At 41.6% G+C, this 57,671-nt stretch carries 46 protein-coding genes, 1 tRNA gene and 1 pseudogene; 26 read left to right on the plus strand and 22 right to left on the minus strand.

Features of this window, described 5'->3' with window-relative positions:
- Positions 1-71 precede the first annotated feature (71 nt).
- The 6 genes from ACEN9X_RS27345 (at position 72) to rseP (ending at position 6,927) form a co-directional block, all read left to right on the plus strand.
- Positions 72-1,022, plus strand: coding sequence for a glycosyltransferase family 2 protein (locus ACEN9X_RS27345; RefSeq protein ID WP_413668147.1), 951 nt, complete (start codon positions 72-74; stop codon positions 1,020-1,022).
- Between the two features lie 104 nt (positions 1,023-1,126).
- Positions 1,127-2,095 carry a glycosyltransferase gene (locus tag ACEN9X_RS27350; RefSeq protein ID WP_413668148.1) on the plus strand — a complete coding sequence of 323 codons (969 nt, stop codon included), beginning with the start codon at positions 1,127-1,129 and terminating at the stop codon, positions 2,093-2,095.
- 5 nt (positions 2,096-2,100) lie between these two features.
- Complete coding sequence (locus tag ACEN9X_RS27355) at positions 2,101-2,877, plus strand: glycerophosphoryl diester phosphodiesterase membrane domain-containing protein (RefSeq protein ID WP_413668149.1); 777 nt, start codon at positions 2,101-2,103, stop codon at positions 2,875-2,877.
- Between the two features lie 2 nt (positions 2,878-2,879).
- Entirely contained in the window at positions 2,880-4,379 is a 1,500-nt protein-coding gene (locus tag ACEN9X_RS27360; RefSeq protein WP_413668150.1) for a GH3 auxin-responsive promoter family protein, read from the plus strand.
- A 6-nt stretch (positions 4,380-4,385) separates the two neighbouring features.
- Positions 4,386-5,573 carry a 1-deoxy-D-xylulose-5-phosphate reductoisomerase gene (locus ACEN9X_RS27365; protein ID WP_413668151.1) on the plus strand — a complete coding sequence of 396 codons (1,188 nt, stop codon included), beginning with the start codon at positions 4,386-4,388 and terminating at the stop codon, positions 5,571-5,573.
- Positions 5,574-5,592: 19 nt separating this feature from the next.
- Positions 5,593-6,927, plus strand: a complete 1,335-nt coding sequence (rseP, locus tag ACEN9X_RS27370) for an RIP metalloprotease RseP (RefSeq protein ID WP_413668152.1) — start codon at positions 5,593-5,595, stop codon at positions 6,925-6,927.
- 158 nt (positions 6,928-7,085) lie between these two features.
- Here rseP and ACEN9X_RS27375 read toward each other — a convergent pair whose 3' ends face one another.
- The 5 genes from ACEN9X_RS27375 to ACEN9X_RS27395 form a co-directional block, all read right to left on the minus strand.
- A complete protein-coding gene (locus ACEN9X_RS27375; RefSeq protein WP_413668153.1) occupies positions 7,086-7,652 on the minus strand; it encodes a DUF4199 domain-containing protein in 567 nt (188 codons plus the stop codon).
- A 147-nt stretch (positions 7,653-7,799) separates the two neighbouring features.
- Complete coding sequence (locus ACEN9X_RS27380) at positions 7,800-8,381, minus strand: DUF4199 domain-containing protein (protein ID WP_413668154.1); 582 nt, start codon at positions 8,379-8,381, stop codon at positions 7,800-7,802.
- A gap of 36 nt (positions 8,382-8,417) precedes the next feature.
- On the minus strand, positions 8,418-9,083 hold the full coding sequence (locus ACEN9X_RS27385) for a hypothetical protein (protein WP_413668155.1): 666 nt from the start codon (positions 9,081-9,083) through the stop codon (positions 8,418-8,420).
- Between the two features lie 7 nt (positions 9,084-9,090).
- A complete protein-coding gene (locus tag ACEN9X_RS27390; protein ID WP_413668156.1) occupies positions 9,091-10,341 on the minus strand; it encodes a dihydroorotase in 1,251 nt (416 codons plus the stop codon).
- A 32-nt stretch (positions 10,342-10,373) separates the two neighbouring features.
- Entirely contained in the window at positions 10,374-12,422 is a 2,049-nt protein-coding gene (locus tag ACEN9X_RS27395; protein ID WP_413668157.1) for a BatA domain-containing protein, read from the minus strand.
- Positions 12,423-12,616: 194 nt separating this feature from the next.
- Here ACEN9X_RS27395 and ACEN9X_RS27400 point away from each other — a divergent pair, with 194 nt between their 5' ends.
- The 5 genes from ACEN9X_RS27400 (at position 12,617) to ACEN9X_RS27420 (ending at position 19,252) form a co-directional block, all read left to right on the plus strand.
- On the plus strand, positions 12,617-13,612 hold the full coding sequence (locus ACEN9X_RS27400) for an aldo/keto reductase (RefSeq protein ID WP_413668158.1): 996 nt from the start codon (positions 12,617-12,619) through the stop codon (positions 13,610-13,612).
- Between the two features lie 26 nt (positions 13,613-13,638).
- On the plus strand, positions 13,639-14,814 hold the full coding sequence (locus ACEN9X_RS27405; RefSeq protein ID WP_413668159.1) for a dipeptidase: 1,176 nt from the start codon (positions 13,639-13,641) through the stop codon (positions 14,812-14,814).
- 73 nt (positions 14,815-14,887) lie between these two features.
- The gene (trxB, locus tag ACEN9X_RS27410; protein ID WP_090526227.1) at positions 14,888-15,844 is read left to right on the plus strand and encodes a thioredoxin-disulfide reductase; all 957 of its coding nucleotides are present in this window, start codon (positions 14,888-14,890) and stop codon (positions 15,842-15,844) included.
- Positions 15,845-16,188: 344 nt separating this feature from the next.
- Positions 16,189-18,492 (plus strand): family 20 glycosylhydrolase, encoded by a 2,304-nt coding sequence (locus ACEN9X_RS27415; protein WP_413668160.1) that lies wholly within the window; start codon positions 16,189-16,191, stop codon positions 18,490-18,492.
- A gap of 16 nt (positions 18,493-18,508) precedes the next feature.
- Positions 18,509-19,252 (plus strand): hypothetical protein, encoded by a 744-nt coding sequence (locus ACEN9X_RS27420; protein ID WP_413668161.1) that lies wholly within the window; start codon positions 18,509-18,511, stop codon positions 19,250-19,252.
- 164 nt (positions 19,253-19,416) lie between these two features.
- On the opposite strand, the gene ACEN9X_RS27425 is transcribed toward ACEN9X_RS27420, so the two are convergent.
- Positions 19,417-21,045: an acyl-CoA carboxylase subunit beta gene (locus ACEN9X_RS27425; RefSeq protein WP_413668162.1), complete on the minus strand. Its 1,629-nt coding sequence runs from the start codon at positions 21,043-21,045 to the stop codon at positions 19,417-19,419.
- Positions 21,046-21,168: 123 nt separating this feature from the next.
- Positions 21,169-24,057, minus strand: a complete 2,889-nt coding sequence (locus ACEN9X_RS27430) for a gliding motility-associated C-terminal domain-containing protein (RefSeq protein WP_413668163.1) — start codon at positions 24,055-24,057, stop codon at positions 21,169-21,171.
- 379 nt (positions 24,058-24,436) lie between these two features.
- Between ACEN9X_RS27430 and ACEN9X_RS27435 the strand changes: the two genes are divergently transcribed.
- From ACEN9X_RS27435 to ACEN9X_RS27445, 3 genes are all read left to right on the plus strand, one after another.
- Positions 24,437-25,636: a hypothetical protein gene (locus tag ACEN9X_RS27435; RefSeq protein ID WP_413668164.1), complete on the plus strand. Its 1,200-nt coding sequence runs from the start codon at positions 24,437-24,439 to the stop codon at positions 25,634-25,636.
- Positions 25,637-25,835: 199 nt separating this feature from the next.
- Positions 25,836-27,896 carry a hypothetical protein gene (locus tag ACEN9X_RS27440; protein WP_413668165.1) on the plus strand — a complete coding sequence of 687 codons (2,061 nt, stop codon included), beginning with the start codon at positions 25,836-25,838 and terminating at the stop codon, positions 27,894-27,896.
- A gap of 7 nt (positions 27,897-27,903) precedes the next feature.
- Positions 27,904-29,415: a hypothetical protein gene (locus ACEN9X_RS27445; protein WP_413668166.1), complete on the plus strand. Its 1,512-nt coding sequence runs from the start codon at positions 27,904-27,906 to the stop codon at positions 29,413-29,415.
- A gap of 90 nt (positions 29,416-29,505) precedes the next feature.
- On the opposite strand, the gene bioB is transcribed toward ACEN9X_RS27445, so the two are convergent.
- The 5 genes from bioB to ribD all read right to left on the minus strand — a co-directional run bounded on the left by bioB (position 29,506) and on the right by ribD (position 34,670).
- The gene (gene bioB / locus ACEN9X_RS27450; protein WP_413668167.1) at positions 29,506-30,513 is read right to left on the minus strand and encodes a biotin synthase BioB; all 1,008 of its coding nucleotides are present in this window, start codon (positions 30,511-30,513) and stop codon (positions 29,506-29,508) included.
- Positions 30,514-30,663: 150 nt separating this feature from the next.
- Positions 30,664-32,019: a magnesium transporter gene (gene mgtE / locus ACEN9X_RS27455; protein WP_413668168.1), complete on the minus strand. Its 1,356-nt coding sequence runs from the start codon at positions 32,017-32,019 to the stop codon at positions 30,664-30,666.
- Between the two features lie 92 nt (positions 32,020-32,111).
- Entirely contained in the window at positions 32,112-32,726 is a 615-nt protein-coding gene (locus ACEN9X_RS27460) for an IMPACT family protein (RefSeq protein WP_413668169.1), read from the minus strand.
- A gap of 9 nt (positions 32,727-32,735) precedes the next feature.
- Positions 32,736-33,614, minus strand: a complete 879-nt coding sequence (locus tag ACEN9X_RS27465) for an EamA family transporter (RefSeq protein WP_413668170.1) — start codon at positions 33,612-33,614, stop codon at positions 32,736-32,738.
- Entirely contained in the window at positions 33,615-34,670 is a 1,056-nt protein-coding gene (ribD, locus tag ACEN9X_RS27470; RefSeq protein WP_413668171.1) for a bifunctional diaminohydroxyphosphoribosylaminopyrimidine deaminase/5-amino-6-(5-phosphoribosylamino)uracil reductase RibD, read from the minus strand.
- 33 nt (positions 34,671-34,703) lie between these two features.
- Between ribD and prmC the strand changes: the two genes are divergently transcribed.
- Positions 34,704-35,567 (plus strand): peptide chain release factor N(5)-glutamine methyltransferase, encoded by an 864-nt coding sequence (gene prmC / locus ACEN9X_RS27475; RefSeq protein WP_413668172.1) that lies wholly within the window; start codon positions 34,704-34,706, stop codon positions 35,565-35,567.
- A gap of 2 nt (positions 35,568-35,569) precedes the next feature.
- Here the strand turns inward: prmC and ACEN9X_RS27480 are convergent, their stop codons facing one another.
- The 3 genes from ACEN9X_RS27480 to ACEN9X_RS27490 all read right to left on the minus strand — a co-directional run bounded on the left by ACEN9X_RS27480 (position 35,570) and on the right by ACEN9X_RS27490 (position 38,413).
- The gene (locus tag ACEN9X_RS27480) at positions 35,570-36,679 is read right to left on the minus strand and encodes a hypothetical protein (protein ID WP_413668173.1); all 1,110 of its coding nucleotides are present in this window, start codon (positions 36,677-36,679) and stop codon (positions 35,570-35,572) included.
- Positions 36,679-37,314, minus strand: a complete 636-nt coding sequence (locus ACEN9X_RS27485) for an ATP-binding cassette domain-containing protein (protein ID WP_413668174.1) — start codon at positions 37,312-37,314, stop codon at positions 36,679-36,681. The genes ACEN9X_RS27480 and ACEN9X_RS27485 overlap by 1 nt, the downstream gene beginning before the upstream one ends.
- Positions 37,315-37,423: 109 nt before the next feature.
- Positions 37,424-38,413: a D-alanine--D-alanine ligase gene (locus ACEN9X_RS27490; protein WP_413668175.1), complete on the minus strand. Its 990-nt coding sequence runs from the start codon at positions 38,411-38,413 to the stop codon at positions 37,424-37,426.
- Positions 38,414-38,667: 254 nt separating this feature from the next.
- Here ACEN9X_RS27490 and ACEN9X_RS27495 point away from each other — a divergent pair, with 254 nt between their 5' ends.
- The 9 genes and pseudogenes from ACEN9X_RS27495 (at position 38,668) to ACEN9X_RS27535 (ending at position 45,088) form a co-directional block, all read left to right on the plus strand.
- The gene (locus ACEN9X_RS27495; protein WP_413668176.1) at positions 38,668-39,462 is read left to right on the plus strand and encodes a PASTA domain-containing protein; all 795 of its coding nucleotides are present in this window, start codon (positions 38,668-38,670) and stop codon (positions 39,460-39,462) included.
- Positions 39,440-39,748 carry a rhodanese-like domain-containing protein gene (locus tag ACEN9X_RS27500; RefSeq protein ID WP_413668177.1) on the plus strand — a complete coding sequence of 103 codons (309 nt, stop codon included), beginning with the start codon at positions 39,440-39,442 and terminating at the stop codon, positions 39,746-39,748. The genes ACEN9X_RS27495 and ACEN9X_RS27500 overlap by 23 nt, the downstream gene beginning before the upstream one ends.
- A gap of 28 nt (positions 39,749-39,776) precedes the next feature.
- On the plus strand, positions 39,777-40,829 hold the full coding sequence (mltG, locus tag ACEN9X_RS27505) for an endolytic transglycosylase MltG (RefSeq protein WP_413668178.1): 1,053 nt from the start codon (positions 39,777-39,779) through the stop codon (positions 40,827-40,829).
- Complete coding sequence (locus ACEN9X_RS27510) at positions 40,829-41,236, plus strand: acyl-CoA thioesterase (RefSeq protein ID WP_413668179.1); 408 nt, start codon at positions 40,829-40,831, stop codon at positions 41,234-41,236. Before mltG ends, ACEN9X_RS27510 begins: the two co-directional genes overlap by 1 nt.
- An 11-nt stretch (positions 41,237-41,247) precedes the next feature.
- Positions 41,248-42,228, plus strand: coding sequence for a YihY/virulence factor BrkB family protein (locus ACEN9X_RS27515; protein WP_413668180.1), 981 nt, complete (start codon positions 41,248-41,250; stop codon positions 42,226-42,228).
- Positions 42,229-42,326: 98 nt separating this feature from the next.
- Positions 42,327-42,416 (plus strand) — tRNA-Ser (locus ACEN9X_RS27520).
- Positions 42,417-42,480: 64 nt separating this feature from the next.
- A pseudogene (locus ACEN9X_RS27525) lies at positions 42,481-42,615 on the plus strand (recombinase); the annotation flags it as partial.
- Positions 42,616-43,283: 668 nt separating this feature from the next.
- On the plus strand, positions 43,284-44,324 hold the full coding sequence (locus ACEN9X_RS27530; protein WP_413668181.1) for a glycosyltransferase family 61 protein: 1,041 nt from the start codon (positions 43,284-43,286) through the stop codon (positions 44,322-44,324).
- A gap of 29 nt (positions 44,325-44,353) precedes the next feature.
- Entirely contained in the window at positions 44,354-45,088 is a 735-nt protein-coding gene (locus ACEN9X_RS27535) for a sugar phosphate nucleotidyltransferase (protein ID WP_413668182.1), read from the plus strand.
- A 360-nt stretch (positions 45,089-45,448) separates the two neighbouring features.
- Here the strand turns inward: ACEN9X_RS27535 and ACEN9X_RS27540 are convergent, their stop codons facing one another.
- From ACEN9X_RS27540 to ACEN9X_RS27570, 7 genes are all read right to left on the minus strand, one after another.
- Positions 45,449-46,294, minus strand: a complete 846-nt coding sequence (locus ACEN9X_RS27540) for a hypothetical protein (RefSeq protein ID WP_413668183.1) — start codon at positions 46,292-46,294, stop codon at positions 45,449-45,451.
- Entirely contained in the window at positions 46,294-47,361 is a 1,068-nt protein-coding gene (locus ACEN9X_RS27545) for a glycosyltransferase family 2 protein (RefSeq protein WP_413668184.1), read from the minus strand. The genes ACEN9X_RS27540 and ACEN9X_RS27545 overlap by 1 nt, the downstream gene beginning before the upstream one ends.
- A 32-nt stretch (positions 47,362-47,393) precedes the next feature.
- Positions 47,394-47,900, minus strand: a complete 507-nt coding sequence (locus ACEN9X_RS27550; RefSeq protein ID WP_413668185.1) for a hypothetical protein — start codon at positions 47,898-47,900, stop codon at positions 47,394-47,396.
- 2 nt (positions 47,901-47,902) lie between these two features.
- The gene (locus ACEN9X_RS27555) at positions 47,903-50,077 is read right to left on the minus strand and encodes a peptidase domain-containing ABC transporter (protein ID WP_413668186.1); all 2,175 of its coding nucleotides are present in this window, start codon (positions 50,075-50,077) and stop codon (positions 47,903-47,905) included.
- Positions 50,067-50,933 carry a DUF6625 family protein gene (locus ACEN9X_RS27560; protein ID WP_413668187.1) on the minus strand — a complete coding sequence of 289 codons (867 nt, stop codon included), beginning with the start codon at positions 50,931-50,933 and terminating at the stop codon, positions 50,067-50,069. The genes ACEN9X_RS27555 and ACEN9X_RS27560 overlap by 11 nt, the downstream gene beginning before the upstream one ends.
- Positions 50,934-51,578: 645 nt before the next feature.
- A complete protein-coding gene (locus tag ACEN9X_RS27565; RefSeq protein ID WP_413668188.1) occupies positions 51,579-53,171 on the minus strand; it encodes a vitamin K epoxide reductase family protein in 1,593 nt (530 codons plus the stop codon).
- Between the two features lie 89 nt (positions 53,172-53,260).
- Positions 53,261-54,334: a glycosyltransferase family 4 protein gene (locus ACEN9X_RS27570; RefSeq protein ID WP_413668189.1), complete on the minus strand. Its 1,074-nt coding sequence runs from the start codon at positions 54,332-54,334 to the stop codon at positions 53,261-53,263.
- A gap of 368 nt (positions 54,335-54,702) precedes the next feature.
- On the opposite strand from ACEN9X_RS27570, the gene ACEN9X_RS27575 reads away from it, so the two are divergent.
- Both ACEN9X_RS27575 and ACEN9X_RS27580 read left to right on the plus strand, forming a co-directional pair.
- Positions 54,703-56,214: a glycosyltransferase gene (locus ACEN9X_RS27575; protein ID WP_413668190.1), complete on the plus strand. Its 1,512-nt coding sequence runs from the start codon at positions 54,703-54,705 to the stop codon at positions 56,212-56,214.
- A gap of 26 nt (positions 56,215-56,240) precedes the next feature.
- Entirely contained in the window at positions 56,241-57,290 is a 1,050-nt protein-coding gene (locus tag ACEN9X_RS27580; protein WP_413668191.1) for a glycosyltransferase family 61 protein, read from the plus strand.
- Positions 57,291-57,671 lie beyond the last annotated feature (381 nt).

Consider the following 57,671-nt stretch of genomic DNA (forward strand, 5'->3'; position numbering starts at 1 on the left):
AATCAATCCCTATTTTTTATATTTTTGCGGATGATTTACGGCACATATAGTCGTTGATCGCAGCCCTATAAATGGATATATCAGTTGTAGTACCTCTTTACGATGAAGTAGAATCATTACCCGAATTAACCTCATGGATTAGCCGGGTTATGGATGAAAACCGTTTTACTTACGAGATAGTTTTGGTTGACGATGGCAGCAAGGACGGATCATGGGAAATGATCAGGAAATTGCAAACCGGCAATCCGTTTATAAAAGGAATAAAATTCAGGCGTAATTACGGCAAATCGGCAGCCCTAAACACCGGCTTTATTGCAGCTAAAGGTAATGTTGTAATTACCATGGACGCCGACCTGCAAGATAGCCCTGATGAAATCCCGGAACTTTATCGTCGGATAACTGAAGAGAAATATGACCTTGTATCTGGCTGGAAAGCCAAAAGGCATGATCCGCTGAGTAAAACTATCCCGACCAAGCTATTCAACGCCGCCACCCGCAAAATGAGTGGGATAAATAACCTGCATGATTTTAATTGCGGTTTAAAGGCCTACCGTGGCGTAGTGGTTAAAAATATTGAAATTTACGGCGAAATGCACCGTTATATCCCGGTGCTGGCTAAGTGGGCTGGTTTTACCAAAATTGGCGAACAGGTTGTTGAACACCGCCCGCGTAAATACGGCAAAACCAAATTTGGTTTAAGTAGGTTCATCAATGGCTTTCTTGATCTGCTTTCTATATTTTTTGTAGGTAAATTTGGAAAGCGGCCTATGCACTTTTTTGGTTTGCTGGGCACATTGAGTTTTTTTACCGGTTTTTTTATAACAATTTGGATTATTGGTGAAAAACTGTACAACCTGGCTCACGGAATAACTGTGCGGCAACCTACCGATAACCCGTTGTTTTACATAGCATTGGTGGCAATCATATTAGGCTCCCAGTTGTTTTTGACTGGCTTTGTTGCCGAACTTGTATCGCGCAGCGCAAGTGAACGCAACCATTATCAAATTGAGGAAACAATTTAATTAGATTTGAGATGTTAGATATGGGATTTGAGACTTTTTGAAAACTCAACAAGAACACGAAGTCTCATATCTAACATCTCAAATCTCACATCTATCTACAAAACATGTTTTTTTCCATCATTATCCCTTTATATAACCGCCCGCAGGAGATCAAAGAGCTGCTGGAAACCTTAACCCTGCAAACGTACAGGGAATTTGAGGTGTTGGTTATTGAGGATGGTTCTGTAAATGATGCTGAAGCTATAGTAAATACATTTACTGATAAGCTTAACCTGCGGTATTTTAAAAAGCAAAACGAAGGACAGGGCTTTACCCGCAACTTTGGTTTTGAGCGCGCTAAAGGCGATTATTTTGTGATTTTTGATTCGGATTGTTTGATCCCTCCTGCCTATCTGCAAATTGTAAACGATTCCCTTGCAAAAAACTATCTTGATGCCTATGGCGGACCCGATGGCGCTCATGATTCTTTTACTCCTACACAAAAAGCCATAAGCTATTCTATGACCTCCCCTTTTACAACCGGCGGCATTCGTGGTAATAAAAAAGGTATAGGGCAGTTTCACCCGCGAAGCTTTAATATGGGTGTTTCGAGACAGGCCTGGGAAAAAGCCGGAGGTTTTATCATTACACGCCTTGGCGAAGATATTGAATACAGTATCAGGATCCATTCGCTCGGTTTTAAAATCGGGTTAATCCCCGATGCTATCGTTTACCATAAACGACGTACCAACTTTTACCAGTTTTATAAGCAATTACACTTTTTTGGAAGGGCGCGTATTAACATATCCAAATTTTTCCCTCAGGAGTTAAAGCTGGTCCATTTCTTCCCGGCGGCTTTTACAGCAGGAGTTATCCTTACCATTATATTAAACCTGTTTGGCTCGCCATTGGCAGTAGCAGGTAATTTTATACTGTTGATTTTCACTTTGTTAATTTTTTTCCATGCCTGGTGGAAAAATAAATCGGCAAAAATCGCATTTTTGAGCATTATAGCTGCCTTCACACAACTTATTGCCTACGGGTTAGGATTTATACAGGATTTTTGGAAGCGGAAAGTTTTAAGTAGATCATAAGCAATATGTACCACACCTTTTCTGTAGCGGAGACCATTAAAACCGCATGGAATATTTTAAAAAGAAATTTTGTACCGCTAGTGGTTTACTCTATCATATCGTTGTTTATAAACGAATTTGTTGAGTTTTTAAAGGCATTTATCATTGATAATGACGACCGCTTCATTGAGATAGGTTTTGTAATTGTACAGATGGTTGTGCAGTGTTTTATCGGTTTAAGTTTTTACAAACTGATACTCACGCTTATCGACAAAGAGTATTACGAATTTGAATTCAAAGACATTTTGCCATCGTTCAAAATGACCTTCAACTTCGTGATCATAGGTATAATAACGGCGTTCTTTGTAGCTACTTTGGTTTTTTTATACGTATTGGCCAAACGCAACATTGGGTACGACAGCATTTTTGAGGTTATTGAGCTGCTGTTTATTCTTTATATAAGCCTCAGGTGCATCTTTTGTATTTGTTTCATTGTTGATGACGATTCATCGCCTATTGAATCGTTGCGTCAAAGCTTTGAGATCACAAAAGACAATTTCTTCAAAACTTTAGGCGTTTTTGCTATAATTATACTGATACTGGTTGCCGTATTACTACCTGTAGTAGCTACGATGGGCTTATTTGGTTTTGACCAGGAAAAAGATGGTTTTGCATTCAGGCTTGCATTTTATTGCTGGTTCATTCTTTGCTTTCCTTTTACCCAGGTGATCATTATGGTTACTTACCGTAAACTGGTTTACAGCCATCAGGATGTGGACGATGACCTATCTGAAACCAATTAAAAATGGGATTTAAATCTGCATTAAGTAAAGTATTTGCGGCCTTTGTTAATCGGGAATTAAATAAGGTGCGTAAAAACGCGGTTTCCTTTCAACAAAAGGCGTTTACAGATCTGGTACATGCAGCCAAAAACACCAGTTTCGGCAAAGATCATCAGTTTGAAAAGATCAATAATTACGAAGATTTTAAGCGATTGGTGCCTGTACATGACTATGAAGACCTTCGCCCCTATATCGACCGACTGGTTAATGGTGAGGAGGATGTACTATGGCCCGGCAAACCTGCTTACCTTGCTAAAACATCAGGCACAACATCAGGTGTAAAATATATTCCCATCTCCAAAGAAAGCATGCCTGAGCATATCAAAGCGGCACGAAATGCTTTGCTAAGCTATATACATGAAACGGGTAATGCTGATTTTGTAGATGGCAAATTAATATTCCTCCAGGGCAGCCCAATCTTAGCCGAAAAGCATGGTATCTCAACGGGCAGGCTTTCTGGTATAGTTGCGCATCATGTTCCGGCCTATCTGCAAAAAAACAGGTTGCCGGCCTACGAAACCAATTGCATTGAAGATTGGGAGCAAAAAGTTGATGCCATTGTAGACGAAACCTTTAATGAAGATATGCGCCTCATCAGCGGGATCCCACCCTGGTGCCAGATGTATTTCGACAGGCTTTCGGCCAAAGCAGGTGGCAAAAAGATAAAAGACATATTCCCAAACTTTAAGCTTTATGTTTACGGCGGTGTCAATTACGAACCTTACCGTGCCCGTATAGAAGAGAGCATTGGCTTTAAGATCGATTCGATAGAAACCTACCCTGCATCCGAAGGCTTTATTGCGTTCCAGGACTCGCAGAAAGAAAAAGGGCTTTTATTGTTGGTTGATTCAGGAATCTTTTACGAATTTATCCCATCGGAAGAATATTTTAATGAAAATCCAACCCGCATCAATATTAAAGATGTAGAGCTGAACAAAAACTATGCGCTCATCATGAATACCAGCGCAGGTTTATGGGGATATAGCATAGGTGATACTGTTAAATTTATTTCGAAAGATCCGTATCGTATTATTGTAACCGGTCGTATCAAGCATTACATATCTGCTTTTGGCGAACATGTCATAGGCGAAGAAGTAGAGCACGCCTTGATGAGCGTGGCTAAGGAAGAAGGTATCGACGTGGTTGAATTTACGGTTGCACCTCAGGTTAACCCGCCGGCAGAACAATTGCCTTACCACGAGTGGTTTATCGAATTCGGCACAGCCCCGGTGGATCTTCAGGCTTTCGCCATAAAAGTGGATAAAGCGCTCCAGAATAAAAATATTTACTATTTTGACCTGATTGAAGGTAACATTTTGCAACCTTTGGTAATCCAAAGCCTGCAAAAAGATGCCTTTATCAATTACATGAGGGCTGAAGGTAAACTTGGCGGGCAAAACAAAGTACCACGGCTATCAAACGACAGGAAGATTGCCGAAGGATTAAAGAGTTTTATAAAATAAAGATACTTGAGTAACCAAATAAAAAACATTGCCATCCTTGGCTCAACAGGCAGCATCGGTACACAAACACTTGATGTTATAAGGTGGAACAGCAATTTATTCAGGGCGTTTTTGCTCACAGCACATTCCAATGCCGATTTGCTCATTAGCCAGGCTATTGAGTTTGTGCCCGAATATGCCATTATCTGCGATCAAAACAAATACCAGGAAGTTAAAGAGGCTTTGGCGCACTTACCAATACAGGTGCTTGCCGGTCATCAGGCTATCATCGACACAGTAACCCACCCCGAAATTGCGGTTGTGCTGACTGCTATGGTGGGCTTTGCCGGTCTTGAACCAACAATTGCCGCTATTAAAGCAGGGAAAGATATTGCCCTTGCCAACAAAGAAACATTAGTTGTTGCCGGCGATATAATAACAGCATTGGCGAAACAACATGGGGTTCAAATTTTACCGGTAGATTCGGAACATTCAGCAATATTTCAAAGCCTTGTTGGCGAGGACTATAAATCGATAGAAAAGCTGATCATCACGGCTTCTGGCGGCCCATTTCGTGGCCGTGGTCTGGATTTCTTAGCAAACGTTACCCGCGAGGATGCGCTTAAACATCCAAACTGGGTAATGGGCGCCAAAATCACTATCGATTCGGCATCCCTCATGAATAAGGGGCTTGAAGTTATCGAAGCCAAATGGTTATTTGATGTTGAAACCGATCAGATTGAAGTAGTAGTTCATCCGCAATCTATTATTCACTCACTGGTGCAATTCAGGGATGGATCAATTAAGGCTCAATTAGGCTTGCCCGATATGAAGCTGCCTATACAGTACGCCCTCACCTATCCTAACCGGATCGAAACTAATTTTAAACGTTTCAGTTTTACCGATTACCCTAATCTCAGTTTTGAAAAACCGGATATGGAAACTTTCCGTAATCTAAGTTTGGCGTACGCTGCTTTAAAACAGGGAGGTAACATGCCTTGCATTATCAATGCAGCAAATGAGGTAGCGGTTGCAGGCTTCCTTGATCGTAAAATTGGCTTTTTAACTATGAGCGGTATCATTGAAGAGTGTATGCAGAAAATAAATTTTATCGCAAACCCAACCCTAACCGACTATTTGAATACTGACAAAGAAACACGCATCTTTGCGCAAAATTACATACAACAACTACCTTCAAAAACATTACAATTTTAATATTACATAGATATAGATAATGAGTATAGTGATCATGGTGGGCCAGCTTATACTGGGCCTTTCAATTTTGATAATCCTGCATGAACTGGGGCATTTCCTGGCAGCACGGGCCTTTGGCATTAAGGTAGAAAAATTCTACCTGTTTTTTGATGCCTGGAACGTGAGCCTGTTTAAATTTACATATAAAGGCGTTGAGTACGGCATTGGCTGGTTACCATTAGGGGGCTATGTTAAAATTGCCGGAATGATTGATGAATCGATGGATACTGAGCAAATGGCTGGTCCGCCGCAACCCTGGGAGTTTCGTTCAAAACCGGCCTGGCAGCGCCTTATTGTAATGCTTGGCGGTGTTACGGTAAATGTTATACTGGGAATCTTGATATTCTGGGTGCTAACCATGCGTTTTGGCGATAGCTATATCCCTAATTCTGCGGCAAAATACGGTATTGTACCTGGCGAAGTAGGCAAAAAAATAGGCCTTCAAATTGGCGACAAGGTTGTTGCTATCAATGGCAAACCATTTGAACGTTTTGATGATCTTACAAGCCCGCAGGTACTATTGGATAATACTGTATTTACAGTGTTGCGCGGCACTCAAACTTTGCAGATCAGTATTCCGCGTACAATCCTTAACGATTTGAACGATCATGACATAGAAGGCTTCATCAGCCGCCTGCCCCGTGCTAAGTTCATTGTTGATTCATTGGAGCCAGGTAGTAACGCAGTAAAAGCAGGTTTAAAAAAAGGCGACAGCATTGTGATGGCAAACGACCATCCAATTGTATTTTGGGACGAGTTGCAAGCTCAGCTATCTGCCAATAAAGGCAAGCAGGTTGAACTGGGTATTAAACGCAATCATGAACTGGTTACCTTAAAAGCACAGGTTACACCGGAAGGTAAGCTTGGTTTCTATCGTGCAAAAAGTGATTTCCCGGATATTAAAACCATAAAATATGGCTTTTTCGAAGCTTTCCCTATAGGAGCGCAAAGAGCTTGGGGAACTTTCAGGGATAATGCCAAAGGTATCGGAAAGATTTTCAGGGGTGATGTTAACCCGGGCAAAGCAGTAAGCGGACCGGTAGCTATAGCCAACCTGTTTGGCGGTACTGTTGATTGGGTTCACTTTTGGACGCTTGTAGGCTTCCTGTCGATGGTATTGGCGCTGATGAACTTATTACCTATTCCTGCGCTTGACGGCGGTCATGCAGTTTTCCTGATTATAGAAATGATTAAAGGCAAACCGTTAAGCGATAAATTCCTTGAGCGTGCACAGATTGTAGGTTTTGTAATTTTAGTTACCCTGATGGTATTTGTTTTTGGAAACGATATTGTAAAGCTGGTAATGAAGAAGTGATTTAGAGATTAGAGATTAGTTGCCTCCCAAGCATATATAAAAGAAAGGCCTTTTAATTACTGAAAGGCCTTTCTTTTATTATATGAATTTATCAATTAATTGAATAGCTGTACCAATCTATTAACTTTAAGCTCTGTGCATTCTGCATTTAGCTTGTTTTATACTGCCGGATCAGTTGGCTTTGGGCTTTCATAATTATCAGATACCGTATCAAATGGAGATCGTTCGTTTTTAAATATCGCTGCCGAAATGAGGCTTACAATTGTTCCGAAAAGGATATAAATAAAAACAACGCCTACTACAGCAAAAATTGCAAAATATTTACGGGTCATATTCATGGCCGCATCTATTTGGTCCTGGCTTAATTTGCCGTCTTCGGTCATCTTTTTCTGTGATGCATCCATGATCTTTGTTACCATGTCCGGACTTAATATGGTGTAGTATACATATGTAAATATGGCTATAAATACACCGGTGAAGATAGCATACAGAAAACCTGATAAAAAGCCCTCTCCGTAAGTAAGGTAACCGCCAAGCTGATCTTTATATTCCTTTTGAGTAAGAAACAGGAACGCCAGGAAAGGCAAAAAGCTAAGGTATTTAAGAGATGAATTTGGGTCGAGATCCAAAAACTGGAATGCGTAAGTTATGACTACTGAAGCTATCAGATTGATCAATGCCCACTTCAGGGCTGGTTGCGATGGGCTCGCTTTTTTTACTTCCATGATATAGGTTGTTTAGTGTTTGGTTAAAATTAACCAATAATATTATATCATGTACATCTTTATTTTAAACCCAAAGAGTTTTAATAACAAAGCAGGCCTTTCAAAATCCGAAAAGCCTGCTTTGTTATTGGTTTAACTGTTTTGCTGTTATGAAGCCGAACCGGCTGGTTCCCGCTTAAAAAATGCTGCAAAAATTATTGACAGAACGAACAGAAATATAATGCTGATCCCCAACGACTGAATTTGTTGCCCGATAGTAACGGTTTTTTCGGCGTCAAAAGCTTTCTTCATTTCCACTATTTTTGCGTCAGCTTCCTTCTTTTCCTCCGGTTTGGTTGTTTCATCCTTTAATTTATTGAGGGCGCTAACCATAGCTGTCTCCGTTTTTTGAACCATATTGGGTTCAACTATCTTAGCAAAAAACTGGTCTTTAATAATAAAAACCATTAGGTATGAAACAAAAAACATGATAAAAATCCCGGTACCTGCCTGCCTCATTGTCCATAGCCCACCTATTTTTTTTCGCAGGCTTAATGAAAACAAAGCTGCAGCACTTAGAGGCAGCAGGTATGAAAACACCATTGATCCAAAAGTGATGATCACGGCCGATTTAGCAACTGTAACCATAAAATAAAAGTAAATAATGCTTATGGCCGATATTACCAGCCCTAAGAATACTCCTTTAATCAATCCTTGCTTCTTTATCTCTTTATCTGTTTCTTGACTCATTTGTTGGTTTATATTACTTAAACGCTGTGTGTATTATTAAAAATTAACCAGGATCTCTAAAACTGCCATATCGAATTCCTTGTTGATGGCATTGTCGGCAATTTCTTTTATCTCTTCATCAGAAGGATCTATGTTCTGGAAAAAGCACATCATTGGGTAAAACAATTCTTTAAGTTCTGAATCTTCAGGAAGTGTTTTTGCCACCTTGCTGATTTCAGATACCGGGCTTTCAATCAGGATTTGATTGGCAATTACAGGCTCATAAATACGGTACTCGTCCTGGAACTCATCTTCATCAACCAGTAAAAATTCCTTCAGGTAATCTTCAAGTTCAGGTTCAATATCTTCGTCTTCACACTCATTCAGGTACAGTAAAAGATTAAGGAGTTCGGTACCACGATCAAGGGTTTCTTCTTCAATACTCTCCCATTCCGGCGTATCAAGATAATCTTCTTCCAGCTTTTTAACGTCGGCACTAAAGAAGTTGATCATTAACAGGTCGAAGAAGATTTCGCGAAGTTCTTCAACCTCCGGGTTTTCATCAAAAACCGCGTCCAATTCATCCACTTTTGATAAAAAATCTTCGTCGGATGCAAAAACGTCAGCAAACTCGTCGGTTAACTGGGTTGCGTCAAAGCTGTTGTATTTTGAAAAGGCCTCAAGCGCTGCTATAAAGGCATTTTCTATTTTAGGATCGATCATAGGTATGTTATTTAAAGATTTGTTGATTGTTGTAAGTTAACAATACTTTACCTTTTAAACGCTGCCCAATGTAAGGCGAGTTTGCAGATTTAGATTTGTTATTGATCGCTGTATACTCCCATTCAGCATCAGTATCAAGAATTACCAGGTTTGCCTTTTCATTTTCGGCAATAACAGGCAGTTCAACACCAAGTATTTCGCGGGGATTGATGGCCAGTTTTTCAACTATAAGCTCAACAGGTAAGCCGGCTTTTAAAGCCAGGGAAAACGCCGTTTGCAGGCCCACCATACCGTATTCGGCAACCTCAAACTCCACATCTTTAAATTCAATTTCGTGTGGGGTATGTTGCGATACAATAGCGTCGATGGTGCCATCTTTTAAACCTTTTACAAGTGCCGCAACGTCATCGGCAGTGCGTAATGGGGGTTTAACTTTATACAAGCTGTCGAAACCTAAAAGGGCCTCATCAGTCAACACTAAATGATGTGCGGCAACATCGCAGGTAACTTCAATACCTTTGCGCTTAGCCTCACGGATCAATTCGACCGAACGGGCTGTTGATATGGTTGTAAAATGGATGCGCGATACCGTGTACTCTGCTAGATAGAGATCGCGGGCAACCATCAGTTCTTCTGCCAATGCAGGAATGCCTTTCATGCCAAGCAGTGTACTGATCTCGCCCTCATTAACTTTTGCTTTACCTGCTATTGCAGTATCTTCAGGATAAGAGAAAACCAATGCGTCAAAGCCCTGTGCATACAGTAAAGCTCTTTCCATTAAACCGGCATCCTGTACAGGGCGACTACCATCGGTAAAAGCTTTGGCACCGCTTTGGTACATATCGTACATTTCGGCAAGGTCTTTTCCTTCTCGTTTTTGAGATATAGTACCCAAAGGATAAACATCAACCAGGTTACCTTTTGACCGGTTCAACAGATATTCAACTTCCGACTTGGAATGCACCGGCGGCTGGGTATTAGGCATTAGTGCTATGCCGGTAAAACCTCCGGCTGCCGCAGCTACTGTACCGGAGCGAAGATCCTCCTTGGTTTCAAGGCCCAGCTCGCCTACATTACAGTTAAGATCAAAAAAACCGGGCGAAACATATTTACCTTCGGCATCAAATAGTTCGGCGTCGGCATCAATGTTGTCGGCTATGCGGGTGATAACACCTTTTTCAATTAAAATATCGGCAACTTGTTGATGAAAGGATGATCCGGGATCAAGAATAGTGGCTGATTTGATAAGCAAATTCATTAGCACTGCTTTATGTGTGGATTTGTATCGATCTATCCCGCCTGAATAACACCCTGTTGATCAGGCTTGTAAAATCTGATTAACAATATTTCTGCAAGCAGGAAGATCAGCGCCAAAATTATACAAAGTTTCCATAATTGTGTGCCAAAATTTGATTCGGCAACAACACTTTTTAACGAACCGTTTCCTGCTGTTAATAAGGGCTTTGCATTTGGCAGTATTTTTTCGAGATCGACCGCTGTAAAATAACTCATATCTGATTCGGCCCGGCTGTCATTAAAAGCAAGTGTTGCCAGTGTGCTATCCTGCTTCCTGAGTGAATAAATTCCAGGTTCATTTAATTGATCGGAAACATATAACAGTGTACTCCCCGCCTGCTGCCTTATATCAGGGATAATGCTTTGATTGCCTTTGGTGAGTTTTAGCAATTGTTTTTCGGTAGTTTGCACAGGCGGCACCTCAAAATTTTCATCGGTACCAAGGGTATAAAACAAGGGTTGGTCATGCCCGCTTAATAATGCCATTCTGAAAAGTGTTGGTACAAACAAAGCATGCCGGGGCAGGTTACTAAAATCTTCGTTAAGTGGCACAGCACACATGTAAACATTCCCTTTTCCGCTGCTGTAACCCTCCCAAAAAGCTTCGCCTGTAGCAAGATTCATCAGGCTTTCCTGTTTAACGCCGCTTTTACTTAGCTGATAGTATTTTTTAACAGACGGCAGATCGGGGTTTTGAGGAAAACTTTCAAACACGTTCTTAAATACCGGGCTTTGCCTGTTAATGGAAGCTACTTTTACATCCTGGGTTACCAGTTTTTCAGGATATCCTGTATTTAAGGCTAATAAAAATGATTTATAATTAGCCAGATCAGCATCGACCGATGGGAATACAACCAGTGTCCCCCCTTTTGTTACGTATGTTCTCAGTTGTTGTGCCAGCCCGGTGGCGATAGTTTTAACATCGCTAATAATTACTATAGGATAATTATTAAGCGCAGCATAGTCAACACCGCCGTCTGTTACACGGGTTGCGGCAAAGAAAGTATCTGAAGCAAAAACTGCTTTCAGATAAGGATTTACCATCCCACCGTCTATCAGCAAAACCGGCATTTGCTGTTTCACATTAAAACTGAAGTAAAACTGGTTATCAAAGGTAACCGGGTTATCCTGTAACTGAATTTCGCCGCGTTGCCATCCGGGCTTTAAACCCGAAAATGATAAGGTGTCGTTTTGAACTTGACGGGCATTGATGCTAAAACTGCCAAGCGCCTTTTGCTCACCATTGATCAATATTTTAAGGGGGATCTTTTCGGCTTTTTCCATAGCATAATTATGCAGGCGAACAACCAGTTTCTCACTTTCGGCCGGGCGATGTACCGCGCTAAGCAACCACGCCGAATCAACTGCAACATTGGGCAGATTTCCGGCTTTGAGCTGAACAAGGTTTACGGTAATATTACTATCAGCTTTAACAGGTTTATCGTTTTTGTTTTTTTGAAAATCAGAAATAATGAATACCGATTTAGCAGCACCTATCTGATTTTCCAATAAGTTTTCCTGCCTGCTGATAACCTGTTGCAGGTTTCGGCTTTGCGAGTTTACCTTAACTGCATCAACCGCATCATTAAATTCATCCCGGCTCAGCAATCGTTGATGTTTACCTTCAAAATCCTGTGTGAGTAATTGAAAGCGGTCGTTGATATTATAAGCCGAAGCAATTTCTTTTGCGCGGCGTTTAGCTTCATCAAGTAATGAACCTTCACGGTTTAGGGTTTCCATGGAGTAGGAATTGTCCACAAAAATGCTGATTACCTGCTGTTTGGCCGCATTTGGATTGTGAGCATTGGGTATATATGGACGGGCAAATGCCAATATCAGGAACAGTAAACCAAGTAAACGCGAAGCTAATATCAATCGCTCTTTTAAATTGCGGCTCGAGGCCTGCTGTTCCTGCACCTCTTTCAAAAACTGTACATTACTAAAGTATACCTTTTTGTATTTACGAAAATTGAACAGATGGATCACAACCGGGATAGCCAGGCTCAGCAATGCGAATAAAAAAGCGGGATATAAAAAATACATATTTTATATAGGCGGTTGTGCTGTTTACAAATGTGCTAATTTTTTAAATATGCAGGTGTGCAAATTTCAGATGTGCAGATGCTATTCTAGCTATTTCATGACAACATTTTAAAACCATACTTTCATAAGCTCCCCCTTTCAAATCATGTATAAATAAATATATTTGGTGCATACATCAATCTACTTTAAAAAAAATGGAATACAGAAGATTAGGCGAAAGTAAACTAAGCGTATCGGCAATAACTTTTGGAGCATGGGCAGCAGGCGGCTGGATGTGGGGTGGCAATGATGACCAGGAAGCTATAGATGCTATGCGTGCTGCCTACGACCTTGGCATAACCTCTATTGATACCGCTCCTGTTTACGGACAAGGCAAAAGCGAAGAACTTGTTGGCAAAGCGATAAAAGACCTCCCCCGCGATAAGGTACAGATATTAACTAAATATGGTTTACGCTGGGACCTCGCAAAAGGCGAGTTCTTTTTCAAGAGTAAAGACAACAGCGGGAAGGATATTGATGTATATCGATATGCAGGTAAAGATAGCATCATCTCAGAGTGTGAAAGCAGTCTTAAGCGCCTTGGCACCGATTATATCGACCTATACCAGATTCATTGGTCGGACAAAACTACGCCCATCGATGAAACCATGGAAGCTATTTTACGCTTGCAGGAACAGGGTAAAATTCGCGAAGCAGGCGTTTGTAATTACGATGTAAGTCAAATGCATATCGCTGCCAAAACCATTAAACTGGCTGCAAACCAGGTTCCGTTTAGTATGGTAAACCGGGGCATTGAAGATGAGTTAATTCCTTACTGTATCGAGAACAGGAAAGCAATACTGGCCTACAGCCCGCTTGAACGCGGTTTATTGACCGGCAAAATGAAACCTGGCCAAAATTTCGGTGAAGGGGATCACCGTGCAGGCGTTAAATACTTTAAAGATCAAAATATTGAACGTATCAATGCTTTCCTTGCCAAAATAAAACCGCTGGCCGATGAAAAAGGTGCAACTTTAGGGCAATTGGTTATCCGTTGGACGATCAATCATCCAGGTATAACTGTTGCGCTGGTTGGCGCCCGTAATGCTGAGCAGTCTATCCAGAATGCTAAGGCTATCAATATCCATATCAACGGAGAAGAAATGGAATTTATCAATAACCAGTTAAGTGACCTGGAAATTGTAGGTTAAACCCAAGTATTTTTTTATCTTCCCAAATGAGAAAGTCGTTATTAATTTTCCCGCTATTGCTTGCGTTTAGATTATCTGCTCAAAACGCGCAACAAATTCATCAAAAGGCCATTTTAATTGACACACATAACGATGTTATTTCAAACGAGCTGATAACTGGCTCCGATTTAGGCAAACGGCAAAACGAAGGAAATTTTGATTTAGTTCGTGCTAAAGAAGGCGGACTTGACGCGCAGATCTTTTCTATCTGGTGTGGTGAAAGCTATGGCAAAGGGACTGCCTTTGCTTTTGCAAACCGGGAAATAGATTCGTTGTATGCGCTTATCAAACGTAATCCTGATAAAATAACGTTAGTACGCAATACCAAAGAACTTAAAAAAGCAGTTGCGGATAAAAAGCTGGCTGCGCTGATAGGTGTTGAGGGCGGGCATATGGTCGAGGATCGGATGGATTATATCGATAGCCTTGCTAAACGTGGGATGTGTTACCTTACCTTAACCTGGAATAACAGTACCTCATGGGCAACTTCGGCGCGTGACGAAGTTACAAAAAAAGATAGTTTGAGACATTTAGGGCTTACCGATTACGGTAGGCATATTGTTAAACACCTGAATGAACTTGGCGTTATGGTTGATGTATCGCACGTTGGTGAACATACTTTTTATGATGTGCTCGCAACTACTTCAAAACCCGTCATCGCCTCACACAGCTGTGCCTACAGTATTGACCCCAATCGTCGCAATTTGAAAGACGAACAACTAAAGGCGCTTGCCAAAAATGGAGGCGTGGTATGCGTTAATTTTTATAGCGGTTTTGTAGATAGCACCTATACACCCAAAGTACTTAAGTTTTTGGCGCAGCACAAAGCAGAACTTGATTCATTGACAAAAGTTTACCATGATGTCGACCTGGCCAATATCCGGATAAATGCTATGTACAAAGCTGAATCAGACAAATTAAGGCCGCCCCTTGAACTGCTGATCAAGCACATCGATTACATAGTAAAGCTGATAGGAGTTGATTTTGTAGGTATAGGATCCGATTTTGACGGGGCCGAATCCTATCCGCTTGGCTTGGACAGTGTGGCTGACTATCCCAAAATAACTGAAGAGTTGCTTAAACTTGGGTATAAGCAAAAAGATATAGATAAAATATTGGGCGGAAATGTGATGCGGGTGCTAACGGCAAATACGGGCAAATGATGTCACTTTGTTGACGATATGCGCTTTGCCTTATGCGCTTAAAATCGTAAATTCGCAACTCATTTATAATAAAATGTCTCAAGAAACTGAACACGTAAAATGCCTCATCATAGGCTCTGGTCCTGCAGGTTACACTGCAGCTATATATGCTTCCCGCGCTGATCTTAAACCAGTTATGTATACCGGCTTACTGGCAGGCGGTCAGCTTACACAAACTACCGAAGTTGAAAATTTCCCGGGCTATCCGCAGGGTATTATGGGTCCTGAACTGATGGAAGATTTCCGTAAACAAGCTGAGCGCCTGGGTACTGAAATCCGCTTTGGATATGTTAGCTCTGTTGATTTTTCAAGTTTGCCACATAAGGTTGTGGTTGATGACGTAAAAACCATCACTGCCGATACCGTAATTATATCTACCGGCGCTTCGGCCAAATGGCTTGGCCTGGAATCTGAACAAAAATACAGTGGTTTCGGTGTTTCTGCCTGTGCTGTTTGCGATGGCTTCTTTTTTAAAGGCCAGGATGTAGCGATAGTTGGCGCCGGTGATACTGCCGCTGAAGAAGCTACCTATTTGGCCAAATTGGCCCGTAAGGTGTATATGATCGTTCGCAGGGATGAGTTCCGCGCTTCCAAAGCTATGGTTCACCGTGTGTTGAATACGCCAAACATCGAAATTTTATATAACACCGAAACCAAAGAAATTTTAGGCGACGGCCAAAGTGTTACCGGTGTTAAGGTGATCAATAATCAAACCAATGCTGAAACTGATCTTGATGTTACAGGATTTTTCGTAGCAATTGGCCATCATCCTAATACCGATATTTTTAAAGGCTGGTTGCATATGGATGAAACCGGTTATATCATCACCCGTCCCGGTTCAACTGAAACCAACGTTGAAGGAGTATTTTGTGCCGGCGACGCTCAGGACCACATTTACCGTCAGGCTGTAACAGCAGCCGGTACCGGTTGTATGGCTGCTATTGATGCTGAACGCTACCTCGCTGCCAAAGAGCATGTGGTGACAGCTTAAGTTGAACCCCGCCCAAACCCTCCCCTAAAGGGAGAGGGCTTTAAAAAAGCGACAGGTAGCTATACTTGTCGCTTTTTGCTTTCAACTCCCCCAGTTGCCGTGTCCTCACGGCAACTGATCCGCTTCAAAATAATACATGAATGTTGTCGTGAGGACACGACAACGGGGTGCTTTTTTGAGGTTAGATTAACGAATTACGGGAATCTACTAAATTCCAATAGTAAGTTCAGATAAGCACCTGATTAATCATCGAACAAACGAACTAATATTTTACACATCAAAACTTCTTATATTTTTTTAAAAAGTTTTATCTTACGGGCTCACACTAACCTGTTAGATAAATTATGTATAAAAAGGCTTCTTTAGTACTGCTTGCCGTGCTTGCAGTGTACACCACCACTGTAAACGCACAAGACGCGGACCCAAACCTGGGAATTATCCCAGTTCCCGTTTCATTGAAAAAAGCTCCCGGTCAATTTGTTTTGAGCCAGGAAACTACCGTCCAGGCAGATACCCCTTCAAACAAAGCTGTAGTATTTTTAAAAGATTACCTTGCCAAAAACCAGGCTTATAACAAACCGGTTGTTGTAAAAAGTGGTAAAAGCGCCAACGTTATAACCCTTACGGCTGCGGGTACTGATGGTTTACCCGCCGAAGGTTACCGTTTAACCATTACGCCACAACAGGTTATTGTTGCAGGTAAGGGTGCCGGATTGTTCTATGGTGTGCAAACGCTGCTGCAGCTGATGCCTGCTGAACATGCCGCTACCATCAAACTACCGGCTGTACAGATTGAAGATTATCCGCGTTTCGGTTATCGCGGCGCTATGCTTGATGTTGGCCGTCACTTTTTTGGGGTAGAAATGGTTAAGAAGTACATCGACCTGTTAGCAACCTATAAACTAAATACCTTTCACTGGCATCTTACCGAAGATCAGGGATGGCGCATAGAAATAAAGAAATATCCTAAGCTTACCCAAATCAGCAGTATGCGCGCTCAAACATTGATAGGAGGTTATCATGACCGTACGCCGCAACAATTTGATGGTACACCTTATGGCGGCTTTTATACACAAGACCAGATTCGTGAGGTTGTTAAATATGCATCAGAAAGGTTTATTACCATAGTACCTGAAATTGAAATGCCGGGGCACTCTAAAGCTGCGCTTGCCGCTTATCCCGAGTTAAGCTGTGACCCATCAAAAACGTATCAACCGGCTGAAACCTGGGGCGTATTCAACGACATTTATTGCCCTAACGAAAAAACATTTGCCTTTTTACAGGATGTGCTGACTGAAGTAATGGCACTTTTCCCGAGCAAGTATATCCACATTGGTGGTGATGAAGCTCCGAAAGATGCCTGGAAAAACTCGCCATTTTGTCAGCAGTTAATTAAAAAGTTAAAGCTGAAAGATGAGCACGCGTTGCAGAGCTATTTTATACAACGCATTGAAAAGTTTCTAAATTCAAAAGGCCACAGCATCATTGGCTGGGACGAAATTTTAGAAGGTGGCCTTGCCCCTAACGCTACCGTAATGAGCTGGCGAGGCGAAGAAGGAGGCATTGCAGCAGCGCAACAAAAACATGATGTGATCATGACGCCGGGAAGCAACGGTTTATACATTGACCATGGCCAGGGAAAACCAAGCCAGGAACCATTGAGCATTGGCGGTAACGAACCGCTTTCGAAAATTTACAGCTATAACCCTACTCCTGCTGTATTAACGCCTGATGAGCAAAAATACATTAAAGGTGTACAGGCCAATTTGTGGACAGAATATGTAGCCACAGATGCTAAAGTAGAATTTATGCTGTTGCCGAGATTGCTTGCGCTGTCAGAGATTGCATGGTCGCCATTGGCCAATAAAAATTACACTGATTTTGCTGATACACGCTTACCGGGACATTTGGCATGGCTGGATAAAAACGGGTTTGACTATCATGTGCCAACAGCTATAGGTGCAAAAGATACCGTAATGATAGGCAGTAAGTTAAGTGCTGTACTGAAACCATCTGTTGAAGGAGCAAAAGTTCATTATACTATTGACGGTTATACCCCACGCGAAACAGATTTGATTTATTCTACTCCTTTGAATTTGGATATACCTGTTGATCAGTACCGCGAATTACAGACTATTGTGATCACTCCTTCAGGTAAGCGCAGCAATGTGACCCGTACATTGGTTTATAATAAAGCGCCGATGGCCGCCGTTACTTATACAGGTGCAGCAACAGGCCTTAAGTATCAGGTTTTTCCCGGTCTTTATACCAGTACAAATCAATTAGGCATTATGCCTGCCGACAGCGGCCTAACCAAAACCTTTAATACAGCCGATCTGCGAAAAAATAAAGGTAAATATGGTGTGATTTATACAGGATTTATTAATATTGAAACCGATGGCGTTTATGGCTTTGCAACGTCATCTGCGGGTGGTTCGGTTTTATTAATTGATGACCAACCGGTAGTTGATAATGACGGAAGACATTCCATGAATGAACAAATGGGAGCTGCGCCGTTGTTAAAAGGCTACCATAAGGTAACGGTAAAATATTTTGACCAGGGAGTTGGCCCTGTATCGTTAAAAGTGTTTATTACTGCGCCTGGCAAATCAAAAGCCGAGCTAACACCAGATACGTTATACAACTAAGTTGAACGAAAAAAATATGACTAACAGGTTTTACCTTTTTGCGCTTGCGATAAGTGCATTAATGGCTGGATGCGGCGGGCAGGAAACAAAAAAGCCTGCCGCTCCTACGGCACCTAAAAAGCCGGAGCTGATGGCGCCTTTCAGGTTTCATAAACTGATAGAGGTTTCGCCGGGACAAAGCTATGATATTTTAAGCTGGGGCCGTGGTGCCGAAGAAGCCGGTTCGTTCATGATATTACATTCGGATTCGTCAGCCATAAAATATACTACAACAACCGGCGATCTGGATGGCGCTATTATCGACGTTTACAATTCGGATATGGATGTGGATGGCAATCCTGAAATCCTGATACAGGCGAAATCGAAAGATACGACTAATTATACATCTATCTACGCCTTTGAGTTCAACGGCAATAACAGTAAGGCCAATAAGCTTGACTTCCCGAAATTAACCAGCTCGCAGCGTAAAGGCTATCGCGGCAATGATAATTTTTATATTAAGGAAGGTAAGCTGATGCGGGAGTTTCCGATATTTAATGGTAGCGGCAAAGATGCAAAACCCTCAGGAGCAAAACGCCAGTTGGAATATGGCTTACGTGGTAATGAATTTACGGTAAAACAGCTGAGTAAAGATTCAACCGATGTAAAACAACCGGACAATCAGCCTGCTAAAACGGATGAGAAAAAATCTTCGGATAAACAAAGTTCATCATCTTCATCAAAATCATCCAAGAAAAAGCATAAAAGACATAGAGGATAATATGCAAACGTCATTGCGAGGCACGAAGCAATCCCCAACAGGCAGGTTCACCCTGTATAGTTTGCGATTGCTTCGTGCCTCGCAATGACGTTTTATTTATGCCTTGTTTCTAACCACTTTCGGAGAAGGATTTCAACTAACCTCTTATCTCCAACCTCTAATCACTAAGTTTGTATCACCCCTACATTAAAAGCTTTTTCAATTGGCGCATGATTGGCGGCCTCAATACCCATTGATATTACTTTACGGGTTTCGAGCGGATCGACGATCCCATCAACCCAAAGCCGGGCAGCAGCATAGTATGGGGTTGTTTGGGCGTTATATTTATCGGTTATCTGTTTCAATAACTCTGCTTCTTTTACCGCGTCAATCTCTTCGCCTTTTGCTTTGAGTCCCGCCTCCTGTATCTGCAGCAGGGTTTTGGCTGCTTGTCCGCCTCCCATTACTGCAATCTTAGCCGATGGCCAGGCATAGATCAGTCGTGGATCATATGCTTTACCGCACATGGCATAATTACCAGCGCCATAGCTATTGCCTACAACAATGGTAAATTTAGGTACAACGGAATTTGCCACAGCATTCACCATTTTTGCACCGTCTTTGATGATGCCCCCCTGCTCCGACCGGCTGCCTACCATAAAACCGGTAACATCCTGCAAAAACACCAGCGGGATTTTCTTTTGATTACAGTTCATGATAAAGCGGGTGGCCTTATCTGCCGAATCGGAATAAATAACACCGCCAAACTGCATCTCTCCTTTTTTTGATTTGATCACCTTGCGCTGATTAGCTACAATTCCTACAGCCCAGCCTTCTATCCGGCCCAGGCCGCAGATAATGGATTGCCCGTAACCGTCTTTGTAGGGTTCAAATTCGGAGTTGTCCAGCAAGCGGAGAATAATCTCCATCATATCGTATGCTTTTTCCCGGTTATCTGGCAATATGCCATAGATTTCCTTTTCATTGAGTTTTGGAGCTGATGACTGGATCCTGTCGAAACCGGCTTTGGTATAATCACCGGTCATGCTCAGGATATTGCGGATAGAATCGAGCGCAGCTTTGTCATTAGGCTGTTTATAATCGGTAACACCCGATATTTCACAGTGGGTTGTAGCACCGCCCAAAGTTTCATTGTCTACATCCTCACCAATGGCTGATTTTACGAGATATGATCCCGCCAGGAAAACAGAGCCTGTACCTTCTACTATCATAGCTTCATCGCTCATAATAGGCAAATAGGCACCACCCGCAACGCATGAGCCCATAATTGCGGCAATCTGGATAATGCCCATGCTGCTCATGATAGCATTGTTACGAAAGATTCGGCCAAAATGTTCCTTATCCGGAAAGATCTCGTCCTGTAAAGGCAGGTAAACGCCCGCCGAATCGACGAGGTAAATGATAGGTAATTTATTTTCGATAGCTATTTCCTGGGCGCGAAGGTTCTTTTTTGCTGTTATCGGAAACCAGGCCCCGGCTTTTACAGTGGCATCATTAGCAACAACAACACACTGCCTGCCGGAAATATACCCGATACCGCAAATAACACCGCCGGAGGGGCAGCCACCATGTTCGGCGTACATGCCATCGGCAACAAAAGCGCCAATTTCCAGCCATGGCTTGTCTTTATCAATCAGGTAGGCCACCCGTTCACGGGCAAGCATTTTGCCCTTTTCTTTTTGTTTGGCGGCGGCCTTTTCGCCGCCGCCCTGATAAACTTTGTTAAGCCGGGTGTTTAGCTCATAAACAAGCTGCTTATTAATATCTTCATTTTTATTGAATTCGATATTCATAATTGGTTTTAGATAGGACAGGTAATTTAGAAAATTTCCTATCTAAAAAAGGAAATTGCAAACGGTTTTGTTTTAAAGAGGAAAACCTGTTACGAGTTTGTGGAGTATAGCTGGCGGCAAACATTAGTAAATAATAGTCACCGCACCGCTATGCACTTGTTTAGATGAAGGGGTGTTGATCACATAATAATAAACGCCAGTAGGAAGTCTTTTTCCTTTATAGGTCCCGTTCCAGGGTACGGCGTAGCCCTGGCTTTGAAAAACCAATGTGCCGTTACGGTTGTAAACACTAACCTTGTCCAATTCTGAAAGGCCGGTGATAATCCAATTATCATTGGCTCCGTCGCTATTGGGTGTGAAAGTATTGGGGATGTGAATGTCATCGCAGTGGCTGGTAATGTTAATAGTTTGTGTGGCACTGCAACCATTATGGTCAGTGACCCTTAGACTAACTGTCCCCAAGCTGCCTGTGTTGAAATCAGGTCTGCCGGGTTGGCCATTCCACTCATAAGTTACAAAGCCCGGGGGAGCCGTCAATGTGATGGTTTCATTTGAATATTGGCATAAACTGGCATCTGGAATCGACAATGTGGGTTTAGGCAAAAAGCTAACCGGCATATTTTTAAATGCGGTGCAGCCTCCTGGAGTGCTAACCGTTGCTGTATATGTGCCCGAATGGTTAACGTTAATTTGATCAGTAGTTTCGCCCGTCTGCCATTTTACAGTTCCGTTTGAAAAGCTGGCCTTCAGTGTAATAGTTTCGCCGTCGCACAGATTGGTGTTAACGATCTGCTGAATGCTAATATCCGGCACCGCATCAAAATTTAAAGTATAAGGATCGGATAGGGTGCTGCAGGCAGTTATATTACTGCTGACGCTTAAACTGTATTTTCCGGGTTGGCTGGCAGTTATATTAGTTTTATTTAATTCAGCGGCCAGTAGATTCCCGTCACGGAACCAGTTTAACGTATAAGTACCGTCGTTGGTGAAGTTGGTAGTCAGGCTGGCGATATCACCTGTACAATAACCTGGCTTATCGGCTGTGATAACTGGCTTTTCCAGGTTAATAAAATCAATGGTAAGCTCATCTGAGGCAACCCACGAGTTTGAACATCCCCGAACCTCCACTTTATATTTACCGGCCTGAGTAACCTGTAAGTTAGGTGCGGTTGCGCCGTTTAAAACGCCATCCCGGTACCAGCGGTATTGATAAGGGCTCCAGTTGATGATCTGTGATCCGTCAATTGGTACCTGACTGCTTATCGTTGCCTGTTCTCCATCGCAATAAGCTGCCTTATCCTGTTGAAGTACCGGCTTGGGGACAGGAATAAATTTAACTTCAACTTCCTTTGATGAAATCCAATTACCTGCGCAGGCGCTTACTTCCACCTTATACTTGCCGTTTTCGCTGATATCAAGTGATGCACTGGTGTCACCATTTAGTACGCCATCCTTATACCAGCGATAAGTGTAACCTGCTTTATCATCAGTTTTAAGGTTAGCGACGGAGCCTTCGCAATAATTCAGTTGATCTGGGTAATTAAAAGAAAAAACCGGCGCTGCTATTTGCGTTACCTTAAGATGGTTGCTTTCCACATGCAAAGGCGAACATGGATCATATAACACAGCGTAATAATCGCCTGAGTTTTTTATTGTAAGCTTGTTATTGCTTTCGTTAGGTATCTCCTGCCCATCTTTATACCATTGTATCGTGTTTCCGGAAAATGCACTGTTTTGTACAATAGCATCAACGGTAGTGTTGGCGCATATGTCTAACTGGTTTACATTAAAAGCCTGGCCATCAAATTGTATGCTACTAAATTGCTGCGTTGGAGTTACGTAAGGGCCGTAATCAGGTTTGAGCAAATACAAACCGGTAGCCGCTGCTACCCACACACCATCTTCACAAACCGGGCTGGAATATGATGTGGCATTCACGCAGATATCATTGATTTTGGTATTGCCGAGCGCGTCATAATGAAACAGAGAATATTCAAAAAAGGCGGACTTGACATATCCTGAATTACTATAGTAAAAGCCCTGGTCTGTTCCTATAAGTAAGTTCTCTTTTATAAGTCCTTTATCTTGCGAGGTCCCGAAATAGCGCAATCCATAAATCGAAGCGATTTTATTTACGTTGATACCAGGCAGGTAGGTATAATGCTCCTTGTCAGAATTGTTAGAGTAAACCCTGGAATTTTGGAACAAGCCCTTTTCTGTTCCCCAAAACTGGTTCATTAACGATCGGGATAGCGATCCGTAATCAAAGGCGTCCGTCACATTACCGAAGGTGCTATAGGCAGTATTGATTTTTTCACCGTAAATACTATTGTTGCCATACCATAAAAAGCCTCCCCAGGCACTATAGGTGGTAAGCTCCATAACACCATACAGCTTCAGCGCATCGGGGTAGCTGCCAAATTCGAGGTCGCTGAAAAGCTCAGAGCGGTACGTTGCATCAAAAATCTGTGAGGGCACGTGTGAGGGTTTGGGCATCATTACCTCCTGTTCATAATCATAATTGCACCGGCCATTATCTGTACCAATAAGCAAAATATGATCTGCCAGCGGATGGCCGCCTAAACCGTTGGTGTTATCCCCAAAATAGCTACCGGTGTAATCTATACCAATGGATAGAACAATGCCCGGTATCCCTTTGGCAGCACCTATAACCTTGATTATGCCATTTTTCAACTCAAGTATATTACTCGAATTTGTCGCTACAAATACCGTATTGGCATCTGTGCCGGCAATATCAACAAACTGGAGATTATGGTAGGCACTAAAAAAGCCACTATAATCGTCAATACTTTTAGTGATGCTGTTGATCCGGTAAACCGTCTGATTTTGCGCAAGCACCCACAAGTAGGGGTCTTTAAAATCGCGCTTAACTTTCAGAATATTTTTGCCATTTAAGAAAGTGCCGTTCAAATGAAAATCTACATCCTGCCCACAGGCGCGATAAGCAGAAATAACGATCAGGGACAACAGCAAGTAACGAGAAAGACGCATGATAAGGTTTTGCAACGCGAAGTTAATCAAATACTATAAAAATCCGCAGCTCGTAAACCGACATATATTTAAGAAGTAGCACATCGATTAACGATAGGTTGCAACTCGTAATCAGCATATGTTTTAATCTGGATTATATCGGTGGTCATCACCGGTAACGAGATGTGCGAGGCTACTTAAAGTACGGCCTGACTTTGAGAAATAGATGGCTATTTCTGTATAAAAAAGTGTGTATTTTTTTTCAAAAAATATCTTTTATTTTTTTAATATAATTACTTAGCTTTCAGATAGTTTAAACGAGCTTAATAACTTTATATACACCTCCAGTTCGGAGATATATTATTATAACCGATTTTTAAACCTTTAGCCTCAACTTATCATGCCAAATTCAGAACAAAACCCCCAATCTTCAACAGAAGGCACTGTTACAAACGATGCCCTGAAAAATGATGCTGCCAACCAGCCCGACAATCCTCAGCTTTCACCAAAGGAGCAATTTACTGTGGTTGCGCTTGTCGTTTCTGCAATGATCATCTCGATGTTTATAATCATCGCATGGTGGCCTGCAGACCCAACTACAAACAAGAATACATTGTATTTAAATAAACCCTTTCATGTACGCCCTATTACACCGGGCGGCAACGAAACCAAGGCCTCAGATGGTAAACATAAAGCTACAGCAGCTGATACGATTGCCGCGCTGACAAAAAAATTGGCTGAACAGCAAAAACGTAGCGACGTCCTGGCTAAGGATACGAGACCAGATTCGATAAAAGCCCTTGAGGTTTTAAAAAAGGTTATTGAAGAAACTCAAAATGCATTGAAGAAATTAAAGGATAAGCAGGAAGCCTCGGAACATACTTGCGCTGCAAAATGTGTCAGGAAAGAGTGCCCCGGATCTGCGGAGAAAATCTGCACCATTCAAATGGATAATCTCCTGCTTATCCTTGTTGCCGCAGCAGGTTTCCTGGGCAACTTAATCCATGTAGGCAGGTCACTGACTTTTTATATCGGGATGAAGAGGTTTCAACGAAGCTGGTATCCGTGGTATATCATAAAGCCTTTTACGGCATCAGGCCTGGCACTGCTGATTTATTTTGCAACAAACGGTACTTCCAGCCCGGGAACTAATGATCAGGGTACTTCAATTAATTTGACGGCAATTATGCTAACAGCCGGATTGGTGGGATTATTTACTGATATAGCGACACAAAAGCTAAAGGTTATATTTGAAGCAATCCTAAAACCGGCAGATACACATCCCGGAGCAGCAAATACATCTTCGCCACAACCGGCCGCCAAGGCTGCTATAGTAGATATGACTAAGGTAAGCCCGGAGAAGATTAACACTAAGGGGGTAAACCATATTAAAATACCCGGTCAAAATCTGAACCTCAAGAATTTGATTATAACGATCAATAATCAGGTGATTGATAAATCGGCTATAACGATAACTCCAACCGAAATCAGTTTTGACTACCAACCAACAGGTACCGACGCAACCGCAACTGAATTCGTGCTTTCGGTAAAAGATGCTACGGCTAATCTCGATGCAAAGAAAACATGGGCTGCTGCTTAACAACCGGCAAAACAGGAAGACTTTTCTTTCTAATTTACCCCTGGGTGTTTCAACAAATTGCGGTGCAATGGCATTAGCTTAATCAGACAACCGGATGCCGGTAGCATATTAATATAAAGGCACCCGGTGGTAGTACTGCAACAAAAATATAATATACTCGGCTTTATCATTTTGTGCTAATACCTAATCAACCTGCATTATGAATAATTTGTATTCCAGTCAATCAGCCAAACTGCCGGCATTCCGGAAGCTGAGAGGGTACGCTTTCGACCCCAGTTTATCCCTTAAATTGGATACTTCTGCTGTTAATGATCTCGTTTATAAAGTTCCCTGGGAGAGTGTGGAACCCGGCCCCGTAGGCGAATACCTGGAAGTACTTGATTATGACCCCACAACTAAGGAATATTACACACCTGTTAATTTAGATAATGCCTATGTTCTTGCACAGGATGGTCTTGATCCGAGCGAAAGTAACCCCCAGTTTCACCAGCAAATGGTTTATGCGGTAGCTATGATAACAATCCGCCATTTTGAAAAATCGCTTGGCAGAAAAATCCTTTGGGCATCGCGCCTGTTAAACTATAGTGAAGGAAAAGGCTATGAAACGTATGTTAAACGACTCCGGATTTATCCCCACGCATTAAGAGATGCAAACGCTTATTATAGCCCGGTAAAAAAAGCTGTTTTGTTTGGATACTTTTCGGCAATGCCCGCCGATGAGACACTGCAGATGCCTAATTCTCTTGTATTTACCTGCCTTAGCCATGATATTGTTGCGCATGAGGTAACCCATGCTCTGCTTGACGGCATGCACCGCAACTACAATGAGCCCAGCAACGCCGATGTGCTGGCGTTTCATGAAGCTTTCGCAGATATTGTAGCGCTTTTTCAGCATTTTACATTCCCGGATGTATTGAAACACCAGATTGCTAAAACACGTGGCGATTTGGCAAGTCAAAACCTTTTGGGCCAATTGGCGCAACAATTTGGGTCATCTATCGGATCATATGGCAGCCTGCGCGATGCACTAGGACATATAGATGAAGCAACTGGCAAATGGGTACCAACAATTCCTCATGCGGATGATTACAGAAACATTATGGAACCACATGCCCGTGGCAGTATTTTGGTTGCAGCTGTTTTTGAGGCATTCATTAATATTTATAAAAACAGGGCCGCAGATCTGCTGAGGATTGCGTCGAACGGAACCGGGATTTTGCCTTTAGGTGAATTACATCCGGATTTAGTTAACAGGCTGGCAGGCGAAGCCGCTAAAACAGCCGGGCATGTACTCAATATGTGTATCCGTGCCTTGGATTATTGTCCTCCTGTAGATATTACCTTTGGCGATTACCTGCGGGCAATTATCACAGCAGATGTTGAGCTGGTTGCGGATGATAGCCGGGACTACAGGCTGGCCTTTATTGATGCTTTCAGGCGGCGCGGTATTTATCCCCAGGGAATTAAAACCCTGAGTATTGAAAGTTTGCAGCAACCAATGATTGATATCGCTTTCAAGGCAACTGGAAAAAAATTAAGTTTTAAGGATCAATCCGACCAGGAGAAAACGCAAAATGACACCGGGCAACTATTGTTGATTATTGGCACCTTTCTAAGGGAATATGGCGACGCGATCAAATACGTATCGGACAGAAAAGAGATATATGATCTCACCCGTTTATATATCGCCGGGAAAACAAAAAAAAATAAAAAAATACAAATCCTGGGCCTGCATGACCGGTTAAATATCAAATTCTCATCCTCCAAAGAATTTGCACGAATTACCGGACTGGCCTTTTTGGAAGAATATATTGACCTTGGTATCAAGCAATCAGGAAGGTATACAGGCCCATCATTTCAGATTCAAAACCTGAGACTTGTTAACCGGGTAGGTCCTGAAGGTAATCAAGTTAATCAGGTAATATTTTCTATCGTTCAAACCAGCAGGTTGATTTGCAGAGATGACGTCTTCCTGCCCGCAAGCCAGAAAACCGATGATGAAACATCGTTCGATTTCAAAGGCGGCTGTACGCTGATCTTTGACCTTGACAGCCTGCAACTTAAATACGCCATTAGCAAGCCCCTTATAGATGTAGACTGTTTTACCAACCTGGATAAATGCCAGTTAAACCTTCAGCGATTAAAGGCTCAGTATAATTTTCTGAATAACGACGGAGGATCAGTTAATGGGTTTCAACACGGATTTTCGGGCCCGGCGTTCAGGAGTACAGAACCTTTTGCATTTCTTCACCAACATTGAACCTGTCATGACAACAATATCAACAGAAAAAATAACCCGGGCAGATGTACGCATGTACCGCATGGGTACCGGCGATTGTTTCATTATTAAACTATTTGCCGGAGAAAAGGAAAAATATAAGATCATGATTGATTGTGGCACATGGCAGGGGGCAGAAGAAAAGCTGGTTCCCTATATCACCGATCTTAAAGAACATGTCGGCAATACTATCGATCTCCTGATCGTTACCCATGAGCATAAAGACCATGTTTATGTTTTTGAAGCCTGCGAAGAATTGTTAACAAAGGATTTTAATATCAAAAGCATCTGGATGGCCTGGACGGAAAGCGACGACGACGAAAAAGCGCAGCAATGGCTCAGGGATTTCGGCGATAAGAAAAAGGCGCTAAAGAAAGCGGCAAACCAAATGAACAAAGCCCTTCAAGACCCTGAATTTGTAAACCAGTTTAAAGATGAAAAAAGCGGCAATGAGCTAAAGGCAGCCCGGGAATATTTTGCCGGCGCGTTAAACTCTTTTGCCGATTTGCAATTCGCGTTAAAGGACGGAGACTACGTCGGCATGCTGAAAGGTATGGAAGTAGTTAAAAAGCAAATTGCTGAAGGTAATAAAATTGAAATCAGGTATTGCCATCCCGGAGAGATTATCAGTAATCTGCCGGGCGCAGAAGGAGTTCGGTTTTATGTACTTGGCCCGCCTTTGGCCTGGGAGCAGGTAAAAAAGGAAAGCGGCGGGGCCGGCGAGAGTTATGCGCATAATAATGAATTGGCCCACAGCGATGCATTTGCCATGGCAGTTTTGGCCGAGGATAAACAGGATTTTAAAAACTTGTTACCCTTTGACATGAAATATGTAAGCAAAGACAGCGAAGACCAGCGCCAATATTATGAAGACAAAGCAAACCAATGGCGTAACATTGACCATGATTGGTTGAACAGCGCCGGAGCACTTGCCTTAAGGGTTAACAGTATGACCAACAATCTTAGCCTGGCGCTGGCTATTGAGTTTGAAGATAGCGGACGGGTGATGCTATTCCCCGGAGATGCTGAATATGGCAGTTGGGAAAGCTGGCATAACATTTCCTGGCCTCAACAAGATTTTACAAAAGACCTGTTAAACCGTACCGTCTTTTACAAGGTTGCACACCACCTTAGTCATAACGGAACAGCCCAGCGGTTGGGATTGGAAATGATGGGCCACCCTGACCTTGCTGCCATGGCAACACTGGATTATGAAATCATCAGTAGTGGTTGGAAGTCAACAATGCCCAACAGGGCGCTAATAGACGAATTGCTGAAGCGGACCAAAGGCAGGTTAATGGTCATGCATGAGGACGGGATTCCGTATGATAAAACATCAAAAAAAACACTTACCAACGTTATTCTTAATGCAAGGGCCAATATGACGGAAAAAGAACGGGTAGATTTTGACAAGAATTTTATCTCCGAGCCATTGTATTTGGAGTATAAAGTTAATGGCCTAAGCAAAAAAGAAGTAAAAGCCAGAAAGAAGCAAAAATAGCATCAACTGAGATATTAAACATGATGCTCTTAAACAGAAGAAGCCGTAGCAAAAATGCCAGGCTTCTTCTGTTATTATTTAAAGCGTTTTTTAACCAGCTACTTCAACTTCCTGATTTTTAACTTCATTAGGGCGACCGTTTTTAAATGCTTTACGCGGCGATAAACCAAGCAATTCAAACATAGCCATATCAGTATCAAAAGATGGATTTGGAGTGGTAAGCAATTTTTCGCCTGCAAAAATTGAGTTAGCGCCCGCCATAAAGCAGAAAGCCTGTTCAACAGTGCTCATTTCAGTACGGCCCGCAGATAAACGAACGACTGTTTTAGGCATAATAATACGCGTAGTTGCAATCATACGTACCATATCCCAAACAGAAACACGTGGCTGATCGGCCAGCGGGGTTCCGGCCACAGGCACCAATGCATTAATAGGCACCGATTCCGGATGTTTAGGCAGGTTCGATAATGTTTTCAGCATCGATACCCTGTCTTCTACAGTTTCACCCAAACCTATGATGCCACCGCTACATACGGTGATCTTGGCTTTGCGCACGTGCTCAAGCGTTTTCAGGCGCTCATCGTAAGTACGGGTAGTAATAATACGTTTATAATCCTCTTCAGAAGTATCCAGATTGTGGTTATAAGCATATAAGCCGGCATCGGCTAAACGCTGGGCCTGGCTTTCGGTAAGCATACCCAGGGTACAGCAAACCTCCATATCAAGCTCATTAACAGCTTTTACCATATCAATTACCTTATCGAAATCGCGATTATCACGTACTTCGCGCCAGGCAGCGCCCATGCATAAACGTGAAGCACCACCGGCTTTTGCTTTTTCGGCAGCTGCAATCACCTCATCTTTCGGCATTATCGCATGCACATTCACACCCGTATTGTAACGAGCTGCCTGCGGGCAATACGCGCAATCTTCAGAACATCCACCGGTTTTTATCGAGATCAGGGAGCTGATCTGCACTTCTGCATAATCTTTATTTTCGCGGTGTATAGTAGCTGCCTTGTATATAAGATCAAGCAGCGGCGTATGGTATATTTCGGCTATTTCTTCTTTAGTCCAGTTATGTCTAACTTCAGTCATCAGTTTCAGATTAAATTCGTCCCAACAGTGTTATTAAGTTATTGTAAACACGCAAATATTCAAAGATTATTTATAAATATAATACTTTTGATATCCCAGCAAAAGAAACTTGCTATATAACAAGGCTTTAAATATTCTTCGGTTTTAGCTTTACTGCTTCAAAAGCAATTTGGTGGCAAGATATAATGGTAATAGAAAGCCAATACAATCAGTAAAAGTTGTGATGATGATCGATGATGCTACAGCGGGATCAATCCCTACCCTTTTTAAGATCAGCGGAATCGAGGCCCCTGTTAAGCCTGCTATAATAAGGTTACCTGTCATGGCCAAAAACAGTACAAGACCAAGCATCGGGTTTGCGTCGTAAAAGAAAGCCACTATAAAAACAATAAGCCCGTTTGCAGCGCCGTTGATCATGCCAACCAAAAACTCCTTCAATACGGTGTTATAAGCCTGCTTATCTGAAAGGTCACTCAGTGAAATACGTCTTACGGTTACTGCCAAAGCCTGCGTGGCCGCATTACCGCCCATCCCTGCTATAATGGTCATGTAAGCCGAAATAATGGAAAGCTTAGCAACGGTATCATCAAAAGTACGGATAATAGATGCGGCAAGGAATGCTGTACCAAGGTTGATCACCAGCCATGGTAAACGGCTTTTGACGGCTTCTACCCAGTTACCGCTTAGTTCTTCGTCTTCAGATACACCGGAGATCTTCAGGATGTCCTCTGTGTTTTCCTCCTCCATTACGTCGATGATATCATCTACCGTAACACGACCAAGCAGTTTCATGTCGTCATCAACAACCGGGATACTGGTCAGGTTATATTGCTTGATCAGGCGAGCTACTGCTTCCTGGTCAAGATCAGCTTTTACATAAACAAAATCGGTAGTTACCAGATCGCTGATCCGTGCATCGGCGCGGGCTTTGATAACGGATTTGATGGAGAGGATCCCTTTTAGGATATCATCGTTATCAACCACGCAGATGGTGTAAAACTCTTCCATCTCTTCAGATTGACGGATAATCTCCTCAAGCGCATCCTTCTTATCGTGATTGATGTTTACCTTGATGATCTCAGAGTTCATCAAACCGCCGGCGGTATCTTCGGCGTAGGTCATCAGGGCACGGATGCTGCTGGCATCTTCATGGTCAAGATCCTCTAAAATCTCCTGCTGATCTTCTTCATCAAGCTGGGATATGATGTCGGTAGCATCATCGTAGTCAAGCTCTTCAACTATCTCGGTACGTTTCTCGGGATCGAGATTTACAAGTAACTCGGCGGGGCCGTGTTCTTCATCCATCTCGGATAAGACTTCCGAAGCAACGTCGGCCGGAAGGATATTGATGATCCTTTCTTTTTCCTCCTGCTGAAGTTTTTCAAATAGTATGGCAATCTCCGAAGCGTGGTATTCCTTCAGAACAGTCTCTAACTCAGCATCATCGGCTTCGAGCGCTGTTTTAATGCGGAGCAGGTCGGTTTTATCTAAATCAAAAGATTGCATACCCGACTAAATTAAGACAATTACACCACAATTAAGGAATTAAATCGGCACAAAAACAGTGCCTGAAGTAGTAAAATAATGCAACGCAACCGTTAGATGCTGTGGTTGTATTTAATCTTAGTGCCATTAACTTTACTTAGCTTATAAAGCGCCTGTTCAACCTGTGTTTTACGGATGGAAAGCTGGATATTGCAGTCATTATCAAAAGCCTGGTTAAGTACAATAAGATTCTCATCTTTAATAATGCGCATTACATCATTCATCTGCAGGTAATCAAACGAAACAGTGTAAACGTCATTCACTGTTTTTGAAATGACAACAGCCTGGTTTATCGCCTCTTCAGTTGCTACTTTATAGGCGTTAATTAAACCGGGGACACCCAATAGCGTACCTCCGAAATACCGAACCACTACAACCAATATATTGGTTAGATCTTTAGATAAAAGTGTATTTAAGATTGGTCTGCCCGCGGTACCCGAAGGCTCCCCATCATCATTAACCCTGAACACCGAACGGTCGATAGTTAAGCGCATGGCCCAGCAGTGATGATTGGCCTTTGGATGTTCGGATTTTAATTGGGCAACAAGAGCCTTGATATCATTTTCAGAATTGATAGGGAAAGCATAGGCCAGGAATTTGCTGCCCCGGTCGCGGAAAATACCTTCAGCAGGATTTTCTATAGTTTTATAAGTATCGTCAAAAAGCATTCAAAAATATTACAAGTGCAGGAAGCCCAACGTTTGCGGAAAATAAATAATAACAATAGCCAACAACGCTACGGCTATACCTATTTTATTGAGCAAGCTTAGTTTTTCTTTAAATACAAAAATGCCCACCAGCGTGCCAACCACAATAACGCCAATGTTTACTGATGAAAATACCGTGGATGGATTATTAGCCAAAGCCTGGTGTGCCTTTAAATAAAACAGGATATTACCAAAATTAGCAATCCCAAGGATCCAGCCTATAACAATCTGCGGCAGGGAGAACTTAGTTTTTTTAATGGATACCTGGTAAATTAAACCTGCAAAGGTTAATACAAATGCAATAATAAAAATCACAAATATGGCCGTGGTAAAAGGCACATTGCTAACCTTGGTAAGTTGTTTTAATAGTACATCAATAACGCCAAAACCGAGGAAAACTATTAAAAGATAAATCCATGAACCTTTTTCAACTTTATTACCAGCCGATTTTTGCCACGGGACAGAACAGATAATAGCAATGAAAGCCAGTATAATGCCAATGGCTTTTACTGTACCTGTTGCTTCGCCAAATAAAACAAAGGCTGCTAATATTGGAATAAACAGGGATAACCGCTGGGCCACATCTGTTCGTACAATACCAGCCTTGCGTACCGATGTAGCCATAATTACAAACACCGCCGGAAACAGGATACCTAAAGCCAAATAGTTATAAACGGGCCCGTTCTGAATGATGCTCAATTGAGGTTTGAAAAAGAACCAGGTGAGCAAAATAGCCATGGAGTAATTCCAGGTGATGGCCTGGTAAACATCTACATGGTAACGTTTTGCCAGTTTTAGCAAAATAGATACGATAACACTACAGCAAATACTTAAAAAAACGAACAGCATTTATATAACTGGCTTATTGTATAACATTTGTAAGCGGTCGGCGCCTACAGGATATTCTTCGGCAAGTATACCTGTTATTTGCGGCGCTTTTATACCTTTCCCTAAAACTTTATTGCCGGTAAACACCCGGGCCTCATCCCAAAGGCCGGCTTCAATAAATGATTCGAGCGTTCGCGCACCACCTTCAATAATAACTGATTGAATATCCTGAAGATATAACTGGTACAAAATATACTGAGGTACAAAACGCTCAAAATCTTCAAGCGCTATATACCTGTTTTTACCGTCCACATCAAACTTAACCTCGTTAAATATCAACGTTTCGGAAGATTGATCAAATATATTCAACCCTTTATTTAATTCTAGTTTCCTGTCAATCACCACCCGCTTAGGCGAAGGGCCATCCCAATAACGGGTATTTAATTGCGGGTTATCACTTAATACCGTGTTTTTACCAACCAGTATGGCGTCTTCCTCGCTGCGCCATTTGTGAACCAGTTTTTTTGATTCGGGGCCGGTGATCCAAAATTGGCTACCATCGGCAGGAGCAAAAAAGCTATCCTGCGTTTGCGCCCATTTCAGGATAATATAAGGACGGTGTTTTTGTACTTTAGTGAAGAAACGACGGTTGAGCCATTGACATTCTTGCTCCAATACTCCGGTTATTACTTCAATACCGGCAGCTTGTAGTTTTTCAATGCCTTTACCGTCAACCTGGGCAAAAGGGTCGCGGCAGCCAACTACAACCTTTGGGATCTGGTGCTTGATGATCAGATCGGCACAGGGCGGTGTTTTGCCATAATGTGCACAAGGCTCTAACGAAACATATATAATTGAATTTTTGAGCAGTTCGGCATGGTTATCAAACTTTTGGGTAACCTGTGCAATGGCATTAACCTCGGCATGGGCCTGGCCATATTTCTGGTGATAGCCCTCTCCTATTATTTTGCCATCGTGAACCACAACCGCACCAACCATGGGATTCGGGCTAACATAACCTGCTCCTAGTTGGGCAAGCTCCAGACAGCGGCGCATATATTTTTCATATTCAAGCATGCTGCAAAAGTAGCTTTTATGTTACTTTGTTGCATGATTACGATTAAGGATGTTTTTGAAGATTACAGGCAGCAGATAAATGGCGTTTACGATACCAATGAAACAGAAGCTGTTACATTGCTTGTTGTTGCCGAAGTTACCGGCTTGTCGAGAGCTTCCATAAAAGCATTTCCCGAAAAGGAGTTAGTTGCAGAACAGGCTGCCCAGATCAAAAACATCCTCACAGAGCTAAAAACAGGTAAACCCATTCAATATATTTTCGGTGTTACTGAATTTTATGGCTTACCATTTAAGGTGAACCATTATGTGCTTATCCCGCGGCCGGAAACAGAGGAACTGGTTGAATGGATCATTGAAGGTGAAAGGTTAAAGGTGAAAGGCGAAAGGTTTTCTGTGTTGGATATAGGCACCGGGAGCGGTTGTATAGCTATCAGCCTGAAAAAGAATTTATCTAATGCTGACGTATCCGCAATAGATATATCTGAGGGAGCTTTGCAAACTGCTAAGGAAAATGCGCTACTAAATAAAGTTGAGGTTAATTTCATTCATGCCAATATTCTGAATATCGACCCTGGAAATGGAATTACGAAATATAACATCATTGTGAGCAACCCTCCTTATGTTACGCTTGAGGATAAAAAGCAAATGCATAGTAATGTTACGGATTTTGAGCCGCATACCGCATTGTTTGTCCCCGAGCATGACCCGCTGGTATTTTACCGGGCTATAGCCAATTTCGCGTTAAAGAGCCTAATGGATAATGGTCTGCTTTATTTTGAGATCAATGAAAACCTCGGCAACGAAACTGTTCAACTGTTGGCTGATAAAGGCTTTAAAAACATTGAGTTGAGAAAAGATATGAGCGGCAGGGATAGAATGATTAAAGCACAGCTATAAAACTAAAGCTTATCGCTTACTACGCCTTCAAACTTGTAATAGTTGCTGTAAAATAACCAGTAAGCTATACTTAAATTTAACGGGATAAGCATCCAAAGCAACTTGAACATAATGATCCAGAATAGTATTATAAATAAACCCAGGATCCATTGCAGGTACTTATCCATATTAAGTCCGAACCAATAAAGCAGGCAATGAAACAACATTGCGATGCTTATAGTTACAAGCAACAGCTCTGCAGCCATTAAAGGGTTAAACCTGCTGAAAAGCCAAACACCTTCGGGGAGGAGCAAAAAGAAATAGACAAGAACAAAGTTCAGGAAAAGCTGCGGCCTGCTGTATGGAAAATTGCGGGAGAAGCCAAGTTCATTCTCTTCAAATTTTCTTTCCTCAAATATCAAAACAATATGTGCTGTAACTACGGCGAGGATAGCAATGCCGGCTACGCGCAAATCTGTTTTAACATCTGCAAATACATAAAACACACCTGTAATAATAAGCCATGACAGCGCTTTTGTTATAAAATAAGGCACTTTCCGTTTATCAAACAGATGATATATGTAAAGGCTGAAATAAGGTTTTCGCCATTTGCTGCTTAGTTTTAATAGCAGCGATTGATCATTACCATTTATAAGCCGGGCAATTTGATTTGTGTAGATTACTGCGCTTAAATAAGCAAGCGCTATTAAATATAGCAGAATGCAAATTGGCAATACATAATAATGGTTGGCAAAACCTACAGCAATTGTAATTAAGGCGTATACCATTATTGGCGATAATATAGCAGCCTGCGCCCAAAACCAGCTTTTTAATTGTTGTTGTTTACTTAGGGCATTACTGCTGTAAAATAAAAAATGCTGACCCGAGGCGAAGATCTGCCCGGATATATAATGCCAGCTTTTAATGGCGTATATCAACCAAGTCGCAAACACAAGAATCATGACCGCCGAACTGCTATCCATAGCCAGCATTAAGGCTTTATGGTAGCTGATTAAATATTGAGGAGGCACAACGCCAACCATCGCTAAAAATACGAACAACAGGATTCCCGCATGCACTCGGAAAAAACCGCCCGCGAATATCTTTAACAATACATTGGTTAGCGGCTTCATTAGCTGATAAACTTTAGGGTTTGATCCTCAACGAGGAGTTCACCTGATACGGGCAGTGAGCCGTCTTCCAGTATTTGGTGCGATGATAATAAAAAACTGGTTCCCTCCTGCTCATATCTCTCCCTGATCCAGGTATTGAGTATTGCTAAGGATGCCGTGTCAATGGTGATTAATGGTTCATCTAACAGGATCAATTTGGGTTTACCTAAAAAGGCAAGTAATAAGGAAAGCTTTTTCATCATACCACTACTGTAAGTACCAACAGGGCGCTCGACAAAACTTTGCATCCCCATGCTTTTAATGTACTTATCTTCCTGCCCTACCGAGGCATCTTTGGCATCAGCAAACAGCCTGATCATTTCAGTCCCGGTTAAAAAGTCCGGAAAAACAGGCTCGGCTTCAGCAAAGTTCACCAGCTTGCGGTAAGCCACTGGCTGCTTTTTGATGCTGATGCCATCCCCAAGCAATATGTCACCATCAAAAGCCAATATGCCGGCAATGGATTTTAGCAAAGTACTTTTACCCGATCCGTTTACACCTTTTATCCAGTAGATTCCGGCCTGTAATTGCAGGTTTTCAATTTTTAAAGCCGGGTAAGTACCGTATAATTTTGTAAAGTTTTGAAATTGCAGCATCGTTGGTTTGATAACAAAATGAACCCGTTGTTACACAAAAAAAGACGCCTAATGCGTCTCTAAATTAATTATCCGAATAAATCCGAAATCGAAAACCTCAATTCCGAAATTATAGTGCAGCTCCTTCAATCAGTGCGCTGTAAAACTCGCCAACGTCCATACCTGCTGCCCTCACCTGTTGCGGAATCAAACTGGCAGCCGATTGCCCCGGTGTGGTATTGATCTCAATAAAATAAAAGTCATTACTGCCTTCTAATAAAATAAAGTCGATCCTGGCCATGCCGCGGCAATTAAGGCGGGTATATACTTCGGTAACTATACCGGCAATTTCCTGGACTTTTTCGGCAGACAGGTCCGCCGGCGTTATTTCCTGTGTTACCCCGGAGGTGTATTTAGCCTCATAATCAAAAAAGTCTTTTGAGGTAATGATCTCTGTAGCAGGCAGCACTTTTATTTTGCCGTGCAGGCGGGCTATGCCAATGCTAAACTCGCGGCCTTTAATAAATTCTTCAACGAGTACCTGTGCGTCTTCCTGAAAGGCCCTGTTCAATGCTTCGGGCAAACCAGCTATGTTTTGCACTTTGCTCATGCCAACACTGCTTCCGCCATTATTAGGCTTAACAAACAGCGGGAACTTCAAATTAGCGGCAATGGTAGCCACATCATGCACATCGCGCTCAAATAAACGCATAGAATGTGCAGTGTGCAGGCCGTGGATCCCATTTACAATGGCTTTGGTATAAGCCTTGTTCATGGTAATGGCCGAAGTTGTGGCGTCACATGTATTATAAGGGATACTCAACATATCAAAATAGCCCTGCAGCTTGCCATCCTCGCCAGGGGTACCGTGAATAGTGATGAAAGCAAAATCAAACTTTATTTTTTCCTGGTTTAAGATGATGGTAAAATCGTTTTTATCTACATCAACCGTGGTATCATCGGCTTCAAAAAACCACCTGTCGCGGGTGATCAGGATAGTATAAACTTTATAGTTGCTGTTTGATGCAAGGTTTGCAGCTATATTTTTTGCACTGTTCAGGGATACTTCATATTCGCCGGTAAAGCCTCCGGCCAAAAGGGCAATATTTTTAACACTCATTTTATTTCGGATTTCGGATGTTCGATTTCGAATTTATTTCCAGGAGCAATGAAAGCGACCTGATTTCGAAGTCGAAATTAGAATAAATATCATTGCAAGTAATACTAAAGTTTAAATTTTGAGTTTAAAACTCCCGAAATTCTGCAATAATTAATTCCGAAATCGAACATCCGAAATCCGACATCCTAACACCCATATCCAAAATAATTCCTATGTTTGATACTTAATTAAAAGGTTTATCCTTATATATACTGATGAGCAAATTTGGGGCTTACTTAAAATCAAAATCATTCCGGAATAACTTATTGATGGCTATTGTAACCGTGATAGCCGTTGTTTTAATAGCATTTTTCAGTCTTGGTTATTACACCCGCCATGGATCGGGCATACCGGTACCAAAGCTTAAAGGCCTCACTATTGATAAGGCTATGGATATTTTAAAAGAACAGGGCTTTGGCTATAAGATAGATTCCGTTTACGTGCAGGATGTGCCCCCCGGCACTATTGTTGAACAAGATCCAGATCCGGGAACCAACGTTAAAGAAAACCGGGTAATTTACCTCACCATGGTAACGCTTCAGGCACCGCCCGTGAGCCTGCCCGATCTTGAACAAAGTAATTACCGCGAAGCTATCGCTACCATATCAAATTACGGTTTAAAAGTGGGTGACACCACATATCGTTCGGATATCGCCCGCGACAGGATCCTCGAAGTGCGTTTTGGCGGCCAGATCATAAAACCGGGAACCAAGCTCCCTAAGGGATCGAAAATAGATTTGGTTTTGGGCGATGGCGAGGGTGCGAGCGAAGTGGAAATCCCTGAACTGGTAAACCTTGATCTTGATGCCGCCCGTTTTGCAATAAAAGGTGCCGGTTTAACTGTAGGTATTATAACTTACCAGGGGACTATTACTGATTCGACCAACGTAGTTGTAGTTTCGCAATATCCAATGAAAACCGACTCGTTAAGCAAAACAAGTATTGGTACGCGCATTAACCTTACTGTTTCACAAGGTACCAAAACAGATGCAGTCCCACCGGCAAATTAAAGCTACTGAATTGCTTGAGCGTTTAGGGAAAGGCGAAAACCTGAACCTGGTAGACGTGCGCGAGGTTATTGAGTACCACACCTATAATATAGGAGGTGATAATATCCCGCTGTCGAATCTGGAGAGTGCACTTAACAGTTTACGCTACAACAAAACCGATGAGATAATCGTTATCTGCAAGGTTGGTTTAAGAAGCGAAACCGCACGAGCTATATTAGAAGAACACGGCTATACCAACGTGAGGAATTTAAGCGGCGGACTAATAGCTGTTCAAAAATTAAAATAAATACAACAAATATCATCTATTCAATATCATGACCGCGGGAAAACAAGGATCAGGCATATTCAAGAAATTTATCATAGCGCTTGTAGTCGTTATCGTAGTACTTTTGGGTTTTACAGGGTTTAATTATTATCTTAAATACTTTGGCCCTAACGTTACCGACAAGCAGGAGTATTTATACATCCACACAGGTGCTACTTTCAGCGATGTTTTTAAAACCATTCAGGATGAGGGCATTGTTAAGGATACTGTTTCGTTTGCGTGGGCTGCCCGTAACATGAATTATACCACCCGTGTTAAACCGGGTAAATATCGCCTTCACCAAGGATTAGGTAACCGTAAGCTTATCAATATGCTGGCCTCAGGAACACAGGAACCTGTTAAGGTTGAATTTCACGGCTTAAGGCTAAAAGAACAATTTGCAGGGTTTATCTCAAAAAAAATCGAACCTGATTCAATGGCCATCATCAGGCTGCTTGATTCGGCAAGCTTTGTAGGCAAGTACGGTTTTACTACTGATAATGTTTATACTGTGATCATGCCCGACTCGTACCAGATGTATTGGAATACGAGCCCGGAAAAGTTCTTTAAAAGGATGTATGATCATTATGAAGCCTTTTGGACACCAGAACGTAAACAACTGGCGGCTGCTATTAATCTGACTCCGCAGGAAGTATCCATCCTGGCATCCATAGTGGATGCAGAAGCGCTGCATGACGATGAAATGCCGGCAGTTGCAGGCTTATACCTGAATCGCCTTAAAAAAGGCATGAAACTGGAAGCTGACCCTACTGTGATCTTCGCGCTGAATGATTTCACCATTAAACGCGTGCTTACCCGTTACCTTTCATATAATTCACCATACAATACTTACCTGCATACTGGTTTGCCTCCGGGCCCTATCATGATGCCATCTGTTAACGCTGTAAAAGCAGTATTGAACTATCAAAAAAGCGATTACATATACATGTGTGCCAAAGCCGATTTTTCGGGCTATCATGCATTTGCAACCAATGTGGCCGACCATTTGGTGAATGCACATAAATTTCAGCAAGCCCTTAACGAGCGTAACATCCGCAGGTAATGTTTGAGCACACTACCAAAATAAGGGTGCGCTACGGCGAAACCGACCAAATGGGTTATATGTACTACGGCAACTATGCCGAGTTTTATGAAGTTGGCCGTGTTGAGATGCTCCGTAGTCTTGGCCTTACGTATAAAGGCATGGAAGAATCAGGTATTATGATGCCTGTTCTTGAACTTAAATGTAAGTACCTTAAACCGGCTTTGTATGACGAGGAGATCAGCATTAGGGTAATCATGGATAAACTGCCCGGTATCCGCATCCATTTCAAATATGAGCTTACAAACCCCAAAGGTGAACTTATTAATACCGGCGAAACACTATTGGTTTTTATCAACATGAAGGCCAACCGCCCATGCCTGCCACCACAGGATTTTACTGATAGATTAATGCCCTTTTTTAAGTAGATTTGGTGTAAATGAAATGGCTGCACCGCTTTTTATTACGGTTTACGTTTTACAGGTACATCATTGAGTGGACAAAGTCTGTTATCATTCCGGGTTTCAGGCCGTTGCCGCTATATACCGTTATTGATTTTTTTGTTAAGGAGATCACCAACAACTCCCTTATTAACCGTGCTTATGCTTTAGCCTACAGCTTTATGCTGGCCATTTTTCCGGCTACCATCTTCTTGTTTACGCTTATCCCTTACGTACCCATTAAACATTTCAGGGGTAACCTGATGATGGTGCTGGCCTCTGTAATGCCTACAAACGCCTATATGGCCTTCAGGGAAACTCTTTTTGATATCGTAAGCAACCAAAATGGCAAATTGCTTTCATTTGGTTTCCTGTCAACTTTATATTTTGCAACCAACGGGGTTATCAACCTGATGAAAGCTTTTAATAAATCTTCATTAATTGAAGATAAACGGAGCTGGCTTAAACGCCGCCTGGTGGCCACGGGGATTACAGTAGCCATAAGCTTTGCGTTACTGCTGGCAATTGCCATACTTATCCTGGGGCAATCTATCATCCATTTTATCCAATCGCATGTAGCATCCACAAATCACTTTTGGGTTTACCCCGTAATGTTGTTCAGATGGGTGATTATTGTCGTGATTATTTTTGTAACTATCGGTTGCCTTTACCGTTACGCCCCCGCGCATAAAAAGAAATGGAATTTTGTAAATCCCGGATCCATACTGGCTACAGCGCTGGCAGTTTTAACCTCGCTGGGGTTCTCTTACTACATCAACAATTTTTCATCGTATAACAAAGTTTACGGGTCTATCGGTACGCTCATTGTTGTGATGATCTGGATGTATATAAACTCATTAATTTTGATCATCGGGTTTGAATTAAATGCATCCGTAGAACTTTCCAAGCGCACAATCCGAATCGTAAAACCCAGATTCAATACTTTTCGGGCAAAAAAAACCGATCAATCTAAAAATTAACTTTTTGTTAATCAGTGATTTATATAGATTATTTAACTAAATTAAAAAAAGTACAATTCAAATTTGGCAATTCGGTTCAGATTTGTACTTTTGTCGCCGGAGAGTTGGCAGAGTGGTCGATTGCGGCAGTCTTGAAAACTGTTGAACTGTGAAAGGTTCCTGGGGTTCGAATCCCTAACTCTCCGCCAGACATCAATTAGGATCAAAAAGCGCTGTAAAATTATTTACGGCGTTTTTTGTTTTTAACCCACTGGCGTTTCTATCGAAAGCGTATCTAAAATGCTCGGCCATACCAATATCAAAACAACTCAGCACTACGCGAAAATCCTTGATATGAAAGTCGCACAGGACATGTCTAAACTTAGGCAGCTTGATAGTTGCAATTAGCGCCCTCAACGCTGATCGTCAAACAATGTTTTCCCTGTTTTTTCAATAAGTGATTCTTCTTTCTCAAAACATGCCTGCCTATTTGATTTATCATTTCATTAGGATTTAACTCCTGTTTAAAGCACAATGTGGCGGTCATTATTTTGGTGAAAACGGATATCAAAATCTGTATACACATGTCACCGAAACGTTATAAAGTTCGCGGTAACCATATCACCGGGGGCAGGCAGAAGGCTCATCAACGCATTTTGCAACCTCCTAAAAAACTCCATTAGCCATATTAGAAAAGAAAGATATGCAAAAGCATCGCTGATCACGGAGTTTCCGCAGGCTATAAGAAATCTACCTCCGCAGCCATTCGATCCTGCAAATGACCTGTTATGAGGGGAGGCTAAAAGAAGCCTGCCTTCGGACAACGCATTGTAAATAAGCCTATAAGATTCAGAACCATCTTTACAGGACGATACAATTATTATTATCCGCATACTTGCATTTTGAATTTTTAATATTATTTTTATAACACCAGACATAAACCCATAATCTCTATTATCGCTTGCTTTTGCTGTCCTGTATTTTCCTTTGGGAAAACTATCTTTCAGTAGTTGCCTGCGGCAGAACAGATTACTTGAGTTTATAAACCTAAACAGTCCGCAGACCTAACACTACTTATGCCAGAATGTATTGTTTTATCGCTTCCCCGTAATGTGCAAGAAGGGGAGAAACATTTATTCGCCTCATTTCTGTCTTTCAAAACTCCGCAAATAAAGGTTAAAAATTTAAAAAACGTATTTGTAACAAACAGCGGTTTTTGCCTTAACGATAGCGGCCTCGTTAAAGAATCACATCACGCATATCCAGCACACCTCGATAAATATTTGAAAGAGGCTAGTTTCTATTATTACGATGCACTTGACAATCCAGATAAACTTGTATACCTCGAAAGTGAGGATCGCTTTTTAATGATTCACCATCCCTGGTTTATGTATTACCATTGGCTATGTGAATCGATATTCAGACTTTGGGCGGTCAAAGACAATCTGTCACAGCTCATACTTTTATTGCCTGAAGAATACGCAGGCATCGATTTTGTGAACAAAACCCTGCTACCTTTTGGCATCGGAAAAATCTTTTACATTCCCAAGGGGAAAAGCTTAATGGTAAGAAATTTATGCCTTCCGCAAATTAAGCCGTTCATAGAATCTTATGATTATAAACTCCTCCTGCAGGTCAGGGACTTCTATCTGAATTATGTGACCAGTAATTATACCTATAACTTTAATCTCGGCGACCGACTTTATATAAGCAGGGAGAAGGCAGCAAGAAAAAAGATCATTAACGAACCCGAATTAGTCCCGGTTCTGGAGAGATATGGTTTTAAAGTCATATATAACGAAGATTATGACTTTTTTGAACAGGTAGCGATTTATTCCAGGGCGAAATGTGTGATCTCTATCCATGGCTCCGGTTTGACCAATATGCTTTTTATGCCCCCAGGGGGCGTTGTTTTTGAGTTCCAGAAACGACTGACAAATAGCAGGGATTGGCATAGCGTTGCTTTTTGGAGCCTATCTGAGGTATTAAAACATCATTACTACCACCAGATATGCGAACCATCAGATATACAAGCGGACTATTTTACTGCCAATTATGTCGTTGACATAAACCTTTTCGAAAAAAACATGGAATTATTAGCTCTGGATTTGAAATAATTTTTTTCGTTTCTTAAAACAACCCACCAATGAAAAAACTTTACGGACTGTTACCGGCCGCCGGGCATGGTATGAGGATGCGCCCCTTTAGATATCCTAAAGAGCTGCTTCCTGTTTATTATGAATCTGTCAACCAGGATGAATATGTGCGCCCTAAACTACTTATTGAACATTCGCTCAAAGCATTTTCGTTGACCGGAATCCAGGATATATATGTCGTTGTACCTGAATGGAAACCGGAGATCATGCGATACCTCGAAGATGGAAAACAATTTAATCACCATATCGCCTATTTATACAACGGTAAGGCAGCAGGTTTAGCCGACGCGCTGTTATCCGGTTATTCCTGGCTGAAAGATAAATACACGTGCTTTGCCATGCCTGATACGCTATTTTCTCCGGCGAATGGATTTGAAAGTTTGCAGCAAATGATGGATGAAAAGAATGCCGATCTCGTATTAGGAGTTTTTCCCACGAACGAACCGCAACATTTCGCCCCGGTGGAGTTCACTAGCGATCAGCGTGTTATTGGCACCGAAGAAAAACCGGCGTCTACCGCATTTAATAACACCTGGGGAATTGCCTTATGGAGTCCTGCTTTTTGGGAATTTTTTAAAAATGAAAATGAAGACCTTGAACATGGCATATCCGTTACGCAGACGTTTGATAAAGCGGCCAAATCTGATCTAAGGGTATATTGTGTCTATTTTGAGCATGGTTGGTACAAAGACGTTGGGAGAATTGACAACATCACAATAGCTTAATGCGCAAAAGCCATTTCAGTTTTCTCCATGTATAAAACCATTAACAGACTTTAAAGGAACCTTTACGCACAACCTGAGATAAGGCAATTAACAGGCCGGGATTGCTGCGGAGGAGCAGGATGGCGGTGCATCTGCAGCGCCGACTTTAATTGCTGCAGCATGTGTGGATGTTAAAGCCTACATTCTTAAAATCCGGGATTCTCACGAGTTCCCGGATTTTAAGAATAAAAGATGAAACTTTAAGAAACGACGGGGTTGCGATCAGAACGGGACTTAATCGAACATAACGTATAAATTGAGAAATATCGCGAAAGATGAGACGTTTTAAGACATATATTCATATAATGCCACGGCAGATAATCAAGATTGGCCAGAGTGTCGCCAGAAATGACCGATCAGGTTTAAAACATACAACTTGGAAAGTTCGCTCAAACCGATCTGATAACAAAAGGTTTCTATGAATTTTTTTTTTCCTTCGCCGGAGATTAGTTTTTGTCCCTGTATCAGCCAAGTTGATAATATTATTTGATCTTCCAATGATGATTCTTCATCAACAGGATTATATGCGCAAAACGATTGTAAAATATGCTGATTATGAGTTGCGGCGTCTGCCGAGTCTTCTAATACCTGGCCAATAGTTTCCGAATCGCTGGACGCCCCCAAATCGTTTATAAGCTGCTTTACCATGGAATCAAAAAAGGCATTAGTTTGCGTATCAACATGGTTAGAGATCAATTTAAGTAACAGATGCGTGGCCAAATTAATGATGTCTTCCATCTCTTCAATTTGCCCGCTTAGAAATTGATTTAGAATCATACGCGACGTAGCCCTGGTAAAATCTAATAAAGGGCTTGCATCGGCTAAGAAATAAGTATCATAATTGTTGATTTCAAAGGAATTATTAGCGTAATTCATCCAGATACTTTTGCCCGGGGTGAACCTGATTGATGGTTCCGAGGATGGCATCTCTGCCAAAAAGTGTAAGACCTGGGTTCTGAAGCTATTGATAAGAACTGTCTTGTACCCCTTCTCCGGTTCCAGGATTAACTTAATATGATCCCCACGGTAGTTCGACAGGAATATATAGAAATGTGCGATAAAAACCTGGTTTTGTTTCAAAAAAGGAGCGATAACATTTCTGATCAGTTCCTGCCAGGCTTGATCTGCATAGTAGATGGAAAATCGAATGAGTGCCCGGTTAGTCATTATATTTTAGGAACAAGCTCCAATAATTCACCCTGTCCATACCCTTCCGTATTCACCGAACTTCTGTTGACATAGCTTTCATGAAAAAAACATTTTCTCCGGTTATCTATTTCTGATTTATTAATGATCAATTGATCAAATACATTACGATCTGACACTTCAAAAAATATTCTGTCCCGGTAATTTATGGCACCTTCAGCAACTTTAACCATCTTCATTAACTTTTGCGTATTGCCGGATAACAAATAGTTTTCCTCCTTTAAAAGCCAGGAACCTGACTGCCATCCACTAAGAAGTGAAATCTCGTTATCTTCGCTGCCTCTGAATAGTTTCCTGGCTTTAATTAATTCACTGTCTAATATCCGGCCTTTTTCATAGCGGCCGTCATTAAAAAAGAATATAACTTCTGATAAATAAGGCTTTAAATAAGCAATGTAAATTTTTTCAATATGCTTACCTAAAAATTCATTCTGATACCGTTCTATGTTGGGATGGCTGATGGCATTTAAGAACTCCGGATGCTTATCGATAAATCCATGTAGTAAACCTTTCGCTTCAAGGCGTTTATAAATATCCATATCATCATATCCGTATCCTTCCAGATGTTCATTGAACCCACGTACTTCAGCAAAGTCAGTTGCCTTTACGCACAGACGCCCCATGACGTCTCTGACACTATAATCAGGTGTCAAAAACGCATTAGGGTTTGACTTGAAATACTCACCGATGTACTGTGCAAAAAACGGTCCGGTGAAATTGTCCGCATCGATATTACATAGAACATCACCACTCGCTTTTTTGAAAGCCATATTTCTGGAATGCGAACGATTAAAATAATGTGGTTGATTGGTACGATAATACCTGACCAAACCCGTGCTGAGTTCCTTCCGGAAATTGGTGGATATCCATTCATACAATCCGTCACTTGAATTATAATCGACAATGACAAACTCGACATACGGATATGTTCGGTTATCGGAGATATTTTGAGGCAGGGTTTTACTTAAATGATGTAAACGGTTCATGCAAACCGTGCAGAAAGATATTTTCGGGTCGTTATGTTTCATAAGATAACCTTGTGCACTTCTATGTTGTACATTTAAAAGGAGAGCCTATTGAAGATTCGTCGTAAAAATGATTCCTTCTTGATGACAATTTCCATGTTGACCACGGCCCCCTCCTGATATTGCTTCGATATTTGAAAAAAATCATCCCCCCTTAGCGTAATTGTCAGAACAAGGATGGCATCGCCGGGATTACCGGATACGGACGATACCTGCGCCCGTAAACGTGCTGTGCCGTCAGATTGAAGATTCCTGCTGAGGATGACAAGCTCCTGACCGACATTGAAATTTTTAATTTCGCCGGATCGTATTTGAAATTCGAGACAATTGCCTTTGATACTCATTAGCTTCAATTTTGCCGTCACGACTTGAGGATATTGGATAGCAGACGCAGCGTAGAGGGCAATCGCTACAATAAAAAATAACAAAGTAGTTCCCCATTGAATTAGCCACTGTGGCTGCGATTCAATAATATCTGCTATATTTTTTGTATGTCTTTGGCTGGCAGACCGTATAGGTGTGTCATTTGTATCTGTTTGCATTCCTATGCTCCTAATTCTAATTGATTTTTGACCAGGCTGTAGTAACGACCTTTAGAATCGGTAAGTTCCCTGTGCGTTCCCTGTTCTGTAATAACTCCCCGTTCCAATACAATTATGTTGTCTGCATGGCTGACCGTACTTAGTCTGTGAGCAACAATAAGCACCGTCCGTCCCTTGAAAAAGGCTTTAAGGTTTTCATTGATGATATGTTCATTAGTGGCATCCAATGCATTCGTAGCTTCGTCAAAGAATATATAATGGGGATCTTTATAAACAGCACGGGCGATGAGAATACGCTGGCGTTGCCCCTGACTTATTCCGTTTGCTTCCGATCCTATCCTCGTATTCAAACCAAGGGGCAGCCCTTCTATAAAATCTTTAAGATTGGCCACATGAATGGCCCGAACAAGACGGGTCAGGTCCGGTTTGCCACTTCCGACCGCAATATTCCGTTCTATGGTATCAGAAAAAATAAAACCATCCTGCATCACCATTCCACATTGTTCCCGCCATGTTTTAAACTTTATCTGGTTAATAACTTCATCGCCAATGGTTATCGTGCCGCTTTCCGGTTCATAAAACCTCGTTAGCAACTTTAATATCGTAGTTTTACCACTTCCGCTCATTCCTACAATGGCAGTGGTCTTTCCTTCAGGTATATACAGATCTATATTCTTCAACACGGCTTCATTGCCAGCACCTGGATATCTGAATGTCACGTTGTTTATGCTGAGACTTTTATCAGTGGGTAAATGAGATATCCATTGTTTTTCTGCAGTTTCTTCATCCTGCATTTCATTAATTTCATTCAATCGTTCAAGACTAATCCTGGCATCCTGAAAATTTTGAACGAATGCCAGCAGGAGATCGACAGGATTGCTCAGTTGGCCAACAATATATTGTACGGCAAGCATTGCTCCAAGGGAGATTTGGCCATTGATAACGGCGGTGGCACTTAAAAAAGTAATCAGGAGGTTCTTCCCCTCATTGATAAAAGTTGTACCTGCCTGCTGATACTGGCTAAGTGCAATTTTCTTTACACTAAAATTAAAAAGCTTGGCCTGGATTTCTTCCCATTCCCACCTTTTTTCCTGTTCACAGTTATTCAGTTTGATTTCCTGCATACCGGTTATCATCTGAACCATGCAGCTTTGATTTTTTGCGGCAATTTCAAAGTTCTTGTAGTTAAGCACCCGTCTTTGCCTCAAAAATAAAGACACCCAAAATGTGTATAATAAACTGCCACCGGCAAAAACATAGAATATGCTTAAATTATAAAAGGCCAATACAACCGAAAATATAATTAAATTAAATACCGAAAAGACGGTCGTCAGCGCCGAACTGGTTAAAAATGTCTCGATTTGCTTTTGGTCATTCATTCTTTGCATGATATCCCCGGTCATTTTCGTATCGAAGAAACTCATCGGCAGTTTCATCAGTTTAATCAAAAAATCCGTCAGGATTGCAATATTGATTCTTGTACTTATGTGCAGGATTATCCAGGCGCGAATGAATTCGAGGCTAACTCTACCGACGATCAAAGCGGCCTGTGCCAGTAAAATCGTATTCAGATAGCTGATATTATGGGTATTGACACCGATATCAATTATTGACTGTGTAAGAAAAGGTGCGATCAATTGCAGCAGACTACCAATTAACAGACCTAAAATTAATTGAAACAATAGCTGTTTATATTTGATCAGGTATCTGAATATAAACAGCCATTGCACTCTTTCTTTTTTTTCGCCCTGCTGCTTATAAAATTCCGGGGTTGGAAAAAGAAGCAACGCTATTCCTTCTTCCTTTTCGTCATTTAACCAGTTATTTTTAAAATCGTTTTCGTTAAGCGTTATTAATCCAGATGCCGGATCTGCCAAATAATATTTGTCATTTTTTATTCTATAAAGCACGACGAAATGACTTTGCCGCCAATGAAGAATAACCGGCTTTTCAGCAAAATTCAATTGCTGTACCGTCATTTTAACACCAAGGGTCTTAAAACCGATTTTTTGTGCAGCATCGTTAAGGCCAAGCATCGAAACGCCGTCTTTATTGAAGCCACAGATATTGCTCAGTGTGCGCAATTGAAATTTACGTCCATGATAGCTCGCCACCATACGCAAACACGTAGGCCCGCAATCCATACTGTCAAGTTGCTTGTAGAATTTAAACTTCATTGCAGAAAAGAGGTGTTTTGTGATGACGGATTTTCGATGGCCCTATGCTAAAGCCCGCTGTGGTAAATTGAGGGGCTCGTGATGGCGGATTTTGCTTTTTAAAATAAATCAGGTGATACAAAAGTATTTCAAATCTATTTCGATAGTAGAGCTTTCCGTTTCTCCAGTGCAGCCTACCGGGAGTTCCTTCAATAATGAACAGGTCAAAAAAAGGTTTTATCTGGTGATTTACGGCTGCCTTTTGCACCACATGCATCATGCTTTCAACATCTGTGTTAACTTCGTAAAACATCTTTCCCGCGGAAAAGGCGTCATGGGCGAAGTTGGTTTCATCGAAACAAAAATGCTCCTTACTAGTAAATACCCGGATATAATCTTTGCTTTGCATAAACAGTCTGTTTATATGGGGTACGTTTTTATAAAGTAAAAAGCAGCCGGTCAACCAATCGGGTCTCACACTGATCAAGTCGTGCATAGTCAATAGTTCGTCACTGATGAAGTCGCGGATTTGACCAAAAATGATATCAATATCTGTATGTCCCCAAAAATCATATCCTTCAAGATAATCAGAGAATATGATACCATAAGCAGGTTTAAAATCACACAGTTTATAACCGTTAAAAAGCGCAACCTCCAATTGAAGTTTACTGCTCGCGATGGCCCTGATTTCTTTGATATCCTGCCTAATGATCTTCAGGTTTGAAGGCACCGGGCTATCGTAGCTTTCATCGTCCGTTATTATAAAAAAATCAATATCCGGATTATACGAGCAAGAGTGAACAAAGTAAACAAAATACCATGGTAATTTACCAATATAACAAGCAACAAGGCCGATACTTATTTTGCTGGATATCATAACTTAACTCGTAAGGTCGAATTTATAGCCGTCCGAAGTCAGGCAGCTACTATAATTATAGAAAGAATTATTCGATCAGCATTTACGTGATCAATTAGCATCCAGCGATTTTATATTAGCCGTTACACGCTGTTCTGTACCTCCTATAGTGTAAATTGCGTTGCACTACCTGAGCAGAGATCGAAGCGACGGGAACAAATGTGAACGGGGCCGCTTTCAATCATGATCTTTATCATTGCAATGCAATTAAAAGCATTTCAATGCTTTTAATTGCATTTTTTTATTCCTCTGAAATTCAACTATTCGCTGGTTTCGAATTCTTTGGGTTTTAGTCGAATGAACGATTAGCTGGATCAATTACATTAATATCCGCAGCCTCCGCCAGATTGTTCGCATCCTCCGTTACATACAGTTCCACAGTCAGACGTGGTTTCAATTCGCTTGGTCGCCCCTGTGCAGAGATCGAAACAGATGCAACAAGTTCCTTGTCCGCTTCCTGCCATAATTTTTTTCATCTCTGTCCGGCTAAGCACACTTTTAATGTTTTTCAGGTTCATTTTTTTCATTTTGTTAAAATTTAAGTTTATAGGTTAAAATTGATTTAAATTTCATGTTTGGGTAAAACGATCTCATTCCGAATTCATGTCAGGAAAATTCAAGCATGTATTTCAGGTCTGATACTTTGTACTGCTGCGGCAAATATGTCCCGTTCAACAACATTGTAGGTGTACCTTGTACCTTGGCGATATCGCACCATTCCCGGTGCTTTTCGATTTCCCCTTGTTCGTCACCTGTTAACTCGACAGGGTAGTTCTTCGCCCAGCTTGCGTAATTTTTTTGCTTTTGCGCGTACCAGTCTTTCAATGCATTTTTGACTATCGTTTTGTCGGCCAATTTACTTAGTGCCATCAGATGGCTTCCGACGGGAGTTGCAGGGTTTATGTCTTTCGATATAAAAACGATTCTTGCCTGTAAGTCCTTGCGTTGTTCCAACAGTTCATGTAACAGCTCATGAGCCGCAGAACAGGGCTCGCAAAACGGATTAGTAACCATCGTGATGGTATTGCTTGCTTCAGCATTTCCGAGGACAATCGACCATTCCTGATTCGGCATGATATATTTAGGTTGTTCACCCAGAATGGAACTAAAAGTATCGGTGTTATATTTAAAACTCCTTAATTGGTCTTTAAGAGTTGATGCCTGCCGAGCCTTCATGAGCAACGGTTTGGTCATCATCCATAAAGCTGCGGGTAGTATTAAACAAATAAAAGCGGTGACAAATTCGCTTGTTCCGGGTAAAGCAAATGATCGTATCGGAAAAGGGGTCAAATTGGGGATCAGTTCTATCCATAACAGGGCCTGTACAGTGCAGCACAGCAAACACCATTTTTTGATTTTAGCCTGATAATAAATAGAATAAAAAGTGTAAGGTAAACCCGCGATGTTCAGCAAAACGATAACCTCTTTTATAAAGGGCGTAAATCCTCCAAATAATAATAACAGGAGAGTCCCGGAATAATAGAAAAAGCCAACTTCACTCCATGACAGATTCGCCGAGATTTTAGCCGCGGGTGAAGATAATATAGCGTCGCAATCTACTTTTTCCCCGCTTTTACATATTTTTTGTATTAGTGGATTATTGCTATCGACGGTTTGGGTTAACAGTAATATCGAAACCGCCAGGCCGGCGATTTTAGTCAGTGTCAGGAACAAAGTCTGCCAGGTCAGGTCGCCTCCAAAAAAACCGGATTTAAATATTACGCCGGTTAAAAATATACTTAATAAAAGTAGCCCGCCAGCCTGTGGCGAAAGGACTTTGTCAAGAAATGATTTTCGGGGTTGAGATTGAACATCACCCGGTTCTTCAACTATTAAAACAACCCCGGTAAAATGTTTTTTAAACTCTGTCAGACTTTCCTTGCGTCTGTTCCATTTTCCTCCTGATAAAGCTATCCTGCCTGACTCCATCCCAGTCACCAGCAAAAATTGATTATCCGGGTAATTGGTATGCGCTATAAATGGCAAACTCAAGTCGGACAGGTCGTCAAAACTTACGTTGGCCGCGGCATTTTCGACACCCAGAACAGTCAATACGTCGCTGACTGCGAGTAAGCTGGCATATTCAGGGTGTTTCTCCAGTTCTTCAGCAATCAATGACTCGCCAATATTTTTTTTGAAATAGTTAAACAGTTCAAAAATCACCGACACTGCGTTGGGACGATTTGTGAGATAAAGCATGAATAGGTTTATAATTAGTTACAAGGTTTTTAAAACTAAATATTAAGTATCAAAAAAACAAGAATAAAATATTATTTTTTTGTACAATGTCAGGCAATAATATGCAGTAAGCCGGAAAAACAGACTTCTTCGGAAAAATTCTGCCTGATGAACCGATAAGCGGCAGCACCCTGTGATTTCCGTAACTCATAATTATCGATCAATTGTACCACTGCATTTACAAATTCTTCCGGTTGATCCGCTATTTTGATAATATCCGCAGGAATTTTACCCAGTCCGGAAGCACCGTGCGAAGTTGTTACCAGTGGCAGACCATTACCAAGCGCTTCTATGTTTTTAATCTTAAGTCCCGCTCCGAACCGTACCGGATTGATAATGATGTCGGCATCGGCATAAACATCATCCAGGTTTGCAGCAAAGCCCTTTATCATAATGTTTTTCTCAGGGGCGGATTGGAACTTTTCACACACCGTTCCAATGACATTAAGCGTGACATCATATTTCGAACGGATAGCGGGCCAGCAGTTTTCAATAAAAAAGCTTATACCATCAACATTGGGCAGATATGAACTCGCGATGAAGGTTATATTGCTGACAGCATTACGTAGTTTTTTCGGAGTGGTGACTACCGGATGAGGACTAAGAATTGTACGCTCGGGCCCTAAAACACCGGAAACTATTGTTTGATCATTGGAAGAAAGCACCATTACATGATCATAACACTGAAACAGGCGGTATTCATCTTCTTCATTCATTTCGTATAAAACGCCTTGATAATTAAAAGCGGCGAACTGTCGTGCACGTTCACTGACAATGTCATGTGCATCCAGAATCATCCTGACGTTCTCTGGAAAACAATTTAAAAAATAGCTGCTGTGTACATACTCTATAATTATCGAATCAAAGCTCCTGTTCTTTATCACAGAACGGAGCCTCCGGATGTAAGCGGTTGAGTTGAGAATCCTGTCGCTCTCTAAAATAATGAACTCTGCCTGATAGCGGTCTGCAAGATAGGTTTCCATATGTTTAGGCGCGGGTCCAGTATTAACGACAGTAAGTTTCACGTGTTTAGCAATATAACTGATCAGCGCTTCGATCCGCGCCCTGTTTCCAGAACACTTTTCCCAGAAGTTTACATCTGTTATTAAAATTACGTTTTTCATTCGGTGTCCGTTAGCTGACAGCTCTAATGGGGATTTTTAAGGGTGGTAAATCTCGGCCATAGCTTCCATCGTTGCGAAAACCTTAAAGTTCCTTTAAGATAGCGTGCTCTATGGAGTCATGCCTGAAAATATAAACTTATCCCTGTCTAAATAACATCATGATAAGGCTGGCTATTAATTGGTTTAATTGTTATAAACATATTGAAAAAATATCATATAAAACAATTTGTCGCTGTTTATTTATCTTCATTATCAATGCGATAAAGGCTGCTTTATACTAAACCAATATCAGTCACCTTTATATTTATATAGTGTTTTAAGAAAAAATTATTCTTACTTTGGATGCAATAAACCTAATCCAATCTGTCATGAAAACTAAGATCTCTTGCTTAATGATTTGCTTTAATAATCAGCAAACAATTAATCAAAGCATCGACAGCATTTTAAATCAACACTTTAAAGACTTTGAATTGCTCATTATCGATAATGCATCAGCGGACGATACCCCTCAAAAATTGAAAAGCATCGATGATGAGCGGGTAAAAATCATTTATAATGAGGAAACTCGTGACAGATCCGATTTGATTAACAAGTGGTTGCTTGACAATAAATCCAAGTATGTTTGTTTCAGCGAACCTGATATGACTTACACAAAGGACAGGCTTTTAAGACAATTTGAATACATGGAAAGCGCCCCCCGTGTTGGCGCCTCCGGAACGCAGTTGATCTTCCCAAATATTGCCCAAGCGTCGTTTGATTTCTTATGGAAGTCAAATTTCAAGAAATACATTAAAGTAGTACTTCTACATCACAATCCATTTTCATTTTCTACCATGATTTTCAGAAGATCGTTGTTAATGAAATATGGCCTGCTGTTCGATTCGACCTTCAAGAACTTATCATTTTATAATTTTATGGATGAAGCATCGCAATGTTTTTCGATAAGTTTATTGGAAGGAGATTCGGCATCGCCAGTTTTAGGCAGGAAAAAACTCGGTGAGTCCGTTCCTTCCGGGGACTTAAATGATTTGAAACGAAAACAAATCGGACGGATACTTGAAAAATACACTATAAGAGAATGGGAGGCTTATCTTAAATTATACGATGGCAGCGTTATGGCAGACCATGAATTAAATATCGCTTGTGATTTTATAAACAATATTATATGCGCCAATCAAAAGCAGAGAGTCTACCCAAGGGGCACGCTTTATAAATTCTTCAGAAGTCAGCTCATTAGTGCAGCTGCCAGACAATTCAATTCTTTGAACGGAATAACAAGGAGTCAGCTTATCAATTTGCTGATTCGGAAATTCAGCTATACATCCTATCTCGAAATTGGCACCTCAAATCCAACTCAGAATTTCGACTTGGTTCAATGTCCAAATAAAACTGCCGTTGACCCGGAGCCATTAAGAGAAGACATTATCGGCTTAACGTCAGATGCTTTTTTTGAGAACTTACCTGCTGAAAAGAAATTCGATCTTATTTTTATCGATGGCCTTCATCATGCGGACCAGGTTACAAGAGATATTGACAACGCGATAATGCACCTGGCTAAAAATGGAAGTATTGTTTGTCACGATATGCTTCCGGAAACCGAAGAGATGCAAATGGTACCAAGGATATCCGCCAGATGGATGGGGGATTGCTGGAAATCCTGGGCCCATTATCGAATGCATAAAACTGATCTTCAAATGGTAGTTGTCGACAGCGACTGTGGCCTTGGTATTATCAGACGGGGGCAGCAGGAATTATTTCCGGCGGAAGACCACGTTGATTATGCGTTTTTTGAAAGAAACAGGACAAAACTCATGAACGTAATCAGTGTTACCGATTTTTCAAAATTGTTAGAAGATGAATCTACCGTCCATGTGTTATAGCAGCTACAAACTCATTTTTTTATTAAGTGAAAACCGCTAATCCTATGCCTTCAACCGTTACAGTACCATTTCCCATAAATTTGAAAAACGAAAACAGGCATCTGTATGCCTCTCGTTTGACTTTTGAGGTGGCCCCGTTGAAAGTCAAACGCCTCAAAAATATTTTCGTATCCTTTACTGGTTTTTGTATGAACAAAAATGGACTGATAAAAGAGAGCCATCACGATTACGCAAACCAGCTAAAAGACTACCAGAGTGAAGTAAGCTATTATTACTATAATGCACTTGACCATCCCGGGAATTTAATTGAGCTCGATGGCTCTCATACTTATTTAGTGATACACCATCCCTGGTTTAACTATTACCACTGGATTTGTGAGTCAATTTTCAGGTTGTGGAGCGTTCGCGATAAACTCGATGAGTTGATATTGGTTCTTCCTGAGCACTACAAAAATGCCGATTTTATTATGGGTTCACTTGAGCCCTTTGGAGTAAAAAACATTTACTTCATTCCCGATGGCAAAAGTCTTTGGGTAGAAAGTTTGTGCCTTCCGCAGATCAAACCCATTTGTGATTCTTACAGCGCCACCGAACTAAAACAAGTCAGCAGCTTTATTCGCAACTATGTGAGGAATTCAAAAAAGATATTTTCCCAAAAAAGACCAAAACTTTATGTCAGCCGCGAACTTGCCGGACGTCGGAAGGTGATAAACGAAGAAGCCGTCCAGGAAGTTGTAAAAAAGTATGGATTCGCAGTCTTTTGCCCCGAAGAGCATTCGTTTTTAGAACAAGTAGCCATTTTCTCAGAGGTCAGGTATTTAATCGGGACACATGGTTCCGGACTTACAAATCTCCTCTTTATGGAAAGCGGTGCCGCTCTTTTGGAGCTGCATCAGAAGAATACAAACGAACTTGACTACCCTAGCCCTCTGTTTTGGTATATGGCAGAGTGCCTCAAAATAAACTATTATCATCAGATATGCCAAACATCCGGAAAGGAAGACTACTTCGAAGGGGATTATTATATTGATCCGGTTTCGTTAGAAAGCAATATCCGGATAATGCTCGGATTATGAGATTGAATACCGACGACAATCAGCTGGAGGCAGAATTAATGGTTTGTCCAGCAGACATTATTTCCTGAATTCCTGTTAAAAGTTACGGCCAGGCCCTTGTTGCTGATAGTCACATTTATTAACCAGTTCCTGGCAATGATCGGTCCTCCGCCCGTTCCGGGCGGAGGACCAATTACAATAGATCAAAGGCAGCCGGTGTAAAGCGTGCTGGAACAAGGACCATTACAGGCTTGCGCGCAATTGCTGCTGACCACTTGCCATCCTGTACTAGTACAAACGTTGTAGCAATAACAGCAATCACTTCCGCCGCTTCCAGCCATTACTTTTTTCATTTCTGACCTGCTTAAAACATTTTTGATGTTTTTGAGACTTAATTTCTCT

The sequence above is a fragment of the Mucilaginibacter sp. Mucisp86 genome (assembly GCF_047324315.1).
Taxonomy (GTDB): domain Bacteria; phylum Bacteroidota; class Bacteroidia; order Sphingobacteriales; family Sphingobacteriaceae; genus Mucilaginibacter.

Coding starts and splice junctions, on each gene's coding strand:
- ACEN9X_RS27345 (WP_413668147.1), top strand. CDS start 72: ATGGATATATCAGTTGTAGTACCTCTTTACGATGAAGTAGAATCATTA.
- ACEN9X_RS27350 (WP_413668148.1), top strand. CDS start 1,127: ATGTTTTTTTCCATCATTATCCCTTTATATAACCGCCCGCAGGAGATC.
- ACEN9X_RS27355 (WP_413668149.1), top strand. CDS start 2,101: ATGTACCACACCTTTTCTGTAGCGGAGACCATTAAAACCGCATGGAAT.
- ACEN9X_RS27360 (WP_413668150.1), top strand. CDS start 2,880: ATGGGATTTAAATCTGCATTAAGTAAAGTATTTGCGGCCTTTGTTAAT.
- rseP (WP_413668152.1), top strand. CDS start 5,593: ATGAGTATAGTGATCATGGTGGGCCAGCTTATACTGGGCCTTTCAATT.
- ACEN9X_RS27375 (WP_413668153.1), bottom strand. CDS start 7,652: ATGGAAGTAAAAAAAGCGAGCCCATCGCAACCAGCCCTGAAGTGGGCA.
- ACEN9X_RS27380 (WP_413668154.1), bottom strand. CDS start 8,381: ATGAGTCAAGAAACAGATAAAGAGATAAAGAAGCAAGGATTGATTAAA.
- ACEN9X_RS27385 (WP_413668155.1), bottom strand. CDS start 9,083: ATGATCGATCCTAAAATAGAAAATGCCTTTATAGCAGCGCTTGAGGCC.
- ACEN9X_RS27390 (WP_413668156.1), bottom strand. CDS start 10,341: ATGAATTTGCTTATCAAATCAGCCACTATTCTTGATCCCGGATCATCC.
- ACEN9X_RS27395 (WP_413668157.1), bottom strand. CDS start 12,422: ATGTATTTTTTATATCCCGCTTTTTTATTCGCATTGCTGAGCCTGGCT.
- ACEN9X_RS27400 (WP_413668158.1), top strand. CDS start 12,617: ATGGAATACAGAAGATTAGGCGAAAGTAAACTAAGCGTATCGGCAATA.
- ACEN9X_RS27405 (WP_413668159.1), top strand. CDS start 13,639: ATGAGAAAGTCGTTATTAATTTTCCCGCTATTGCTTGCGTTTAGATTA.
- trxB (WP_090526227.1), top strand. CDS start 14,888: ATGTCTCAAGAAACTGAACACGTAAAATGCCTCATCATAGGCTCTGGT.
- ACEN9X_RS27415 (WP_413668160.1), top strand. CDS start 16,189: ATGTATAAAAAGGCTTCTTTAGTACTGCTTGCCGTGCTTGCAGTGTAC.
- ACEN9X_RS27420 (WP_413668161.1), top strand. CDS start 18,509: ATGACTAACAGGTTTTACCTTTTTGCGCTTGCGATAAGTGCATTAATG.
- ACEN9X_RS27425 (WP_413668162.1), bottom strand. CDS start 21,045: ATGAATATCGAATTCAATAAAAATGAAGATATTAATAAGCAGCTTGTT.
- ACEN9X_RS27430 (WP_413668163.1), bottom strand. CDS start 24,057: ATGCGTCTTTCTCGTTACTTGCTGTTGTCCCTGATCGTTATTTCTGCT.
- ACEN9X_RS27435 (WP_413668164.1), top strand. CDS start 24,437: ATGCCAAATTCAGAACAAAACCCCCAATCTTCAACAGAAGGCACTGTT.
- ACEN9X_RS27440 (WP_413668165.1), top strand. CDS start 25,836: ATGAATAATTTGTATTCCAGTCAATCAGCCAAACTGCCGGCATTCCGG.
- ACEN9X_RS27445 (WP_413668166.1), top strand. CDS start 27,904: ATGACAACAATATCAACAGAAAAAATAACCCGGGCAGATGTACGCATG.
- bioB (WP_413668167.1), bottom strand. CDS start 30,513: ATGACTGAAGTTAGACATAACTGGACTAAAGAAGAAATAGCCGAAATA.
- mgtE (WP_413668168.1), bottom strand. CDS start 32,019: ATGCAATCTTTTGATTTAGATAAAACCGACCTGCTCCGCATTAAAACA.
- ACEN9X_RS27460 (WP_413668169.1), bottom strand. CDS start 32,726: ATGCTTTTTGACGATACTTATAAAACTATAGAAAATCCTGCTGAAGGT.
- ACEN9X_RS27465 (WP_413668170.1), bottom strand. CDS start 33,614: ATGCTGTTCGTTTTTTTAAGTATTTGCTGTAGTGTTATCGTATCTATT.
- ribD (WP_413668171.1), bottom strand. CDS start 34,670: ATGCTTGAATATGAAAAATATATGCGCCGCTGTCTGGAGCTTGCCCAA.
- prmC (WP_413668172.1), top strand. CDS start 34,704: ATGATTACGATTAAGGATGTTTTTGAAGATTACAGGCAGCAGATAAAT.
- ACEN9X_RS27480 (WP_413668173.1), bottom strand. CDS start 36,679: ATGAAGCCGCTAACCAATGTATTGTTAAAGATATTCGCGGGCGGTTTT.
- ACEN9X_RS27485 (WP_413668174.1), bottom strand. CDS start 37,314: ATGCTGCAATTTCAAAACTTTACAAAATTATACGGTACTTACCCGGCT.
- ACEN9X_RS27490 (WP_413668175.1), bottom strand. CDS start 38,413: ATGAGTGTTAAAAATATTGCCCTTTTGGCCGGAGGCTTTACCGGCGAA.
- ACEN9X_RS27495 (WP_413668176.1), top strand. CDS start 38,668: ATGAGCAAATTTGGGGCTTACTTAAAATCAAAATCATTCCGGAATAAC.
- ACEN9X_RS27500 (WP_413668177.1), top strand. CDS start 39,440: ATGCAGTCCCACCGGCAAATTAAAGCTACTGAATTGCTTGAGCGTTTA.
- mltG (WP_413668178.1), top strand. CDS start 39,777: ATGACCGCGGGAAAACAAGGATCAGGCATATTCAAGAAATTTATCATA.
- ACEN9X_RS27510 (WP_413668179.1), top strand. CDS start 40,829: ATGTTTGAGCACACTACCAAAATAAGGGTGCGCTACGGCGAAACCGAC.
- ACEN9X_RS27515 (WP_413668180.1), top strand. CDS start 41,248: ATGAAATGGCTGCACCGCTTTTTATTACGGTTTACGTTTTACAGGTAC.
- ACEN9X_RS27530 (WP_413668181.1), top strand. CDS start 43,284: ATGCCAGAATGTATTGTTTTATCGCTTCCCCGTAATGTGCAAGAAGGG.
- ACEN9X_RS27535 (WP_413668182.1), top strand. CDS start 44,354: ATGAAAAAACTTTACGGACTGTTACCGGCCGCCGGGCATGGTATGAGG.
- ACEN9X_RS27540 (WP_413668183.1), bottom strand. CDS start 46,294: ATGACTAACCGGGCACTCATTCGATTTTCCATCTACTATGCAGATCAA.
- ACEN9X_RS27545 (WP_413668184.1), bottom strand. CDS start 47,361: ATGAAACATAACGACCCGAAAATATCTTTCTGCACGGTTTGCATGAAC.
- ACEN9X_RS27550 (WP_413668185.1), bottom strand. CDS start 47,900: ATGCAAACAGATACAAATGACACACCTATACGGTCTGCCAGCCAAAGA.
- ACEN9X_RS27555 (WP_413668186.1), bottom strand. CDS start 50,077: ATGAAGTTTAAATTCTACAAGCAACTTGACAGTATGGATTGCGGGCCT.
- ACEN9X_RS27560 (WP_413668187.1), bottom strand. CDS start 50,933: ATGATATCCAGCAAAATAAGTATCGGCCTTGTTGCTTGTTATATTGGT.
- ACEN9X_RS27565 (WP_413668188.1), bottom strand. CDS start 53,171: ATGCTTTATCTCACAAATCGTCCCAACGCAGTGTCGGTGATTTTTGAA.
- ACEN9X_RS27570 (WP_413668189.1), bottom strand. CDS start 54,334: ATGAAAAACGTAATTTTAATAACAGATGTAAACTTCTGGGAAAAGTGT.
- ACEN9X_RS27575 (WP_413668190.1), top strand. CDS start 54,703: ATGAAAACTAAGATCTCTTGCTTAATGATTTGCTTTAATAATCAGCAA.